We start from the raw sequence: 56,790 nt of genomic DNA, 5'->3' as shown, positions 1-56,790 counted from the left end.
AAGATCAGGCGCGTGACCGAGCCACCGCGGGCCAGGGTGACGTAGTCCGTACCCACCGACTGGAGAACCAGACCGGGCTCGACCTCCTCGCCCACACCCACCGATACCTGACGTCCATCGGCCAGACCGATGATGGCCGAGCCCCCGCCCGCGCCGCCGGCGCGCACGCCGAACAGGCGCATCTGGCTGCTGCCCGCTGCCGTCGCCTCGGCCAGACTGCTGAGGTCGCCGGTGCGGAAGAAGGCGTCGAACCGCTGGAAGACCGTGTAGTCCGCAGGAGCGGCGCCCGCCCGGACTGCAGCCGTTGCGGCGCCGTCAGTCCGGGGCGCGACGAGGATCCAGACCAGTTGCCCCAGTTGCACAGTCAGCGCCAGGGCGAGAGCGATCTCGAGACCGGCCCGCACGCGGTCCGGACGCGCCGCGATGGCTCCGCGAATTTCGCTGCTGAAACTGCGCAATGCGCCGATCACTATGGCGTGCCTCAAGGGTCCCCGACGGCCCGGTGATTTCCGTAGACCAATCGTCCGGGTGCGGCTTCACCAGTAGATGACGGCCCCGCGAACTTGATGTGACAATCGATGCGCTTACGGATCAACCAACAAATACAGTAGTGTAAAAGAACAGGGAGGCATGACGGCCTCCCCGTCTCCTAGAATCGGGCCGTCAGGCTGACGGAGCCGCTGGTCCCCAGTTCGTAACCGTTGATGGTCACGCGGTTGCCCAGCTCCTGATACTCGAGGAACTCTTCGCCCAGCAGGTTGCGGAGCTCGAGCGAGAAGCCGTAGTCGCGGCCCTCGTATTCGAAGTCCTTGCGGTACACGAAGTCCAGCGAGATGCCCGGCTCCTGAATCAGGTCGGGTTCGCCCGGACGGCCGCGGGCCGAGGTGCGCTCGGAGACATAGTTGGCGATCAGCGTCGCCTGCGACCGGGCCGTGTCGTCTTCCCAGCCGAGTTGCAGGTTGGCGACATGTTCGGACTGACCCTGCAGGCGGCTGCCGTCCACGACATAGAACGAAGCTGGCTGCGCCACGCCGAGGCTGTTCTGGGTGGTCACCGTGTCACCCGGCTCGACGTTCACCTCGGAGTCCGACCAGGTGTAGTTGCCCTGCACCAGCCAGCGCTTGTTGGCGATGAAGTCCATGTCCGAGGCGAACTCGAAATACTTCTTCGCCTCCAGTTCGACACCCATAACGACTGCATTGGGCGCATTGAGGAAGGTTTGGGAGATCGACGCGCCCTGATCGACGACGCTCGACTCGATGGGCTTGTCCATATCCTTGTAGAAGACGCCGGCCGTCAGATATTGCTGACGAGCGAAATACCATTCCCAGCGCGCGTCCAGGTTCAGGATTTCGGTATCGATCAGATACGGGTTGCCTATGAAGGTCCGGTCGCTTTCGGGATCGGTGTACTGTTGCGGCGCCAGTTCGCGAAACTGGGGCCGGCCGAGGGTCTTGGAGGCCCCGAAGCGGAGCTGCATTTCCTCGGCGAAATTCCAGGTGATGGTGCCTGCCGGAAGAACGTACTGCTCCTTGATCTTGGTCGGCAGGAAGCCGGTCGAGCCGCCAAACAGGTCGCGCGGCGTCACGGTCTGTTCGCCGTCCTCGTAGCGAACGCCGAGGTTCAGGTTGACCAGCGGGATGAACTCGGCCTGTACCTGGGCATAGGCGGCATTGACCGTCAGTTGGCCGTCAAAGGCCGCGGCGCCGTTGGAGCCCGTAATCTCCTCGATCTGCAGATAGGGTCCGATGTTGGCGTCCGAGAACAGGTAGTCCACGCGGGACTCCAGCTGGTCCGCGGTCAGGCCGTTCGGGGCGACAAATCGCAGGGTGCGCTGTCCGGAGTCACGATTGTTGTCGTAGGTGGACACCCCGAACGAAAACACGGCGTCGCGCTGGTCCGAGAGTGGCAGGGTGTAGCTGAGGTCCGCTCCGCCAGAGACCACGTCATCGTTCAGTTCGCTGAATGAGATCGAGTTGGCGTCGATGTTGTGAATGAAGTCGCCGCCGGGGTTCAGGCCGTAGCCGAAGCGCGTCTCGTAGGGCGCGTCGCGCGAGGTCAACGCATAGGCCGCGCGCCACGAGAAATCCCACTCGCCGGCCGCGCCGAACTCATGTTCACCAGCCAGTTGGGTCGAGAACAGCTGGCGAACAAACCATTCCGTGGCGTCAACGCGCAGGACGCCGCCCGACAGGTCGTCAAAGCCCGCTTCGGACCGCGCTTCCTTGGTGACGTTGCGGATATAGAGGTTGGTCCACTTCAGCGTGCTGGTGTCGGTGGTCAGGCTGAGGCCGCCGAGGAAGTTCAGCCCGATGTCGTTCTGGTTGGACTCGAAGTCGTAGTCGTTGGCGACGACGAGGACGCCATTGTCGATCCGGCCCGTCTGGCGCACGCCGTTACGGCCGGTCCAGGAATTGTCGTACCCGGCGAAGAACACGGCCCCGAAGGTGCCGAGGTCCGTTTCCATATTCGTGCCACCGGTGAACTTGAAATTGAAGTTCGCGGGCGTGGTCTCGCGCTGGAGCAGACGGAGCGGCGCATTGACCAGCGACTGTCCGATCCGGCGCAACTGCGCGGCTGTATAGTTGCCGTTGTCGCCGATGCGATTGCCGGAGCTGAACGCCAGCTGCAGCGGGCCCGGAACATCGCGCGTGCCGTCGTCGAAGCCGGTGAAGTCGGTACGCGACCCCATGTAGATGAGGTGATCCTCGCCGGAGCTTTCGGTGTTGCCGCTGATCCCCGCCGACATGTTGAAGAAGGGGTCGACCGGCGCCGAGATCGTCTGAAGGTCGACGACGCCGCCGCCGAACTCGCCGGGATAGCTGACCGAATAGGATTTCTGGACCGTCACGCCGGCCAGGATTTCCGACTGGAACAGATCCAGCGGAACCACGCGCTGCAGGGGTTCCGGGCTCGGCAGGGGCGAGCCGTTCAGCAGGGCCGACGAATAGCGCTCACCGAGACCGCGCACATAGATGAAGCGCCCTTCGACGATCGAGAGACCCGTTACGCGGGTCAGCGCTTGGGCGACGTTGGCGTCGCCGGTGCGGACCAGATCCTCGGCCGTCAGGAAGGCCGCGACCTCGGGGCTTTCGCGATTGGGCACGGGAATGAAGCGGCCGAGCACGACCACCTCGTCCAGCTGCGATTCCTCCACCCGGGGTTCGGCCTGGACCGCCGGCGTGGCGGGCTGGGTTTGAGCGAACGCCAGGCCCGGCGCGATCAGCGCGCTGGTGGCCAGCAGGACCCCGCTCAGGGTCAGGGTTACGGTCTTCATGTTCTGCGCCTCGAGGAATTCAACGGAAGTGGCGGTCAGCCGGGCGGCGGCGAAAGAAGCCGCCGCCCGTCCTCCGTCGTCAGCAGGTCGAGCCGGCCTGGAGACCGCAGGTCCAGCCCGCGTACCAGGTGTCCGCCGCGTTGCGCACGGCGCCGATGTAGGTCACCGGCACAAAGAAGCTGTGCAGGGCCGGAGCGTTCGCCGGTGTCACCGCCGACTCGTTGACGCCGTTGATGAAGGCCAGGTTCGAACCGGTGATCGTCGCGCCGGCCGGAGCCGTCATCGTCGAGGCGCCGGCCGAGGTGTTGTTCGTGCCCAGGGCGAAGATCGCGCCGGTCGCCGCGCCGTCGATGTTGGCGTCATTCTCGAAGGGTCGGCTGCAGGCGAAGTAGACCGAGTTGAACACCTGGCCGTTGGCGACGGTGTTGGCGTCATCGATGTCCAGGCAGGCTGCGGCCGAGGTCGACGGGTTGGTGAAGACCGAGTTGATGATCGACGCGTCCGTGCCCGTGTTCAGGGTGATGATGGCGTCGGCGGCCACGGCGGCGTTGCGGCCGACGATGGTCACGTTCGAAACCTTGGGCTGGGCGAAGTAGGCGGTGCCCGAGGGGGCGGCCGACCATTCGAACCCGCGGCTGCCATTGGTGACGGCCGTGGCCTTCTGGGTCACGATCACGAACTGGGCGCCGCCGCGCCAGCCGGTGTCGGTATCCAAGCCGTCGTCGTCAGCGCCGTTGATGACGATGTGCGACAGGTTCACGAAGCCGCCGAAGATTTCGATGCCGTCGTCCGAGCTGTTGTACGACTGGAAGTGATCCACCGTGGTCCCCGAGCCGACGCCGGCCAGGGTCAGGGCCTGCAGCTCATTGTTCGGCGACAGTTCGAAGCCCGAATAGTTGACCTGCACGTAGCGCAGGCGGCCCGAGTTGTCGGCTGGCGAGTTGCCGCCGTAGTTGGCGCTGGTGCCTTCGACCTGACCGACGCAGGCCGCGTTCGGCGCGACGACGCCGACCGGGCAGACCGCCGTCGGGGCGCGGCCGGCGATGACGATGCCGCCCCACTGGCCCTGCGAGGTCGCCGTCGTGGTGCCCTCGATGTTCTGGCGGCTGGTGAAGATGATCGGGTTGGTCGCCGTGCCTTCCGCGAAGATCTGCGAGCCGCGGTTGATCAGCAGGTAGTCGGTGCCGCCCGAGGCGAAAATCTTGACGCCGGGTTCGATGGTCAGGACGCCCTGCACACTGCCGGCGACAGGGGCGGCCGGATCGGCGCCGCGGTCGGTGCCGACTTCGGTGCGCCCGCTGATCGCATAGATCGTACCCGCCCGGACCGACAGGGTCAGGGCGCCGGTGATGGTCGCGGGCAGCTGGCAGGCGCGCAGGGTCCCGTTGGCCACCACGCCCACGTTGGCCAGACCGGTCGGGCAGTCAGCCGCCGGCGTGCCTGGAGGCGGAGGCGTCACGCCGCCGCCGCCACCGCCGCCGCCATTGCCGAAATCGCCTTCGCCCGGCGATGCGACTTCAGCCGAGCCGCAGGCGGCCAGGGTCAGGGCGCTGGCGGAAACCGCGAGCAGGGTCGTCAGTCGGAAGCCGGTCATCGTTTTCACCGTGTCTGTGCAAAGGAATTTCACGACAGGGGTCGTCAGGGATCCTCTCCCCGACGCGATGTCTGCACCGCCCCCTGCCCACCGCCGTGGTAGGGCCCAGATATGACGGCCCGGACGCCGTACGGTGACGGTTCCGGTGCGCTTGTGTGAAGTTGTCTTCGCGGTTCGGTGAAAACCCGTCCCGGTACGGTTGAACTGTCACGGATCGGCGGTAGGCGGAGGGTTGTCGGGCCGTTCGATCGCCCTTAACGCGGGCCGCAGGCCGATCCGGAGGACCGAAATTTGATCGACGGCTCCCCCTTCTGGCTACTCATCTTCAGCCTGTCGGGGCTCGGTCTGATCGCCGGGAGCTTCCTCGGCCTTGTCAGCGTACGGCTGCCGGCCGGGCAGGACTTTGTGGCGGGCCGGTCACGCTGCGGGTCCTGCAGCCGGACGCTCGCCCCGCGCGATCTGGTTCCCCTGCTCAGCTATGCCTTGGCCAAAGGGCGGTGCAGGCTGTGCGGCGCGCGGATATCGCTCCGCTATCCAGCGATGGAGCTCGGCTGCGCCGCCCTTGCGGCCTGGGCTGCCATCCTTCAACCGACGCCCCTCGCCGCGATACTCACAGCCCTTCTCGGCTGGCAGCTGCTTCTCATCGCCGTCGTGGACGCGGAGCATTTCTGGCTGCCCGATGCACTCACCCTGCCCCTCTTGGCATCCGGTCTGGCGGCCTCGGCGCTGCTCGACGCGCCCGGGCTCGCAGACAGTCTGATCGGCGCCATTATCGGCTTCGCTTCCCTCTGGTCCCTCGCCTGGGCTTACCGTCGGCTTCGCGGCCGGGACGGTCTGGGCGGAGGAGATCCGTGGTTGTTCGCAGCGATCGGCGCCTGGACGGGGTGGATCGGACTTCCCAGTGTTCTCCTGTGGGCCGCCGCCGCCGGTCTGAGCGTCGTGCTGGCCACACAATTGGGCCGGCGAAAACTGACCGCCTCCAGCCGACTGCCTTTCGGCGTCTTCCTTGCGATAGGAGGCTGGTTCACCTGGAACTACGGACCACTGGGTTTCTGACGCGCCCGGAATTGCAGAGAGGCGCACCGCGAACGGCGCGCCTCTCAAAGGCCGAACAGGAGGCCTGTGACTTAGCGGGCCGCCGAGCGCACCTCGACCGGAAGGCCCAGCGTGTCCAGCTGGGGCTTCACGACGGACGCATCGCCCACGACCACCCAGACGAAGCCATCCGGGTTGATGACCTCGCGGGCGGCGGCGTCCAGTTGGGCCGCGGTCAGCGCGCTGGTGCGGCTGGCCAACGTGGTCTGGTAATCGTCCGGGCGCCCGTACAGGGCGTTGGACCGCAGGGCGCCGAGGATCTGGCCCGAGGTCTCGAACCCGCCGGCCAGCGAGCGCGTGTTGCCGTTGATCGTCCGCTCCAGCTCCTGCGGCGTGACGCCGTCGGTCTGAAGGAAGCGATCGTACTGGGCGATCAGCGCGGCGATGGACTCGCCGGTGCGGTTCGCCTGGACCGGCGCGTTGACGATGTACGGCACGCGGTGCTCGAGCAGGTTGGCGTTCCCGCGAACGCCGTAGGACCAGCCCTTGGTCTCGCGCAGGTCCGAGTTGATCCGCGACAGGAAGTCCGAGCCGAGGGTCACGTTGGCCGCGTTCAGCGCCAGCAGATCGTCGGTTCCGGAGACGGGAAGGACGGCCCCGCCGTAGATCAGCGACTGTGGCGACTGCGGTCGGTCGATCAGGACGATGCGGCTGGTCGTGGCCGGGATGGCCGCCGTGAAGTCCTTGGTCCCCCTTGCCGCCGCCGGGGCGCGCCAGTCGCCGAACGCGGCCTCCAGCTGGGGCGTGACCTGCGCCAGCGGTTGATCCGATACGACGAAGATGGTCGCATTGTCCGGACGAACCCAGGCCTCATGGGTGGCGACCAGGTCGGCGCGGGTCAGGGCGGTGATGGTCGCCTCGTCGCCCGAGCCGGTGAAGGACCGGCCGTAGGGGCTGGCCTCGCCATAGATCAGCGGCGGCAGGGCGCGGGCGGCGATGGCGCCCGGGTTGGTGCGCTCACTGGCCAGACCCGACAGGCGGGAAGCACGAATGCGCTCGATCTCGGCCGGGGCGAACGCCGGGTTCCGCACCACGTCTGACAGAAGGGTCAGGCCGGGCGTCAGATTGGCGGTCACGGTCGACAGGTCGGCCGAGGTCCGGTCCATCGAGGCGCTGACGGTGATCGAGGCGCCGAGGCGCTCCTCTTCCTCGGCCAGCTGGTTGGCGTCGCGGGTGGTGGTGCCCTCGTCGAGCAGGTCCAGCATCATGGCCTGGGCGCCGAGGCGGTCGGCCCGATCGGCGGCGTAGCCCGCGTCGAACTCGACTGCCACGCGGGTGACGGGCACGGTGTCGACCTGGGCGTAGACGACCTTGATTCCGTTCGACAGGGTCGCGCGCTCGACGGCCGGGAACTGCAGGTCCGGCACCTGACCGATGACGGGCATGGGATCGCGGGCGACTCGCTGGATTTCGGCGGCCGGAACCGGCGCGGCGCCTGACGGCGAGGCCGCGGCCTCCACATAGGCTTCGCGTTCGCCGGGCGCGATGGTCAGGTTGTACACCGGACGGGTCAGCCAGCGCTGCATGGCGGCGGTGACCTGGGCGGGGGTGACCGAGGCGTACTCGGCCAGCTCCTTCTTGTAGTGGTCCGGATCGCCGGCATAGAGCTGGCCCTCGGCGAGGACATTGGCCTTGCCGTTGACCTGCTCAAGGCTCTGGATGCGGCCTGAGACATAGCGAGTGGCGACGCGGGCCACCTCTTCCTCGGTCGGGCCGCTGGCGATGAAGTCGGCGACGATGGCGTCCAGACGCTGGCCCACCTCGGCGGCGTCCTGCCCCGGCTTCACATCGACCGAGATGTCGAAGATGCCGATACGGTGGAAGTCCGACAGCGACGAGGTTACGGCCACGGCCGACTGCTCGCCGCGAACCAGCTGATTGTCCAGCCGCGACGAAGCAAGGCCGCCCAGCACCGAAGCCGCGACGGACAGGGGCACGGCGTCATCGCTCAGCAGGCCGGGCACCGCCCAGCTGCGGGTCAGGCGGGTGTTGGCCACCCGGTCATGCATGGTCGCCACGACGGGGGCGGCGAGGGTCGGCACGTCTGCCTCGGCCGGTGTGTTCACAGGGCCGCGCGCGATCGAGCCGAAATAGCGCTGCATCAGCGGCCGGGCCGTCGCCTCGTCGATGTCGCCCGACAGGACCACGATGGCGTTGTTCGGACCGTAGTTCTCGCGGAACCAGTTGCGCACCGTCTCCAGGCTGGCGGCGTCGAGGTCGGCCATGGAGCCGATGGTCGAGTGGCGGTAGGGGTGGCCTTCCGGGAAGAGCGCTTCCAGCTGGGCGTACTCGAACAGGCCGTAGGGCTGGTTGTCGCCCTGGCGCTTCTCGTTCTGGACGACGCCGCGCTGCAGATCGAGGACGTCCTGGCCGACCTCGCCGAGCAGATAGCCCATCCGGTCGCTTTCGAGGAACAGGGCCTGCTCCAGCGCCGGGGTCGGGACGGTCTGGAAATAGTTGGTGCGGTCAAACCAGGTCGTGCCGTTCAGGTTCGACGGCCCCAGGTTGCGCATACGGCCCAGGTAGCTTCCCGGTGCATTCTCCGAGCCGCCGAACATCAGGTGTTCGAACAGGTGGGCGAAGCCGGTCGAACCGGCCGGCTCGTCCTTGGATCCGACATTGTACCAGACCGACACCGCCACCACGGGCGCCTTGCGGTCCTCGTGCACGATCACCGTCAGCCCGTTGTCCAGCACGAAGCGCGACCAGGGAATGTTGACGCGGGACACCAGGTCCGCGACCGGCGCCGCGGAAAGCTCCGGAGCCTGCGCCGCACCGGCGGTCACAGCCGTCTGGGCGGCGGCCGGGGCGGCGAGGGTCAGGGACGGCGCGGCAACCGCAAGAAGGGCCGCAAGAGAGACGAGACGAGCGCGCATGAACGACTTTCGATGATTCTGGCCAAAGACGGACCGGCATAGGGCATGCGGTCGAGGCCTTCGTCAAACGTGAGTGTAGGGCTCGGCTGCTAGCATGCCGAAACCTGCGCGGCGGTGACCGTCAACGCCAGACCGGTCGCCTCGGAGCCGCAAGAGCCTTGAGCTCCTCGACGAAGGCGGCGTGACTTTCACTCTCTCCCGCGCTCGCAAAGAGGGCTTCCGCCTCGCTCACCAGACCCTCGATCTCTTCCGTCATGCCTGACCCGAGCCGCACCAGCGCCCGCGCCCGGGCCCGTATGAGCACGAGAGCGGCGTCCGGATAGCGACAGGCAAGCCGCGCCGCCCAGAGCGGCACGTCCTCGACGGAGCCCCGGATTTCATCCCGGCGAGCAAGGATGGTCTCAGCCGCTTCGCGATGCGCCGGCCAGTTCATCAGCAGGGCCAGCCCCTTCATGGGGTCCACGAAAGCCGCTGCGATGGCGAACGCCCGATCCAGCGCGATGACGTCCTCGAAATCCGGCAGCGAAGCCAGCATGGCCCGCAGTGCGTCTTCGGACAGGGTGCGCTCGAACAGGCTCCAGCGCGCCGCCTCCGCCTCCCCGGTCCGCCCCTCCGCCTCGAGGACATCGATCTCGGCGGCGAACCAGCTCTCCGGCGGCGGGGGGGCATCGGCTACGCTCCTCGCCCTGCCCCACCGGCTCGCCGGCGGCGCCGCGTTACGCGACGCCTCAAGGACGGCCCGCGCCTCCTCCGGTCGGCCTGCCCTTGCCAGCCTGAGGGCAATCTCGGCGGCGACCTCAGGCTTGCGGCGATCCTCGTCGGGGATGGCGAGCAGCCAGGCGTCGATGTCCCCTGCCCGGTCCGCCAGCTTGCGTACGACGAGGGCCAGACGGCCGGTCGGGCGGGGGCGCCCCCCGGTGAGATCGAGCAGCACCCGCCTTGCCAGGCGCGGGCTCAGCGCCGTCGCGCCGCGTCCGACCCACGACGCCCATTCGGAAAGCCGCGTGGAGAGAGCTTCCGTCAAAACCGGCGCTGCGATGTCGGGATCGACGGCGGACGCCAGCGCCGCGAGATCTGATGCCGCGGCGTCGAAAGCGAGCGTGAGCTCGCCCTTGGGATCCTTCACCCGGGCCGCCAGCGATGGATACAGATCGAACCAGACCACCAGACGATCAAGCGCCAGCTTGGCGTCCATTGCACCCAGGCGGCCGACGATCATGGCTTGCAGCATCCGCAGGTCTGCGAGCAGGTCCGGCCGCTTGCGCCACGACACCCGCGCACGGCTGGTCCCGAGCGTGGCCAACCGCTTGTCCAGTTCCAGCGCGAGGTCGGGAGCTCCGACCTCAGCCGCCAGCTCCATGCGCAGTCGCCGCTTCAGGTCCCCATCCGCAACCTCGATCAACAAGGCGGCCAGGCGCTCGGCGCCGAGCGCCGCCAGATTGGCTTCGGACAGGGTCTTTCTGGCGGTGGAGGGGCGTTTGGCCATGGGCAGGGTCAAGACACCCGAATGCCCGCGGGTTGCAAGCGTGCTCTCACGACGGCGAGACGAAGGAGCGGCCCGACCGCACTTCTCAACTGCCCGTGCGGCCGTCGCGTTTGAGTCTCAGCAGCTCCTCACCGTCCTGCAGCACTTCGATATGCGTGAATTGACTGCTCAGCAGCAGCCGCATCTCGGCCAGATCGCGGGCCTGTTCGAGGTCCGTCGCCTCGACCGACTCTTCCCTGGGCGGGACAGACGGACCATCGTGCAGGTGAAAGACATAGGTCGGCATGACGTATCTCCCTCCGGAACCGAAGGCGAAAACGACCTCATACCGCTCAGGTTCCCAAGCGCTGCTGTCAGGCCTGGTTCGCCCTGAGAACAACGATTGAACCATTGGCCTGCGCCGCACTCCGATCGGCCACGATGCCGTTGCGCAGTAGCGAGACGACATGCTCGATGGCTCGCAGATCCAGCCCGTCGCTACGCCCGTCGCCCCTCTGCTCCATGACGACCTCCAGCATGCTGGCCGCGTCGGCGAGCGAGGTGGGCTTGTGCGCAAGGATCACGCGCTCGGCGTTCTCCAGAGTGGCGAAGTCGTCGTCGGTGACCGTCTGGCGCGTGGCTTCCCACAGCGCGATCGCCTGCCCGAAAGTCCGTTTCGTTTTCATGTTATGACTCCTGGCCGAACCGCAGGTCCGGCGGATGTTGAAGGTCGGGCATAGGGGGCTGCACGGGCCTCCCAGACCCCGAAGAGGGCGAGCAACATCAGCTGCGTCCAGATCACGATACGCACCGTGACCGCACCCCAGACCTGCAGGTCGCCGAACACGGTCGCGACCCACAGACCCATTGAAAGCAATTGAACGCCCGTCGCGGCTATGAGCCACCAGCGATCCGTTCGCAGACTGAGCACGAACAGGGTCGCAAAGACCCCGACCGACAGAATGGCCACGCCATAGCGAAGCTCACCCATGTGCAGGTGGTCCACGAGAGGCGTCCCGATCATGTCGACGAGGAAAGCAGTTCCCGCGATCCGCTCAGCAGGCCGGCCAAACACCAGCAACATGACGACGGTCGCAAAACTGAGGACCCCGATGGCATGTTGAGCCAGGGTGTAGACGCCATCAAACACGTCAGCCGTTCGCAGCCAGGGGCAGCGGGACCGACCCGGATTTTTCCTCGTGAGGTCCGAAAGATTGCCACGAGACGCCGAGGTTGTCGGCCACCTGGGCCAGGCCTCGGTGACTGCGGACGACCAGACCCCGGGCACCGTTCAGCTGGGCAAGGCTGGCGACGACATCGCTGATCTCGGCATGGCCGACATCGGCTCCGACCGCCGCTTCCCGTCGACCATCGAGCAGGGTCTGCAGCAACTCGCTTGCGGCCACCATCGCTCGATCGACCGCGTGTTCCGTTGTGTAAATCTGGCGCGCAATCCTCGCCCCAACATGTGATCTCTTCATGTCCCCGCTCCCTCTCTGGTCTCTGGTCCTGACAAGGTCCGGATCGCGTCGGCTGGAGCCTGCTCGGCGGCGGTGCGTGTAGTCGCCGCCATTACAGACACGATTCCGATCGACACGATCGCGGCTCCCATCGCGAACGCCAGAACCAGAGCCAGCCGGACCAGGATGCGTCTGTCAGGACGCGGTAAGAACCAGTTGGACGGGCCCGGGCGCTCGCCTGGGACGCCGGATTGTTCGTCCGGCGCAATCCGAGGGGATGCCGGAGAGGGCCCGGTGGGAAGGGGATCGGGAGAAAACGAGGAGGAAAGCGGGTAGTCACGGGAGACAATACGCACGGCTTCGTAGCGGTCGGACGTGCCGAGCCGCTTGTAGGCGTTCGAAAGGTGGTTGTTCACGGTGGCGGGTGAGATGGTCGCGCCCAGCCGGCGGGCGATCTCCTTGTTGGAGAGTCCCTCCCCTGCCAGTCGAACACACTGCAGCTGTCGTCGTGATAGCCGGTCGCCCATGCCCCATCCCTACTCACGGTCAGAGCCTAAGCCGCTGACTCGAAAGAGAAGGGTTAAACCAAATTCACGGGATTGCACGCCCGAGGCGATCAGGCCTCAGTGACGAACGCGGACGTAGGACCCCGGGGCCGCTTCTCCGGCCTTTAGCTTGCCCGAGCCGACCTTTCGCGCCTTGACCTTTTCGTCCGCCGCGGCGGCGTCGAGCCAGCCCTGCCATTCCGGCCACCACGAACCCGCCTTCTGCTCGGCGTCCGCCATCCAGGCGTCGGCGTCGTCCGGTGCGGCGTCGTTGATCCAGTAGCCGTGCTTGTTGGCCGCGGGCGGATTGATCATGCCGGCATTGTGGCCCGAACCGCCCAGCAGGAAACGCGTCGGCCCGCCGAAGAAGTTGCGGCCGGCATAGGTATTCTTCCACGCCGCCACGTGATCGTCCTTGAGCGCCACAATCATGACCGGCGTCCGGATTGCGCCGAGATCCAGCGCCACGCCGTCGATCGACACCCCGCCCTTTTCCCTGAGCCGGTTTCCACGCAACACCTGCGCGCCGTACTCCTTCAGCATCCGGGCCGGGATGCGCGAGCCGTCGTCGAACCACCACAGCAGGTCCGAAGCCCGCGCCTCGTCGCCGAGCAGATAGTGGTTCACCACCGACGACCAGATCAGGTCGTTGGCCCGTACCGTCGAGAACAGTTTCGTCAGGTCGTGCGCCTCGACGTAGCCCTTCTCGTCCAGGTAACGGTCGAAGGCCTTCATGTCGTTGTCGCCGGTGAACACCGACCATTCGCCCATGTCGCCGAAATCCACCAGGGTCGCGATCAGCGTTGCGGAGGCCACGCGGTCGCCGTTCCCGGTCGCCGCCAGATACGCCAGCGTCATCGCCGACAGCGTGCCCCCCAGGCAGTAGGAAACCAGATCGACGTCCGCCTCGCCGGTCGCCTTCTGGACGGCGTCCATCGCGGCGACCACCCCATCCTTCACATAGGCGTCCAGTCCGTTTTCGGCATGGCTCTCGTCGGGGTTCGCCCAGGAGATCACGAAGACGGTGTGGCCTTGGTCCACCAGCCATTTCAGATAGCTGGCCTTCGGGGTCAGATCGAAGAGGTAGTATTTGTTAACCAGCGGCGGGATGAACAACAGCGGCCGGCGATAGACCTTGTCGGTCGTCGGCGCATACTGGATCAGCTCCATCAACTGGTTCCGGAACACCACGGCGCCGGGCGTCGCGGCGACATTGACGCCCAGCTCGAAGTCATTGGGCGCGCGGCGGCTGACCAGCCCCTGCCCCTTGCCGATGTCCTCCAGCAGGTTGGACACCCCGGTCATCAAGCTGAGCCCCCCGCTCTCGACCATGCGGCGAGCGACCTGCGGATTGGTCTGGGCGAAATTGGTCGGCGCCAGGGCGTTCATCATCTGGCGGCTGGCGAAGTCGACCTGGGCGCGGGTGTCCTCATCGACCGGCGCCGTGGCGACGAATTCCTGCAGCTGACGCGCCGCCAGCAGATAGGCCTGTTTCAGATAGTCATAGACCGGCTCGTCGCTCCAGGCGGGGTCCGAGAAACGGCGATCGCCCTTGGCCGGCGCCGCGACCGGGGTTGCATCCTGACCCATCGCCCGTTCGCCCATGGTCCGCCAAAGAGCCGTCCAGTCGTTCCAGTTTTTCGCCTGCGCCTCGAACAGCGTCGCCGGACGCATCATCACCGAGGTGTTGAAGTCGATCATGGCCTTGGCCAGCGTGGTCGGATCGTAGGGCAGGGTCTGCGGCGTCGCAGCCTGCACCATCGTGGTGCGCACAGCGGCGGCGGCGTTCTGCATCAGGGTGGTCAGGGTCTCGGCCACGACCATGGGATCGGGCGCGGAGGGAACGGGCGTCGTTGAGGCGGTCATGGCTGGTCTTTGCTTAAAGCGAGACGAGGACGTCAACGGCGGCGCAGGCGTGCGGGGCCACGAACAGCAACGCAAGGGCGCGATCGGGGTTCTCGGCCGTCCACATCGGGCACGGCTCCGCAGCCGCGTCGATCAGCGCCACAACAGGCAGGGTCCGTGCCGGCGAAGCGGGAACGTAGGCGGCGGCGTCGAAAGCCATGACAAGGGTCCTCTGAGCGAAGTCGCGTCCGATAGCGGCGGTATGTCATGGCTTTTCTGTTCTGACGATGCCAAGGTTTGAGCAATCGTTGTGCATTTTTGCACAGGAGCAGAAGTGACGGATTTTAACTGGAATGACCTCCGGGCGTTTCTGGCGGTGGCGAGAACCGGCCGCCTGACCACCGCGGCCACGCGCGTGGGCATGGACCACACCACGGTCGCCCGACGCATAGCGGCCCTGGAAGCGGGTCTGGGCGCCCTGCTGTTCGACCGCAGTCCCCAAGGCTACGCTCTGACGGCGCATGGCGAGCGGCTGATGCCGACGGCCGAGAAGATCGAGAGCCTTACCCTGAGAGCCGCCTACGAACTTGGCGAGGCTGATCAAGCCCTGACCGGCACGGTGCGGATCGGCGCGCCCGAAGGCTTCGGCAGCTATGTTCTGGCGCCGCTGATGGCGCGGCTCGCCGACCGGCATCCGGGACTGGACATCCAGCTGGTGGCAATCTCCGGCGTGCTCAGCCTTTCAAAGCGCGAGGCAGACATCGCCGTCACCCTCAGCGCGCCGCGCGAGGGCCGTCTGGTGTCGCGCAAACTCACGGACTACGGGCTAAGCCTGTACGCCGCCCCGTCCTATCTGGACGCCCGCCCGCCGATCCTGACCCGCGGCGACATGGCCGGGCATCGCTTCATCGGCTACATCGGCGACCTGCTCTACGCGCCTGAGCTCGACTATATGCAGGCCCCCGACGTGGACATTCACGTCGCCCTGCAGAGCTCAAACCTGATCGCCCAGCTTCAGGCCGCCTTGGCCGGCGCCGGCCTTTGCGTGCTGCCCGACTTCATCGCGGCGAAGGAAGCCGGACTACGCCGGGTTCTGCCGGACGCCGTGCATCTGGACCGAAGCCTGTGGCTGGTGACGCATGCCGACCTGAAGCCGCTCGCTCGCATCCGCGCGGTGACGGCCATGATCCTCGAGGCGGTGAAGGCTGACCGCATCATGTTCAAGGGAACCTGAAACCGGCCTTTCCGTTCAAATCTTGCACCGCAGCAAAGAGTAGAACATTGTTCTGCCTGCGGAACAGCGAGGGAAGCGGCTGTGTTCGAGTCTCTGAAATGCGCCCGTAAGGGTCACATCTACGTCGACAGCAGGAGCCAGCCAGGCACCGAAGTGTGCGTCCGCTGCCGGCATCGCCGACCGTTCGAGGGCGGCGCCCCTTCGGTCAGACCAACCGACTCTGCACCACCGCAGCTTCAATAAAGCCCGCGAACAACGGGTGCGGCGCGAACGGCCGGCTCTTGAGTTCGGGGTGATACTGCACGCCGATGAACCATGGATGGTCCTCTCGCTCGACCGTTTCGGGGAGGACGCCGTCGGGCGATAGACCAGCGAAGGTCAAACCCGCCTTCTGCTCGATCGCATCGCGATAGTTGATATTGACCTCATAGCGGTGGCGGTGCCGCTCGCTGATGGTGGTCGAGCCGTACATTTGCGCGATCTTCGAGCCGGATTTCAGCGTCGAGTCATAGGCGCCCAGCCGCATGGTGCCGCCCATGTCCCCGCCCTGCTGACGCAGGACCCGCTGGTTGCCCTGGGTCCACTCGGTCATCAGGCCGACCACCGGCTCGGTCGTCGGGCCGAACTCGGTCGATGAGGCCTTCGGATAGCCCGCCAGATTCCGCGCCGCCTCGATGACCGCCATCTGCATGCCGAAACAGATGCCGAAATAGGGGATCTTGCGCTCGCGGGCGAACCGCGCCGCCTCGATCTTGCCCTCGGAGCCTCGCTCGCCGAAGCCGCCGGGCACCAGAATGGCGTGGGCGGCCTGAAGGCGCGCGTCGCAGGCCTCGCGGTCGCCCTCGAAGGTCTCGGCCTCAACCCAGTCGATGTTGACCTTGACGTTGTTGGCCACGCCGCCGTGATGCAGCGCCTCGATCAGGGATTTGTAGGCGTCCTTGAGGACCGTGTATTTGCCGACGATGGCAACCGTGACCTCGCCGTCAGGCTGCAGCCGGCGGCGGGCGATTTCCTGCCACATGGTCAGATCCGGCGCCGGGGCGTCCGTCAGGCCGAAGTGGGCCAGAACCTCTGCGTCCAGTCCCTCGCGGTGATAGTCCAGCGGTACGGCGTAGATGTCGTTGGAATCCATCGCCTGGATGACGCCGCTTTCGCGCACGTTGCAGAACAGGCCGATCTTGCGCTTCTCCTCCGGCGGGATCGGGAATTCGCAGCGGCACAGCAGGATATCGGGCTGGATGCCGATAGAGCGGAGCTCCTTGACCGAGTGCTGCGTCGGCTTGGTCTTCATCTCGCCGGCGGTCTTGATGTAGGGCAGCAGAGTCAGGTGCACGAAGCAGCTCTGGCCACGCGGCAGGTCCTGACCCAGCTGGCGGATCGCCTCGAAGAACGGCAGGCCCTCGATGTCGCCCACCGTGCCGCCGATCTCGACCAGAACGAAGTCCACATCCTCGCCGTCGTCGGTCAGGGCGGGCGTCAGGCAGAAGGATTTGATCTGGTCGGTGACGTGCGGGATCACCTGCACCGTCGCGCCCAGATAGTCCCCGCGCCGCTCCTTCTCGAGGATGGTCGAATAGATCCGGCCGGTGGTGATGTTGTCCGACTTGGCCGCCGACACGCCGGTGAAGCGCTCGTAGTGACCCAGGTCGAGGTCGGTCTCGGCCCCGTCGTCGGTCACGAAGACCTCGCCGTGCTGATACGGGCTCATCGTGCCCGGATCGACGTTCAGATAGGGGTCGAGCTTACGAAGGCGAACCTTGTAGCCGCGCGCTTGCAGAAGCGCGCCGAGNTGCTGATACGGGCTCATCGTGCCCGGATCGACGTTCAGATAGGGGTCGAGCTTACGAAGGCGAACCTTGTAGCCGCGCGCTTGCAGAAGCGCGCCGAGAGCGGCGGATGCGAGGCCTTTTCCCAATGAGGAAACCACGCCGCCGGTGATGAACACGTAACGGGCCATGGGAGATCACTCTACCGCTGATTCGAGCGGCGACTTGCGGAGTGAGGCTACGCCCGAACGAGTGGCCCAGGCGGCCCAGGCGGCCGCCGCGGCCGCGGGCCTCGCCTGCCGGCCAGAATGCGGTGAGCGGGCATGGGGGCNGGCGGATGCGAGGCCTTTTCCCAATGAGGAAACCACGCCGCCGGTGATGAACACGTAACGGGCCATGGGAGATCACTCTACCGCTGATTCGAGCGGCGACTTGCGGAGACTTTGAGGGCGGGAGCGGAAGGCGGGGATAACGTCCCCGCTCATCCTTACTGCGCCGGTGCGGGCTGGGCGGGAGCCGGAGCAGACGCGGCGCCCGACAGGCTGGATTCCAGATCCTGCAGCGACGGCGCGGCGGGCTGGGCCGGAGCCGCGGGATCGGCGGCCGGGGCGGTCTGCGGCGTGGTTGGCGCGATCAGTTCGCCAATGGCGTCGGCGTCAACGACCGAGTTGTTGGAGCGCTCGACGTTGCCCAGAATCGTCAGGCCGATGGCGCAGGCGAAGAAGGCGCCGGCCAGCCACCAGGTCGTCACGGTCAGCAGGTTGCCCGCGCCGCGGGCGGTCATGAAGCCCGACGGACCTCCGCCCATGCCCAGCGCGCCGCCTTCGGAGCGCTGAATCAGGATCACGCCCGCAAGCGCGATCGAAATGAGGATCATGGCGACGAGGAGAATGGTCTGGAGCATGGCAGCCGATATGTGTGGCGCGACGCCGCGCCGATCAAGCGGCGGCGTCTAACATTGATGAGGGACGGGAGCAAACGGTCCGGCGTTTACGCGCCGCGGATGATGCCCAGGAAGTCGGCGGCCTTCAGCGACGCCCCGCCCACCAGCGCGCCGCCGACCTCGGGGACCGCCAGAATCTCGGCCGCGTTGTCGGGTTTGACCGAACCGCCGTACAGGATCGGGATAGCCGCGATGCCCAGCCCCAGCCGCTCGATCATCGCGGCGCGCACGGCGCGATGGACCTCCTCGATCTGCTCCAGCGTCGGCGTCAGACCCGTCCCGATCGCCCAGACCGGCTCATAGGCGACGGCGAATTCGCGGCCCGCCAGCGCCAGCGGCAGGGACGCCATGATCTGCGACCGAACGACCTCGACGGCCCGCCCCGCCTCCCGCTGCTCCAACGTCTCCCCGACGCAGATGATGGGCGCCACGCCGGCGGCCAGCGCCGCCTCGGCCTTGGCCGAAACCAGCAGATCGCTTTCGCCATGTCCCTGACGGCGTTCGGAATGGCCCAGAATCACCAGCGTCGCGCCAGCCTCCTTCAGCATCGGCGCAGAGATGTCGCCGGTGAAGGCGCCATGGGTCTCGGCCCGGCAATCCTGCCCGCCAATCTCGATCGGGCTTCCGGCCGCCGCGCGAGCCATCCGTTCGACCAGCGTAGCCGGCGGACACAAGGCGACGCGGCAGGCCGCGGGCTCGCTGTCCAGCGCGGCGCGCAGGGCCTCAACCTCGGCCAGGCTCGCGCCCAGCCCGTTCATCTTCCAATTGCCGGCGACCAGCTTCACGGATTGTTTCATGCCCGCCTTCTATGCGGCGCATTCGTCCAAGCCAAGCCTTCGAGGCGCGCCTCAACCCGCGTAGGGCCAGGACGTCCCGAAGGGCCAACGAACGCGGCTTCACAAGACTCATGGCCTTCGTCTTGCCGTGCAGGTCGCTCACGCCCTATAGGCCAAGCGATACTCCCGTCGCTGTTCCGCCAGGATCGACCATGCTCACCGCGTTCCGCACCTTCGCCAAATCCAAATGGGCCGTGGGTCTGCTTGTCCTTCTCGCCGTGGGACTGCTGGTCACCGGCGGGACCCAGATGGACGTGCTGGGCAATCTCGGGCCGAAGCATGTGGTCACCGCGGGCGACCGCAGTGTCGGCCAGGCCGAGTTCCGGGGCGAGATGGACCGCATCCTGCAGCAGTCCCAGCAGCAGGCCGGACGCGCCCTGACCTTCGAGGAACTGATCGGCCAGGGCGGACTGGTCCAGTACCTTCAGCAGCGGTCCCAGCAGCTCGGCTTCCTGAACTGGGCATGGCAGGCCGGCATCCGCCCGGGCAAGGAGCTGGTCCTGCGCGAACTCCGCCAGGCCCCGGCCTTCTTCGATTCCGTGACCGGCAAGTTCGACGAGAACCTGTATCGGCAGAAATTGGCGGAAAACAACGCCACGCCCGAGATGTTCGAAGCGCAGATGCGCGACCAGTACATCACCCAGCACTACGGCGCGGCGCTCGGCGCCGGAATGCGTCTGCCGCGCATCTACGGCGCGATACTTGCCAGCCAGGCGCTGGAAACCCGTGACGGCCGCTGGTTCACGGTGACCCAGGCCATGGCGGGAACGACCGCCGCCCCCACCGACGCCCAGCTCACCGCCTTCATGAACCAGAACGCGGCAGAGCTGCGTCTGCCGGAGTCGCGCACTGCCTCCGTCGTCCTGTTCGACAGCCGCACCGCCCCCGCGGCCATCACCGATGCCCGCATCGAGGAGCGGTTCAACTTCCGCCGCGACGCCCTGTCGCTGCCCGAGAAGCGCTCCTTCGTGACCCTCACGGCGCCCAACCGCGCCGCCGCCGATCGCATCGCCGCCGCCCTGCGCGCCGGTCAGGATCCGGCCGCTGTGGCCAGCGCCAACAACATCCAGCCCGCCAACTATGCCGACACGCCGCGCAGCGCATTGGGCGATCCCGCCGTCGCCGCCGCCGTCTTCGGCCTCGCGGCCAACGCCGTGTCCGCTCCGGTTCAGGCCAGCGTCGGCTTTGTGGTCGCCAAGGTGACCGCCATCACCCCGGGCCGCGCCGCCACGCTCGCTGACGTTCGCGAGCAGGTCATCGAGGAGCTGCGCGCTGAAGACGCCCGCGCCGCCGTCTATGCCCGGGTCGAGGCCTATGAGAAGGCCCGTCAGGCCGGCAAGACGCTGGACGCCGCCGTGGCAGAGATCGGCGCCCGCGTCATCCAGGTCCCGGCGATCCGTCAGGACGGCAAGCTGCGCAACGGTCAGGACATCAATCCGCCCCTGCCCCCGCAACTGGTCCAGACGATGTGGACCCTCAGCAAGGGCGGCGAGAGTGAAGTCATCGACATGGGCCAGGGCCAGTATTTCGTCGTCCGCGTGGACGAGGTCATGCCCGCCGCCCTTCCGCCGCTTCAGGCCATCCGCGCGCCGCTGGCCCAGCAGTGGGTCCTGCGCGAGAACGCCCGCCTGCTGACTGACCGCGCCAACGCCCTCGCCGCCCGCGTGCGCGCTGGTGAAGATCTGGCCGCCGTCGCCGCCTCCGCCGGAGCGACGATCCAGACGGGTGCGGGACTGAACCGCCAGTCCGTGCAGCAATACGGCCAGGGCGTTGTCCAGGGTGTGTTCAGCAGCGCTCGCGGCCAGATGTTCTCGCAGCAGAACACGAACGACAGCTTCGTTATCGGCCGCACCGACCGGATCACGGCCGCACCGGCTGTCCTCGCCGCGCCGATGGCCGAGCAGTTCCGCCAGCGCATGGCCAGCGACAACGTGAACGCCGTTGGCGACCTGGCCCTGAAGACCGCCGCCGAGCGCTCGAAGGCCCGCTACGACGAAGCCCTCGCCCGTACGGCCCTCGGCCTTCCGGCCGAAGCTCCGGCCGTGCCCGCCGCCGGCGCCCCGGCGCCCGCCCAGGGTCAATGACCCGAGGCACCGACCCGGCCGACTTCACCGACTTCCAGCGGGGCTGGGCCGCCGGCCTGCCCCGCGTCGTCGTCCGCCGACTGGTCGACGATCTGGAGACGCCCGTCTCGGCCTTTCTGAAGGTCGGGCACGGGCGGACCCACGCCTTCCTGCTGGAGTCGGTCGAGGGCGGCGCCGTCAACGGCCGCTATTCGATCATCACCCGCGAGCCCGACGCCGTCTGGCGCTGCCGTGACGGCCGGGCCGAACTGGCCCGCGGTCCCGCGATCGCCGAGGACCGCTTCACGCCCGAAGCCGGCGACGCCCTGACCTCGCTGCGATCCCTGATGGCCGCCTCGCGTTTCGACCTTCCCGAAGACCTGCCGCCGATGGCCGCGGGCCTGTTCGGCGTCTTCGGTTACGACATGGTGCGCCTGCTCGAGCCGCTGGGCGCGCCGAACCCCGACCCGCTGGACCTGCCGGACGCGGTTCTGACCCGGCCGACGCTCGTCGCCATCTTCGACTCCGTCCGCCACGAGATCGTGCTGGTCTCGGCGGCCTATCCCGACGGCGGCGCGACCGCCGAGGCGGCCTTCGCTTCCGCCACGGCCCGGCTGGACGCGTTCGAGGCCGACCTGCGCACATCCCTCCCGGCCATTCCCGCCGCAGTCGACGCCCCGGCTCCGGCGTTCGCGTCGCCCGTCGACGGCACCGGGTTCGGCGAACTGGTCGCGCGGGCCAAAGACTACATCGGCGCCGGCGACATCTTCCAGGTCGTGCTCAGCCACCGCTTCGCCGCGCCATGGGCCGCCGACCCGTTCGCCTTCTACCGCTCGCTGCGGCGCTCGAACCCGTCGCCCTACCTGTTCTTCCTCGACTTCGGCGACTTCCAGCTGGCGGGGTCCAGTCCGGAAATCCTTGTCCGGCTCAAGGACGGTCGCGTCACCATCCGCCCCTTGGCGGGCACCCGCCCGCGCGGCGAAACGCCGGAGGCCGACCGCGCCCTCGAGGCCGAGCTGCTGGGCGATCCCAAGGAGCGGGCCGAACATCTGATGCTGCTGGATCTCGGCCGCAACGACGTCGGCCGCGTCGCCGCCCCGGGGACCGTCGAGGTCATCGAGAGCTTCCGCATCGAACGCTACAGCTCGGTCATGCACATCGTCTCGGAGGTCCAGGGCGACGCCGATCCACAGCTGGACGCCGTCGACACCCTGCTGGCCGCCCTGCCCGCCGGCACCCTGTCGGGCGCGCCCAAGGTGCGGGCCATGGAGATCATCGACGAGCTGGAAACGACCAAGCGCGGCGTCGGCTACGGCGGGGGCGTGGGCTACATCTCCGCGGGTGGTGAGGCGGACATTTGCATCGTCCTGCGCACCGCCCTGTTCGCCGACGGCAAGATCCATGTCCAGGCCGGCGCGGGCGTCGTCGCCGACAGCGATCCGGTCGCCGAATACGCGGAAACCCAGGCCAAGGCCCGCGCCCCGATGCGCGCCGCGGAAGACGCCTGGCGCTACCCGTTCGGCAATCGCTAGGGCTGGACCGAAACCACGGCTTCGTCGAAGTGCACGCCGGGGCCCAAAACCACGACCCCGGCCATCAACACCGCCGCCATCGCCGCCAGCGCGGCCGCGCCGAGCGCAGCATAGGGATTGGCCTTGGGCGCCACGGGCGTCAGCAGGACGCGGGCCCTGGCGATGGTCTTGTCGGTCATGGCCCGGCTCCCCCGTTTGGACCGCCCCACTTCGGGACAGTTTGGTTAACGAAGACTTACGCGCTCGATACGCTTGGCGGGTCGGCCCGCACCCCCTAGAAGCCAGACCATGATCCTGGTCGTCGATAACTACGACAGCTTTACCTACAACCTCGTCCACTACCTGGCGGAGTTGGGCGCGGAGACGCGTGTGGTGCGCAACGATGACCTGACCGCCGCCGAGGCATGGGCCCTGACGCCCGAAGCCGTACTGCTGTCGCCCGGCCCCTGCACCCCCAATGAGGCGGGGATCTGCCTGTCCATTCTCGACACCGCCCCGCTGGACATGCCGATCTTCGGCGTCTGCCTGGGCCATCAGGCCATGGGCCAGGCGTTCGGCGGCGAGGTGATCCGCGCCAAGGCCCTGATGCACGGCAAGACCTCGCCGATCGAGCACGGCGGCCAGAGCGTGTTCCGGGACCTGCCCTCGCCCTTCACGGCGACCCGCTATCACAGCCTCGCCGTCCGCCGCGAAACCCTGCCGGACGTGCTGGAGGTCACCGCATGGACCGCCGACGGCGAGATCATGGGGCTGGCGCACAAGAGCCGACCCATCCACGGCGTCCAGTTCCACCCTGAGTCCATCGCCACCGAACACGGCCACGACCTGCTGGCCAACTTCCTCGATCTGGCCAACGTCAGACGCCGGGCGATGGTCTGAGATGGCCGACGGCTTCAAACCCCTGCTGGCCAAGCTGGTCGACGGCCGCGTCCTGTCGACGGACGAGGCGCACGCCTTCTTCGCCGCCTGCCTGCGCGGCGAGCCGACCCCGGCCCAGGTCGCCGCCGCCGTCACCGCCCTGCGCATCCGCGGCGAGACCGTCGAGGAGATCGCCGCCTTCGCCACGGCCATGCGCGATGCGGCCCTGAGGCTGGACCACCCCTACGACGTCATCGACACCTGCGGCACCGGCGGCGACGGCCAGCACACCTTCAACATCTCCACCGCCGCGGCTCTGGTTCTGGCCGGCGCCGGGCTCAAGGTCGCCAAGCACGGCAACCGGGCCCTGAGTTCGAAGTCGGGTTCGTCCGACGTGCTCGCCGCCCTGGGCGTCAACCTCGCCGCCACCCCGGCGCAGCAGCGCCGCTCGCTGGACGACGCCGGCATCGCCTTCCTGTTCGCCCCCGCCTACCACGGCGCCATGCGCCACGTCGGGCCGGTCCGGGCCGAGATCGGTTTCCGCACGGTTTTCAATCTTCTGGGACCGCTTTCGAACCCGGCGTCTGCGAAGCGTCAGGTCATGGGCGTCTATGATCCACGTCTGCTGGAGCCCCTCGCCGAGGTGCTGGGCCGGCTGGGCGCGATCCGGGCCTGGACCGTCCACGGCCAAGGCCTCGATGAACTGACCACCACGGGCGAGACCGAGGTGGCGGAGTGGAAAGACGGCGCCGTCCGTCGCTTCGCGGTCACGCCGGAGGACGCCGGCCTGCCCCGTGCCGATATCACCGCCCTGCGCGGCGGCGACGCGGAAGAGAACGCCCTGGCGCTTCGCCAGCTGCTCGCGGGTGAGAAGAGCGCCTACCGCGACATCGTCCTGCTCAACGCCGCCGCCGCCCTCGTCGTCGCCGACGGCGCCGCTGATCTGAAGGACGGCGCCGCCATCGCCGCCACTGTCATCGACGACGGCCATGCCGCACAGGCCCTGGCCGATCTGGTCGTCGCCACCAACTCTCCCGAGCCGGAAGAGGGCCCGGCGTGAGCGACGTCCTCGCCGGCATCGCCGCGTACAAGCGCGACGACGTCGCCGCTCGAAAGGCCGCGACCTCCCAGGACGCCGTCGAGGCGCTGGCGCGTCACGCCTCTCCCCCCCGCGGCTTCCGCGCCGCCCTCGAACGCCACGTCGAGGAGACCGGCCGCCCCGCCCTGATCGCCGAGATCAAGAAGGCCAGCCCGTCCAAGGGCTTGATCCGCGCTGACTTCGACCCGCCCGCCCTCGCCCGCGCCTATGAGCGCGGCGGCGCGCAGTGCCTGTCGATCCTGACCGACGGCCCCAGCTTCCAGGGCGATGACGCCTTCCTGAAACAGGCGCGCGACGCCACTGCCTTGCCCTGCCTGCGCAAGGACTTCCTCGTCGATCCCTGGCAGGTGGCCGAGAGCCGGGCGCTGGGCGCCGATTGCATCCTGATCATCCTCGACATGGTCGACGACGCCCTCGCGGCCGACCTGCTGGCCGAGGCCGAACGCTTCGGCATGGACGCCCTGATCGAAACCCACGACGAGGCCGAGATGGTCCGGGCCTGCAAGCTGGGCGGCGATCTGGTGGGCATCAACAACCGCTCCCTGCGCACTTTCGATGTCGATCTGGAGGTCACCGAACGGCTGGCCATGCTCAGCCCCGTTTGCGCCCTGCTGGTCGCCGAGAGCGGCATCTTCACGCCGGACGACGTCCAGCGCGTCTCCGACGCCCACGCCCAGGCCATTCTGGTCGGCGAAAGCCTCATGCGTCAGGCGGACGTCGAGGCGGCCGTCCGCGCCCTGCTCCGGTAACCGGACCTTAACCGGAACACCTCAGGAACACCTTGTGGACGTTTGCGGTTTGTTCCGCTACGTTTCTCACAACGGGATTCGCCTCGAGGACCTCCATGCTCACGCGCAAACAGCACGAACTCCTGATGTTCATCCATGAACGGATCAAGGAGACGGGCGTGTCGCCCTCCTTCGACGAGATGAAGGAGGCGCTGGATCTGGCGTCCAAATCGGGCATCCACCGCCTGATCACGGCGCTGGAGGAACGCGGCTTCATCCGCCGTCTGGCCCACCGGGCGCGGGCGCTGGAAGTCACCAAACTGCCGGAACAGGCCACGACCTCGCAGCCGCGCGGCCGCCAGCCTTTCCGCCCCGACGTCATCCAGGGCGGCGGGCGTCCGATGGCCGCCGATCCGGCCAACGACACGCGCGAACTGTCGCTGATGGGCAAGATCGCCGCCGGCACGCCGATCGCCGCCATCGAGCACGAAACCGCCCGCTATCCGGTGCCCGAGACCATGCTGGGCGCCGGCGAGCACTACATGCTCGAGATCGAGGGCGATTCCATGATCGAGGCCGGCATCCTGAACGGCGATCTGGTGGTCATCAAATCGACCGACACCGCCACCTCGGGCGACATCGTCGTGGCCTTGGTCGAGGGCGAGGAAGCCACCCTGAAGCGCCTGCGCAAGAAGGGTGGCTCGATCGCGCTGGAGCCCGCCAACCGCAACTACGAGACCCGCATCTTCGGCCCCGACCAGGTCGAGGTTCAGGGCAAGCTGGTCGGCCTCATCCGCCGCTATCACTGACTTCGGCGTCGCCGAACCGGCTCCACGGCCGGTCGCCGCGCACATCCGCCGACCAGACTGCCCGCCACCGGTTGGCTGACGGCTGACCGTCGCGCCATAGCTCGACCGCACCGCCACCGGCGTAGTCGACACCGTCCAGCACCAGCCGACCGTCGCAGGACGCGGGCAGCGCCGTCACGCCCGCACGGACGCTGACGACCGGGGCTGAAAGGCACAGGGCGCTGATCTGTTCGGACGTGGGCGGCTTCCTGCCCCACCACATCGCAAGCGGACCCGATGCCCGAGTTGCCGGCGCACAGGCGAAGCGCGTGCAGGCCCAACCTTCGACCGGCCGCTCGACTGGCGCCACGCCGCGCCGCCGCGACCAGACATCGACCGCGAACTGCCTCACGCCCGGCCGCATAACCACCGTCTCCCCTACCTGCACCCAGGCCGCATTGGTCCCCCCGTCGCCGATCCAGACATCCGGCGTCGGTTCGCGCGGCCACAGCATCACCGCCGCCGCCAACGGCAAACCCAGCCACCTCAGAGGCCCCCGCCACAGGCAGCAGAACAGCACGCCCATGAAGGAGATCGGCAGGGCGACCTCCGGCGCGCTGGCCACCGTCCGCACCGCGCCCGGCAGGCCCGCGGTCCATTCCCCTATGGCCAGCATCAGGCTGATCCCCTGCCCCGCCAGCCACAGGAACGGCGCGCCCAGCCCCAGCGGCTCCAGAAGCGCGCCGAGAGCCAGCATCGGCATGATCAGAAAGTCCGACACCGGGGCCGAGGCGAGATTGGCCGCCAGCCCGTACATGGCCGTGCGGTTGAAATGCTGCATGGCGAACGGTCCGGTCGCCGCCCCGGCGACGAGGCTGGCAAGAATGGCCGCGCCCAACCATGCCCCGGCCCGCTGGACGATCAGGATCGGCAGGGGCGCGTCGATCTCCTTCGGCCGGCGCGGCCAGGCCTCGACCAGGGCCACAAGCGCCGCCGTGGCCGCGAACGACATCTGGAAGCCCGGCGTGACGATCGCCTCGGGCTGCAGCAGCAGAACCACGAATGCCGCCACCGCTAGGGCGTGCATGGTGATCGCCTGCCGGTCGAGCAGGATGGCCAGAAAGGCGATCGAGGCCGTGATCGCGGCCCGCTCGGCCGGCGGCGGCGCGCCCGATACGACCAGATAGGTCCCCACCGCGATCAGGCCGCCGACCGCCGCCACCTTCTTTCCGGACACGCGCAGCGCCAGCCACGGCCAGGCCGCGACCATCAGGCGTATGAGGAAGAAGGCGAAGCCGCCGACCACCGCCATGTGCAGGCCCGAGATCGACAGGATGTGCGCCAGCCCGGAATCGCGCATCACATCGACGTCGTCGGGGTTCAGCCACGCCTCCTGCCCCGTCGTCATGGCCGCGGCGATCCCGCCCGTCCGCTCGCCGAGCCGCGCGACGATCCGGCTGGCCAGATCGAACCGCATGCCGTTGACCGCCATAGCCGCCCGCACCCGCCACGGCGGCGGCGCAAGGTAGGCGGGCCGCGTCTCTCCCAGCGAAAAAGCCACCCCGCCCAGACTCTGGAAGAAGGCGTTGCGGCCAAAGTCATAGGCCCCCGGACTGGCCGGAGCCGGCGGCGGGTTGAGAATGGCGAACAGCCGCACCGGCTCGCCCGGCGCCGGCGCCTGGCCCCGCACGGTGGCGCGCAGCCGCATGGGCGTCTGCTCCGGCGTCAGCCCTCGGATGCGCACGGGCGCGATCACCACACGCGGTCCCGCAGATCCGGGACTGTCGACATCGACCACCCAGCCCTCGACGACCGTCGGCTCGACCATGGCCGGGACGATCGGGGCCGCGACTGCGTCCGTTCGCAGCTTGGCCACGGCGATGCCCAGCGCGAAACAGGCCAGCATCAGCAGCGGCAAGGTCCACACCCGCCCCAGCGCAAGACGCCGGGCGCCCAGCCAGAACGCGGCGGTGACAACGGCCGCCAGCAGCAGCGGCCACGCCGGCGGTTCGCTCTTCAGCGCGAAATAGACGGCGCAGCCGCCGCCGAACGCCACCGGCGCCCACATGCGCCAGCGCAGCGTCTGCGCCGCGACCTGATCCGACAGGAAGGCCCCGGCCCTTTCAGCGAGGCTGGGCTTTGCCGGCGTCGGCGCTATAACGCCCGCCATGACCTCCCCGTCCGATCCAAACCCCGCCGTCGTCACACGCTTCGCTCCCTCGCCGACCGGCTCCCTGCACATAGGAGGCGCACGCACGGCGCTTTTCAACTATTTGTATGCCAAGGGACGCAACGGGAAGTTCCTGATCCGCGTCGAGGACACTGACCGCGAACGCTCGACCGACGAGGCTGTGAAGGCGATTTTCGACGGCCTGAGCTGGCTGGAGCTGTTCGCCGACGAGGAGCCGGTCTTTCAATTCAGCCGCGCCGACCGCCATCGCGAGGTCGTCAACGACCTGCTGGAGCGCGGCGCCGCCTACCGCGACTTCACCTCGGCCGAGGAGACGGGTCGCCTGCGCGACATCGCCAAGGCCGAGCGCCGCACATTTGAATCGCCCTGGCGCGACCGCGAACCCACCGTCGACGACCTGTCCCAGCCGCACGTCGTCCGTTTCCGCCGCCCCCTGCCGGGTCAGGTGACGGTCGAGGATAAGGTGCAAGGTGTGGTCAGCTGGGCCAATGACGATCTGGACGATCTGGTCCTGCTGCGCTCGGACGGCGCCCCGACCTATAATCTGGCCGTGGTCGTCGACGACCACGACATGGGCGTCACCCACGTCATCCGCGGCGACGACCATCTGAACAACGCCGCCCGCCAGAGCCTGATTTACGACGCTCTTGAGTGGACCCGGCCCAGCTTCGCCCACATCCCCCTGATCCACGGCCCCGACGGCGCCAAGCTGTCGAAGCGGCACGGGGCGCAGGCGGTGCATGAATACGCCGAAATGGGCTATCTGCCCGAGGCCATGCGCAACTATCTGGCCCGGCTGGGCTGGGCCCACGGCGACGACGAACTGTTCAACGACGCCCAGGCGCTGGAGTGGTTCGACCTGACCGGCGTCGGCAAGGCGCCGGCCCGGCTGGACTTCGACAAGCTGGCCCACGTCAACGCGCCACGCCCTGGGGCCCGACGACGAGGCGCGCCTGCTCAAAGCCATGCCGTTCGTGAAGGACCGCGCGAAAACGGCGCTGGAGCTGGCCGACCAGACCGCCTTCGTCCTGCGTCCGCGCCCGCTCAAGATCTACGAAAAGGGCCTGCCCATGCTGGCCGGGGAGTCGGGCCAGCGCATCGCCCGACTGCGCGACCGGCTGAAACTGTTCGCCAGCTGGGACGTCTTCGCACTCGAGGCCGAGCTGAAGGTTTTCGCCGAGGAGGAAGCCGTCGGCTTCGGCAAGATCGGCCCCGCCGTCCGCGCCGCCTTGACCGGCGACGGCGTCTCGCCCGACATCGCCAAAACTCTGGCGGCCCTTGGACGAGAAGAAAGCCTCGGGCGCTTGGATGATGCGCTGCAACAGACTATCTGACATTTCATCAGACCGTGGATTGCGCCTCTCCGCGCCGGTCTCCGCCAACACCCCCAGGGGCTTATATGACTGAACAAGCCAAACCCGCCGGATCGGCGACCCTCACCTTCCGCGACAAGAGCGTCGAACTTCCCGTCCTGTCGGGCTCCACCGGCCCCGACGTGATTGACATCCGCAAACTGTATGGCGCGACCGAAGCCTTCACCTACGACCCCGGCTTTACCTCGACCGCAGCGTGCGAAAGCGCCCTGACCTTCATCGACGGCGATGTCGGCACCCTGCTGCACCGCGGCTATCCCATCGACCAGCTGGCCTCAAAGTCCAACTTCATCGAGGTCTGCCACCTGCTGCTGCACGGCGAACTGCCGACCGCTTCGGAATACGAAGCCTTTGAACGCAGCATCACCATGCACACCATGCTGCATTCGCAGTTCGACCGCTTCTTCGAGGGCTTCCGTCGCGACGCCCACCCGATGGCGATCATGGTCGGCACGGTCGGCGCCCTCTCGGCCTTCTATCACGACAGCCTGGACATCCATGATCCGGTCCAGCGCAACATCTCGGCCATCCGCCTGATCGCCAAGATGCCGACCATCGCAGCCCGCGCCTACAAATACCACGTCGGCCAGCCGTTCGTTTCGCCGCGCAACGACCTGACCTACGCCGAGAATTTCCTGCGCATGTGCTTCGCCGTTCCAGCCGAGGACTATGTGGTCAATCCGGTTCTGGCCAAGGCCATGGACCGCATCTTCATGCTCCACGCCGACCACGAGCAGAACGCCTCGACCTCGACCGTCCGCTTGGCCGGTTCGTCGGGCGCCAATCCGTTCGCCTGTATCGCCGCCGGCATCGCCTGCCTGTGGGGCCCGTCGCACGGCGGCGCCAACGAAGAGGCGCTCAACATGCTCAAGGAGATCGGGACCCCGGACAAGATCCCCGAGTTCATCGAGGGCGTGAAGGCCAAGAAGTACAAGCTGATGGGCTTCGGCCACCGCGTGTATAAAAACTACGACCCGCGCGCCAAGGTGATGAAGGAGAGCGCCGACGAGGTGCTGGCCGCGGTCGGCGATCCGAACGACCCGCTGTTCCAGGTCGCCAAGGAGCTGGAGCGCATCGCCCTGAACGACGAGTATTTCATCGAGCGCAAGCTGTTCCCGAACGTCGACTTCTATTCGGGCATCACCCTGTCGGCGATGGGCTTCCCGACCTCGATGTTCACCGTGCTGTTCTCGCTGGCCCGCACCGTCGGCTGGATTGCCCAGTGGCAGGAAATGATGGCCGACCCCGGCCAGAAGATCGGCCGCCCGCGCCAGCTCTACACGGGCCCGACCGAGCGCGACTACGTGCCGATCGCCAAGCGCGGCTGATCAGACAAATACAACAAGACGCCGGGGCCCGCGCCCCGGCGTTTTTCGTTGGACGTCGGGCCATTGCCTTGGCGCGGTTCATGGGTGAGGCTGCGCGACATCCGGGGTCCTTCTGAACACATGCCGCACGGCCGCTTTCGCTTCGACCGCTTCCAGCTCGACACCGGCGATCGGCTCCTGAAGCGGGACGATACGCCGGTCGAACTCAACGCCCGTTATTTCGACGCCCTCGCCCTGCTGGTGCGCGAGGACGGCCGGCTGGTCTCCAAGGACCGCTTCCTCGACGAGGTCTGGCGCGGCGTGCCCGTCACCGACGAGGCCCTGACCCAGTGCATCCGCACCATCCGCCGACAGCTGGGCGACGACGCATCCCGCCCCCGCTTCATCGAGACGGTGCCCAAGCACGGCTACCGCTTCATCTCGCCCGTGACCCCGGTTCTTCCGGAATCCCGCGTCGACGCCGCGCCCGTTCCACCCTTCGCTCCAAAGGCGGCGCCTGTCTCACCCTGGTCGACCCTGTTCCGATACGCCGGGCCCGGAATGATCGGGGGCGGGGCGGCCGGTGTTCTGGGCGGTCTCTTCTACGGCCTGATCGTCGCCGCCCAGCCCCTGCAGTCCGGTATGGGGGCAGTCTCGATCATTCTGGTTCTGATCTGCCTGACCGCCGCGGTCGGCATTCTGGGCGGTGGCGGCGTCGGCCTCGGGATCGCAGGCGGGACCATGTCCCCCGGCCGCCCCTGGCTGGGGAGCACGCTTGGCGGAGCCGTCGGCGGGATGATGATAGGCGGGTTGGTCAAGCTGATCGGCTCCGACGCCTTCAGCCTGTTGTTCGGCCAGAGCCCCGGCGAGATCACCGGCGCGTTTGAGGGCGCCCTGCTGGGCGGCGCGATCGGTTTCGGCGTCTGGCTGGGTCCCCGGATCGGAGGACCTTCCTCGCCCGCCCACGCCGTCGCCGTCGCCGGCCTGGCGGGCGGAACCGCCGGGGCGCTGATCCCCCTGCTGGGCGGCCGTTTGATGGGCGGCAGCCTGCAGCAACTGGCCGCCAGCTTCCCCAACTCCCGGCTCGGAATCGACCGGATGGGCGCCTTTTTCGGCGAGAGCAGCTTTGGTCTGGTCAGCCAGATCGTCACCGCCGGTCTGGAAGGCGCCACGTTCGGCGCCTGCGTGGCGGTCGCCATACGGCTGGCGAGGCGCCGGCCGGTCGCCTAGGCCGCCTTGCTTGCGATGACCCGCAGCACCGCGTCGGCGGCGATCTCCGAGGGATCGCGCCCCTCCCGCCCCATCAGGTCCAGCGCCGCCGTTTGTCGGTCCGCCTGCTTGCGCCGCGCCTCCGGGTCGGCCAGCAGTCGCCCGACCTCGGCCGCCAGCTTTTCGGGGGTGGCGTCCGTCTGGATCAGTTCGCGCGCGATCTCTTCATCGGCGGCGTGGTTGAACAGGGTCGCGTATTTGCCGGTGAAGAACGGCTTCATGATCGCATAGCTGAGCGGCTGGAAACGGTAGGAGATCACCATCGGCGCGCCCGCCAGCGCCAGTTCGGTCGACACCGTCCCGCTCGTGGCCAGAGCCACCGTAGCGGCGCGCATGGCGGCGTATTTCTCGTTCTCGGCGACGAGATGCGCCCGGAAGGGCCAGCCCGCGACCCGGCCGGTAACGTCGTCGGCCACCGTACCCGCCGCCACGACCGCGACCTCCAGCGTCGGGTCGGCCGCCTTCAGCGTCTTCACTGCGGCCTCGAAGACGGGCGTCATCAGCCGGATTTCCGACGGCCGGCTGCCCGGCAGAACCAGCAACAGCTTCGCGTCGGGCGCGATCCCCCGCGACTCGCGGAAGGCCGCCGCGTCCGCGTCCCCAAAATCGACATGCAGCGCCTGAGAGCCCACGACCGTCGTCGGCAGCCCCTCCCGCTCGAACCACGGCGCATCAAAGGCATAGAGAGCCAGCAGATGGTCGACTGACGCCGCCAGCGTCTTCGCCCGGCCGGGCCGCGAGGCCCAGACCTGGGGTCCGACGTATTTTATCAGCGGCACGCCCGGCAGCGCCGTCTTCAACGCCTTGGCCACCCGAATGGTGAAGCCCCAGCTGTCGATCAGCACCACGGCGTCCGGCTTTTCGGCGACCGCCAGCGCAGCCGTGTCGGCGAGCCGGCGCTTGACCACGCCATAGGCCTTCAGCCCTTCCAGCCAACCGAGAATGGAAAGTTCGGCGATATCGAAAGGGCTCTGCACCCCCTGTTCCGCCATCCGTGGTCCGCCCACGCCGACGAAGACCACGTCAGACCCGAGCCGCGCCTTGAGCGCCATCGCGAGCCCGGCGCCGAGAGCGTCGCCCGACGCCTCGGCCGCCACCAGCATGATCTTCAACGGCCGGCTCATTCGCTCCTGTCGCCCCAGACGAACAGACCCAGCCGGTCGGCCGCCTCGACGATGGCGGCGTGATCGATCAGGATCAGCTTTCCGGCCACTCCGCCGACGCCGGCCAGCCCGGCCGCGGCGGCCATCTCGATCGTCCGCGCGCCCATCACGGGCATGTCGACCCTCAGATCCTGGATCGGCTTGGGCGCCTTGCCCAGCGCGCCCTTGCGGTCGCTGGCCGAGCCGCGCAGGTCCGCCGGGAGAGCCGCGACCCGGGCCAGCATTGCGTCCGTGCCTTCCTGGGCCTCGACAGCGAGCACCAGACCGTCGCAGACGACCGCGCCCTGCCCGATATCCAGTTCACCAGCTTTTTCCGCGACATGAAGCGCTTTCCTGAGATCGGAAAGCTGCTCTTCGGACGGCTTCACAGCGCCCAAAGCCCCGCCCGGCAGGGTCTCCCCGCCGAGAATGTCGTCCGCGCCCTCGATGGCGTAACCCTCGTTCTCGAACACCGACAGGATCTTGCGCAGCAGGGCGTCGTCGCCCTTGCTGGCCGCCGCCACGATGCCCGGCAGCAGGGTCGCGCCCTTGAAGTCCGGCTTGAGGTTCTTGAAGTCGGGTCGGTTCACCGTCCCCGCGAAGGTCACCGCGGCACAGCCCGCCTTCTTCAGCGCAGAAAGAACTTTTCCGATCTCGGCCATGCCGGCCTCGATGCCCGGATAGCGGGCCAGATGCGGATCGGCGAACCCCGTCAATCGCACCACGAACACCGGCCGACCCTCGGCCTCGCACCTCGCCGCCACCGATATCGGCAGAGCGCCGCCGCCGGCGATCAGGCCCAGTTTTCCCGGACCGCTCATTCGCCCGGCAGGCACAGGGGACGTTTGCCGTCCTCGCGGATGAAGGCCGTGATCTCCATGATCTCGGGCAGGTCGGCGTATGCGCCCTCGACCGCATCCAGGCGCTCGGCGAAGGTCCCGCCGCCCTCGAACAGATCGCGGTAGGCGGCCAGCAGGCGGCGGATGGCCGTCTTGTCGTAACCTTTCCGTTTCAGCCCTATCAGGTTCAGCCCATGCAGCCGCGCATGATTGCCCCAGGCCGAGCCATAGGGGATGACGTCGCGCGTCACCGCCGCCAGACCGCCGACGATAGCGCCCTGCCCCACCCGGCCGTTCTGGTGCACGGCGGCCAGACCGCCGAGGAAGACCTTGGACCCGACCCGGGCATGCCCCCCCAGGGTCGCGTTGTTGGCCATCACAACATTGTCTCCGACCACGCAGTCATGGCCGACATGGGCGCCCGTCATGAACAGGCCGTTCGAGCCGACACGGGTCACGCCCGTACCCTGCGGCGTGCCGCGGTTGAAGGTCGAATGTTCGCGGATGCTGTTGTCGGTCCCGATCTCCAGCCGAACCGTCTCGCCCTTGTAGCCGGTGTGCTGCGGGTCGCCGCCGATGACGGCGAAGGGATGGATCACCGTCCGCGCGCCCACCGTCGTGTCCTGTTGAACCACGGCATGGCTGACCAGCCGTACGTCGGCCTCCAGCACAACGCCCGGACCGACGATGCACCACGGCCCGATCTCGACGCCGTCGGCGATCCGCGCGCCGGCGTCGACGACCGCTGTGGCGTGTATGCGGCTCATGCGGCCACCGGCTTGTCGACGGTGACCATCATGGCGGCGAAGTCCGCCTCCGAGGCCAGCTTGCCGTCGATGAAGGTCTCACCGCGGAATTTAAAAATGTCGCCGCGCATCTTCGTCACGATGACCTTCATGCGCAGCTGGTCGCCCGGACGCGCCGGCTTGCGGAAGCGAACCCCGTCGATGGACATGAACATGATCACCTTGCCCTCGACCGAGACATCCATCGACTTGGACATCAGCAGCGCGCCCGTCTGGGCCATGGCCTCGATGATCATGACGCCGGGCATGACCGGGTCGATCGGGAAATGGCCCGGGAAATAGGGCTCGTTATGGGTGACGTTCTTGATGCCGGTGATCGAGGTGTTCGGCACGAAGTCCTCGGCCTTGTCGATCAGCAGGAAGGGATAGCGGTGGGGCAGCCGCCGCATCACCTCGGCGTAGTCGATCTTCCCGTCGTCACTCATCCTGCGGCCTTCCTCGCGGGCGGCGCCTAGGAACGCGCCTTTCCGGACGCCTGTTTGGCGAGCCAGATCGTTTCACGCAAGAACTGACGCAGAGGTTTGGCCGGATAGCCGGACCATGTTTCCCCCGCGGGAATGTCCGCCAGCACCCCTGCGCCGGCAGCCACGCGCGCGCCCTCGCCGATCCTGATATGGTCGCCAATCCCCGCCTTACCGCCGAAAATGACGTTGTCACCGACGATGACCGAGCCGGAGATTCCGGTGTTGGCGGCCAGCAGGCAGTTACGGCCGATCACACAGTTGTGGCCGATCATGACCAGATTATCGATCTTGGTGTTCTCGCCGATGACCGTGTCGTCATAGGCGCCGCGGTCGACGCAGGAGTTGGCTCCGAGGGTCACCCCGTCCTGCAGAATCACCCGGCCCAGCTGCGGAATATCGACAGGTCCAGCCTTCGAACCGGCGGCGCCGAAGCCCGCCTCGCCGATCCGGGCGCCCGAATAGATCTTCACCCGGTCGCCGATGAGCGCGAAGGCGATCGTCACGTTCGAGGCGATCTGGCAGTCGCGTCCGATCTGCACGCCGGGTCCGATGACGGTATTGGCGCCGATCCGCGAACCGCGCCCGATGCGGGCCCCCTCGCCGATCACGACGCCCGGCTCGAAGACGACAGACGCGTCCTCGGCCGCCTCGCGAAGGTCGGAAGCGGCGTCCAGCGATACGGGACGGTGGAACAGGGCCGAGGCCCGCGCCCAGGCGGCCTGGGCCTCGCCGGATACGATCACGGCGGCGCCCGCCGGCGCGAACCCGGCCGCGCTCGCGGGCAGGATCACGCAGCCTGCGCCGGTTTCCATCAGGGCTTGCTGGAATTTGCGGTCGCCGAGGAAGGCGACATCGTTCGGCCCCGCCGAAGCCAGGGGCGCGACGGCGGAGACCTGACGGTCTCCGCCTCCATGCACTTCGCCGCCGATCCGCCCGGCCAGCTCGGCGACGCTGAGCGCCGGCAAGCTGTCGAAGAAGCGCGGATCGGGCATGGCGTCCTTACTGCGCGGGAGCCTGGACCGGCACCGGCATGCGGTTGAAGCTGAGCGTCGGCAGAGCCGTGTTCAGACGCTGGATGACCACGTCGGTGACGTCCATGGCCGGGTTGGCGATGTAAACGGCCGAGCGGTCCAGCAGCAGGCCGCAGCCGCGCTCCTGATAGACGGCGACCAGGATCGGGTCGGCAGCCTGGGCGATAGCGCGGATCTGCATCTGCTGGGTGTACTGCAGCTCCTGCTGGCGGGTCTGCTCGAGTTGCTGGGCCTCCTGGGCGCGCTGCTGCAGCGCCTGACGGCGCGTACCCTGCGGGTCGGCGGCGGCGCCGCCCTGCTGCAGTTGCTGGGCTTCGGTCTGGATCGCGGCGCCGTAGGGCTGGAGTTCGCCCTGAACCTCGGTGATCAGGCGCTGCATGCCCGTCTGGACGGCCACGCCGGCGGTCGATTGGGCCAGCATGCGGTCATTGTGGAAGACGCAGACGCCGGGGATGACCGGGCCGGGGTTGGCGGGAGCCTGGGCCTGGGCGGCGGCCGAACCGGCGGCCAGCGAAGCGAGCGCGAAAGCGCCGATAGCGAACAGTTTCATCTTGAACCTTTGCGCGGGACCGGGTCCCGCATTTTTCTAGAACTGGGTTGAAGTCGAGAAGCGGAACGTTTCTGTCTTGTCGTACTCTTCCTTGCCAAGGATATGGCTGAGGTCGAAGCGGATCGGGCCCATGGGCGAGCGCCAGTGAATGCTGAGGCCGGCCGAGGCGCGCAACTCCAGCTCATCAACGATGTTGGGATCCGGGTTGCCCAGCGAATTCACCGTATACCGGTCATCCAGAACACCCAAAGTACCCACGTCGGCGAACAGCGAGGTCTTGATGCCGTACTGCTCGGGCAGGAAGTTCGGCAGCGTCACTTCGAGGGTGCCGATCGCATAGAAATTGCCGCCGAGGGCGTCGGTCGTGTTCAGGTCGCGCGGACCCAGACCGGCCGTTTCGAAGCCGCGGAAGCTGTTGCCGCCCTTGAAGAAGCGATCGTTGATGCGGATAGGATCGCCGCCCCATCCCGAGATATAGCCGGCCGAGGCCGTGGCCGTGACGATCCAGTTGGGGGTGATGCCCCAGTAGGCCGACATGTCGCCTTCGGTCTTGGTGTAATTCACATCGCCGCCGATGCCGGCGAAGTCCTGACGGAACGAGCCGGTCCAGCCGCGCGTCGGGCGGACGGGGTCGTTCCGGCGGTCGACCAGCAGGGTGTAGCCGGCCGAGGAGTTCAGGAACGAACCGACCTGATCGCACAGGGCGTTCGAGCCCTGACCGAGGACCGAGCAGTAGCCCGCCGGCACGATGATCTCGTCGCTCTTCAGGAAGTAGCGGGTGCTCAGCAGCGTATAGCCGTTCAGCGGATACGACAGGCGCACGCCGCCGCCGGTCGAGCGGTAGTCGTAGGACGAATATTCGCTGAGATCGTAGCGCGAGTGGAAGGCGTCGAAGCCGGCGCGCAGGTCACGGCCCAGGAATTTCGGCTCGGTGAAGCGGAAGTCGATCTGCTGGCGCAGCGAGCCCCATTCCAGGCGGGCGACGACATTCTGGCCCCGGCCGCGGAAATTCCGCTCGGTGATGCCCAGGTTGACGACGAAGGAGTCGACCGAGCTGAAGCCGGCGCCGACCGAAAGCTCGCCCGTCGGCTGCTCCTCGACGGTGACATTGATGACCGAACGATCAGGGGCCGAACCGCGCGCTTCCTCGACCGTGACGTCCTTGAAGAAGCCGAGCGCCCGCAGGTTGTTGCGCGAACGCTCCTGGAGGGTGCGGTTGAAGGCGTCGCCCTCGGTCAGCATCATCTCGCGGCGGATGACGTTGTCGAGGGTGCGGGTGTTGCCGATGACGTTGATCCGGTCGACGTAGACGCGCTGGCCTTCCTTGACGTTGAAGGTGACGTCGACCGTGTCGGTATCGGGATTCGCACGATAGGTCGGATCGATCTCGACGAAGGCGTAGCCGGCCGAACCGGCCGCGAACGTCAGGGCGTCGACCGCCGTCTCGATCTTGTCGCTCTCGTACAGATCACCGGTCTGGATCGGCAGCAGCATCTTGAGGAAGTCGGCGTTCAGACGGTCGTTCTCGGTGACGACCTCGACCGTGCCGAAATTATACTTGTCGCCCTCGTCGACGGTCAGGGTGATGCCGAAGGCTCCGTCGTCGGGGGCAAGTTCGGAGATCGCCGACAGGACCCGGAAATCGTAATAGCCGCGGTTGGTGTAGAATTTCCGCAGCTGCTCGCGATCGTAGTCCAGACGGTTCGGATCGTAGTTATCGTTGGTCGTGAACAGGCGATACCAGGCCGACTCCTGTGTCACCATCACGCCGCGCAGGTCGTTGTCCGAGAAGGCGGTGTTGCCGAGGAAGGTAATGGCGCGCACGCCGGTTTCAGGGCCTTCGTCGATCTCGAACACCACGTCCACGCGGTTCTGTTCCAGCTGGACGATCTTGGGAGTCACGGTCGCCGAAATACGGCCCGACAGGCGGTACAGCTCAACGATCTTGCCGACGTCTTCCTGGATGCGGGCGCGGGTGTAGATGCCGCGCGGCTTCAGGGTGACTTCCTCGGTCAGCTTGTCTTCGCTGAGCGCGCCGTTCCCCTCGAACACCACCTGGTTGATGATCGGGTTCTCGACGATATCGACGATGAGGTCGCCGTTGGAGACGCCCAGCTGGACGTCAGCAAACAGCTGGGTGCGGGTCAGGGTGCGGACGGCGACGTCCAGCACCGAGGCGTCCACCGTGTCGCCGGGCTGGATCGGCAGATAGGACAGGATCGTGGTCTGGTCGATGCGCTGGTTGCCGCGCACCAGGATCCGGTTGACCACGAGCCGCTCTTCCTGAACCACGGCCGGCCGGGGGGCCGGAGCGGCCTCGACGGGCGCGCCCGGCTGGATGGCCGGTTGAGCGGTCTGGGCCAGCGTCGGGCCCGCCAGACCTGCCGCGACCGCAAGGGCCAGCAGGCTCGGGCTCAGGCGCCGGGCGAAATAAAGGACGGACGCGTCTTGTCGGATCATGCGGGGGACCATCGGGGGCTGGCGTCGGCTCGTCATGCGAGCCCGCCGAGGAATTTGAACAGGCTCAGCTTTTGCAAGTCGTTCCAGGTGGCGAACAACATCAATCCCGCCAGCAAAGCAAGACCGACGCGATAGCCAGCCTCCTGAACGCGGGCGGGGACTGGCCKGCGSGCCACAGCTTCATAGCCGTAGAACAGCAGGTGGCCCCCATCCAGAACCGGAATCGGCAGCAGATTAACAATGCCAATTCCGATCGAAACTATGGCGGCGAACTGAAGAAACGTCAGACGGACGCGTCTTGTCGGATCATGCGGGGGACCATCGGGGGCTGGCGTCGGCTCGTCATGCGAGCCCGCCGAGGAATTTGAACAGGCTCAGCTTTTGCAAGTCGTTCCAGGTGGCGAACAACATCAATCCCGCCAGCAAAGCAAGACCGACGCGATAACCGACCTCCTGAACGCGGGCGGGGACTGGCCTGCGCGCCACAGCTTCATAGCCGTAGAACAGCAGGTGGCCCCCATCCAGAACCGGAATCGGCAGCAGATTAACAATGCCAATTCCGATCGAAACTATGGCGGCGAACTGAAGAAACGTCAGNCGACTACTGGCAGGCCAAGGCCGATGTGCTGCAGGCGGCCAAGGAAGCGTTGGACGTAGAACAGCAGGTGGCCCCCATCCAGAACCGGAATCGGCAGCAGATTAACAATGCCAATTCCGATCGAAACTATGGCGGCGAACTGAAGAAACGTCAGGGCGAGGTTGGCGGCCATGTATCCGGGGTCGGGATTCGCCGCCACAGCCTGACGGGTGACCCCCCCCGCCGCCTTGGCGATTCCGAGCGGACCGTTCAGCAGATCGCCCGATTCCTTGCCGGTGAAGATGCGGCCGATGTAGGTGCCGGTCGTCGCCACGGTGTCGCCGATGGTGTCCACGCCCTTGCCGGCGGCCTCAAGCGGGTTCAGCCGGCGGAATTTGAAGTCCTGCGCCAGCGGCGACATCTCCAGCCCGATCCGCGCGATGCGCACGCGTCCGGCCAGTTCGTCGTTCTCGATCCGGCGCTCGGGAGTCGCAGTCAGGAAGACCTGCTGTCCGCCCCGGTCGACAGTGAAGCGCAGCGGGTCGCCGGCGCTCATGATCACGATGCGTGTGACCTCGGACCCTTCCAGCACCGGCTGGCCGTTGACGGCGACGATCAGGTCGCGAGGCTGGAAGCCGGCTTCGGCCGCCGGCGTGCCGGGCGCGACCCTGGCCACGCGCGGGGCGACGATCTGCTCGCCCACGACGCTGAACAGGATGGTGAAAAGTACGATCGCCAGCAGGAAATTCGCCGCCGGCCCCGCGGCCACGATCAGGGCGCGCTGCCAGATCGGCTTGAAATGGAAATAGTCGCGCTCGGCCCCGGCCCCGCCCTCGGCGACGACCCGCTGCTTCAACTCTGCGAGGCCCGCCTGATCCGGCACGCTGGACGCATCCAGATCGCCGGAGAATTTGACGTATCCGCCCAGCGGCAACCACGCCAGCCGCCATTCGGTGCCGCGCTTGTCTGTCCTGGCGACGATGGTCTTGCCGAAGCCGATGGAGAAACGGTCGACCTTCACGCCGAATGCGCGCGCGACAAGGAAATGGCCCAGCTCATGGATGGTGACGATGAACGTCAGCACCAGAAGGAAGGGCACGATGTAGAGCAGCGCCTGGCCGAGAAAGCCCGTCATGCCGATAAGGGTCCCCTCTGCCGTCAGGCTGCCGCCGCGATGCCCCGGATGATCGATTCCGCCGTCCGTCTCGCCTGCGCATCGACCGCAAGGGCCGCGTCGCATGCATCGTCCGAACAGGAAACCGCCCCCGGGGTCGTCACGCGCGACAAGGTGTCGGCGACGACTGCGGCAATATTGAGAAAGCCCAGCCGACGGTCAAGAAAGGCCAGCGCCGCGACCTCGTTGGCCGCGTTGAACACGGTCGGCGCCGCTCCGCCCGCCTGCAGCGCCTGCCGGGCCAGTTTCAGGGCGGGGAACCGCTCGTCGTCGGGCGCCTGGAACGTCAGTCGGCCCAGCGCGGCCAGATCCAGCTTCGGCGCCTTCCAGGCGATCCGGTCGGGCCAAGCCAGCGCGTAGGCGATCGGCGTCTTCATGTCGGGCGGCCCCATCTGGGCCAGGGTCGAGCCATCGACGTATTCGACCATGCTGTGAATGATCGACTCGGGGTGCACGACGACCTCGATATTGTCGGACGGCATGTCGAACAGATAGGCCGCCTCGATCGCCTCCAGCCCCTTGTTGGCCATGGTGGCGCTGTCGACCGAGATCTTGGCGCCCATGCTCCAATTCGGATGGGCCACGGCCTGTTCAGGCGTGATCGCGCCCAGACTTTCGCGCGGCATGGTGCGGAACGGTCCCCCGGACGCCGTGAGCACCAGTTTCGCTACCCGTTCGGGCGCGTCGTGCGGAAAGACCTGATGGATGGCGGAATGTTCGGAATCCACGGGGATCAGCCGGCCGCCCGACCGCCGCACCCGCTCGATCAGCGCCGGGCCGCAGCAAACCAGACTTTCCTTGTTGGCCAGGGCCAGGGTCGCGCCCGTCGACGCCGCCGCCCAGGCCGAGCGCAGCCCCGCCGCCCCGACGATGGCCGCCATGATCCAGTCAGTGGGCCGGGTCGCGGCCTCGATGATGGCTTCGTCTCCCGCTGCGGTTTCAATGCCCGTACCCGCCAGCGCGTCTCGCAGCTCATGCAGCCGGGCCGGGTCAGCGGTCACCGCGATCGCCGGCTTCCAGCGCCGGGCCTGTTCGGCCAGCCGGGCGATATTGGCCCCGCCGGTCAGGGCCACGACCTCGAAGGCGCCCGTTCCCGCGGTCTCGATCTGGTCCATCAGGTCCAGCGTCGAGCAGCCGACCGAGCCGGTCGACCCCAGAACGGTGACGCTACGCCGGATCACGCCCCGCCCCCGAACAGCCCGACCAGCAGCCGCCCGCAGGCCACCACCACCACGGCGAACATCAGGCCGTCCACCCGGTCGAGCAGGCCGCCGTGGCCGGGGATCAGCTTGCCCGCGTCCTTGACGCCATAACGCCGCTTCAGCGCCGACTCCCACAGGTCGCCGGCCATGGTGGCCAGCGCCGCCGCAAGTCCCAGCACTGCGCCCCAGGCCGGATTGATCCCCATGTCGAGGAAGGCCGCCAGCAGGGCGCCCGCGCCGGTGCCCGCCGCCAGACCGCCGATGAAGCCCGACCATGTCTTGTTGGGCGAGAAGCGCGGCCACAGCTTGGGTCCGCCGACCAGGCTGCCGACCAGATAGGCCATGATGTCCGACGCCCAGGCGATGGCGAAGGCCGACACCGTCCACGCCAGCCCCGACGCGCTGTCAACATCCCGCAGCCAGATCAGCAGCACCGCCGGCCAGCCGAGGTAGAGCACCCCATAGGCCGCATCCAGCGCTTCCTGCCCGCGATTGCGCGCGAAGAGCCCGGCTGCCACGGCGCCGAAGACCAGCATCACCAGCGCAAGGGACAGTTGCTGCGCATGGGCCGCCACAACGCCGGCGACCAGTCCGAACCCGACGGCCCCGGCCATGACGCGCCACGCCTTCGAGGCGCTCATCGTCGCCCATTCGACCGCCAGCAGGGCGCAGGCCGCCAGCATCAGTCCCAGGAACCAGAAGCCGCCGGCCCAGATGGCCAGGACGGCGGCGGGAGCCAGCACGACGGCCGAGGCGGCCCGAATTCCTATGTCGCCCGCCTTGACCGCCATCAGCTGACCGCGAGAGCCGGCGCCGCGCCCGGCGTGGCCCGGCCGCCGAAACGGCGGTCCCGGTTGCGGTATTGTTCGACAACGTCGGCCAGCGCGTCATGCCCGTAGTCGGGCCAGAGCACGTGCTGATAGACCAGCTCGGCGTAGGCGGCCTCCCACAGCAGGAAGTTCGACAGCCGCTGCTCGCCCGACGTCCTCACGATCACATCCACGGGCGGAGAGCCGGCGGTGGACAGACCCTGTCCCAATGACTCCTCGTCCAGCGGTCCCGTCGCCTTGCCCGCCAGCACCTGATCGACATGGCGCTGCGCCGCGTCGACGATGTCCGCCCGGCCGCCGTAGTTGAACGCGACCTGCAGGGTGAATTTGTCGTTGTGAGCCGTCGTCGCCTCGGCCCTGTCGATGATGGCGGCGATGTCGGCAGGCAGGCCGGTCCGGCGGCCCAGGATTCGCACCCGCACCCCCTCGCGAACCAGCCGCTTCAGATCGCTGGCGACGTACGAGCGAACCAGTCCCATGAGGTCCGAGACTTCTTCCGCCGGCCGGCTCCAGTTCTCGGTCGAGAAGCCGAACACGGTCAGACAGCGAATGCCCAGCGCCGGCGCGGCCTGGATGGTCCGCTTCAGCGCCTGCACCCCCTCGCGATGCCCCATGGCCCGCGGCAGCCCGCGCGCTTCAGCCCAGCGCCCGTTGCCGTCCATGATCAGGGCGACATGGCGCGGCCCGTCAGTCGGCGCGGCGGGATAAGAGGGTTTGGCGGGCATCAAGGACTATCCTACGGCAAATCGCGCCGTCAAACCTGCATGATCTCGACTTCCTTGGTCCTCAAGGCCTCGTCGATGCGCTTGATCGCCGCGTCCGTGTCCTTCTGGACCTCGGTTTCCATCTTCTTCTGCTCGTCCTGGCTGATTTCGCCCGCCTTCTCGGCCTTCTTCAGGTCCTCGTTGGCGTCGCGGCGCACGTTGCGAACGGCGATCTTCTGTTGCTCGCTGTACTTCCCGGCCAGCTTGGCCAGATCCTTGCGGCGTTCCTCGGTAAGCGGCGGCACCGGGATGCGCAGCATGGTGCCGTCAACAATCGGGTTCAGGCCCAGGCCCGCGGCGCGGATGGCCTTTTCGACCGGCCCGACCATCGACTTGTCCCAGACGCTCACCGAGATCATGCGCGGCTCGGGCACGCTGATCGCGGCGACTGCATTCAGCGGCGAGGCCGAGCCGTAGGCCTCGACCCGCACAGGATCCAGCAGGCCGGCGTTGGCGCGGCCCGTGCGCAGGCCGTTGAATTCTTCCTTCAGCGCGGCGACGGACTTCTCCATACGCTCGCGGTAGGTTTTCAGGTCGGGCTTGGCCATGGTCGTTTCTCTCGCGTTTTCTTGGCTTTGGCGGCTCAGGCGGCCTTGTTGGAAGAGATGACCGTAAAGGTCCCCTCCCCCGTCAACGTCCGGCGCAGCGAATTGTCTTCCCGGATCGAGAAGACCACGATCGGGATGCCCGAGTCACGCATCAGGGCGATGGCCGAGGCGTCCATGACCTTCAGATCTTTCGCCAGCACATCGTGATAGGTCAGGGTCTCGTACCGCGTCGCGGTCGGATCCTTCTTCGGGTCGGCCGTGTAGACGCCGTCCACGCTGGTGCCCTTCAGCAGGGCGTCGCAGCCCATCTCGGCGGCCCGCAGGGCGGCGCCGGAGTCCGTGGTGAAGAAGGGCGCGCCGACGCCGGCGGCAAAGATCACCACCCGGCCCTTTTCCAGATGACGCAGGGCCCGGCGGCGCACATAGGGCTCGGCGACGGCGTTCATCGTCAGGGCGCTCTGCACCCGTGTCTGGACGCCGATCTTCTCGAGCGCGGCCTGCATGGCCAGCGCGTTCATGACGGTCGCCAGCATGCCCATATAGTCGGCAGTGGCGCGCTCCATGTCCCCGGCCGCCTTGCTCAGCCCGCGGAAGATGTTGCCGCCGCCGATGACGAGGCAGATCTCGATCCCGTCGCGAGCCACGTCGGCCACGGCCTTGGCCACGGTGGCGACCGTCTTCTGGTCGATGCCATAGCCCTGATCGCCCATCAGGACTTCGCCCGAAACCTTCAGCAGGACGCGCTTGTAACGGAACTCTGAGGGGGCGTCGGGCATGGGGCGGTCCTGGGCGGCGGATTCGGCTCCTTATAGGTAGGCCCCGCGCGGGATTCAAAGACTACCAACACGTCGCGCCGATTCCTGGTGCGCGGATAGAGAGCAGGATGCGGCTGCGCTGCTCGCGGCTGATCGCCCCGGACGCCTCCAGAATGCAGCCGACCACCGTATTCGAGTTCGGCGCCAGCATGCCGTAGCGCAGATTGCGCGCGTCGAGCGCGGCTCTCGCCCGCTCGAGAGCCGCCGGAGCGGCCGCGACCTGGGCCGGGTCGTCTGTGATCAAGGTGATCTCGTGCAGCGCCTGACCTGAGCTGGGAAAATCATAGGCCTCGCGGTCATAGGTCGTCACCTGCGCGCCGAGCTGGTTACCCTCCGGCAGGTCGGGATCGAATTTCGCATTCTGACTGGCGGAAAAGACCAGCGCCGGCCCGCTCTCGGGCACGACCAGAATGTAGGCGTGGCGAGGAAACATCAGGTAGTGCGCCGGCCATTTGGTGACGCCGACCCATGGAGCGCCGTCAGGGCCCAGCGCACGCGCCCCGACATAGACGCCCGACGGCAGCGTCCGGCCGTCGATCCGTCCGAACCGCGCCACGATGTGATCCGCCATGACATGGTCGAGCAGGAATATCCCCCTGCTGGCCTCCCGGCTGAAATAGGCCCGGATGTCCGCCGCGGCCGGCCGGCTACCCAGCCGTTGGCCATAGACAGCTTCAAAAGCACCCGCGGACATCGCCTTGCCGTCCGCCGGGCTGAACCACAGGCTGCGCAGCTCATGGATCGAACGGTCCAGCGGGTTGGCCCCGCGGAAGGCTGTCAGGCTCAGCGTCAGGTTCACGGCGGCGAAAAGCAGCACGACGCCAATGACGGCCTGCAGCAGGATCAGCGACCATTTGCGCCATCCATGCAGCGGATGGCGCGCGTGCCGGACATGCTCCAGCGTCGCGCGGCTCCGGGCCTTCAGCCGATCCCGCACGCGCTGGGTCATCCGCGGCGCTCCGGAACTACATCCGCAGGATGATCGTCTCGACGATCGGACGGCGGTCCCAGATCTGCTGGCTGGCCTTCTTCAACGCTCGCGAGACGGCCTGTTCGATGACCATCTCGTCCTCCAGCGCCGCGCCCTTCAGCTTGTTGACCGCCTGTTCGGCGCGCTCGGCCAGATCGTCCAGGGCGTCGCCCAGCGGCGATTCCGCATCGCCCGGCAGGCCAATGGCCCGCACGTCGATGTCGCTGACGATCTTGCCGCGCTTGTCCATGGCGAAGCTGACGATCAGCACGCCGTTGGTCGAGGCGTGACGGCGCTCGTGCAGGGCCTCGCCGGGGGCGAGTCGCACCATGTCGCCGTTGCGCGGGGTAACCGCCTCGGCGACGCCCATGTCCTTCGCCAGATTGGCGTGCTCGGCCAGATGGCGGCGCATGCCGTGGGTCGGGACCGAGATGCGCGGACGGGCCCATTCGTACATCTGCTTCATCTCGTCCCGGCACGGGTGGCCGGAGACGTGGACGTGCGGATGGTCCTTCTCGGTGTAGAGCCGCACCCCGCGGTCGGCGAGCCGGTCCTGCAGCGCCGCGATGGACAGCTCGTTCCCCGGGATGACCCGCGACGAGAAGATGCAGTGGTCGCCCAGCCCCAGCTTGATGACCGGGTGGGTCCCTTGCGAGGCGCGCGACAGGGCCGCGCGATCCTCGCCCTGACTGCCGGTGCACAGGTACAGGATCTCGTCCGCCGGCCAGACGCGGGCCTCCTCCTCGGACAGGATCCGCTGGCTGTCGCCAAACAGGCCGACGTGTTTCGCGGCCGCCGTGATCCGGTGCATCGACCGCCCGGCCAGCGCCACGCGGCGTCCGGCCAGTTGGGCGGCCTTCATCACGCTGACCATCCGGGCCACGTTCGAGGCGAAACAGCCCACCGCGATCCGGCCAGTCTTCAGGCTGCCGATCAGTTCGATCAGACCCGCCTGCGCGTCCGTCTCGGACCCCGCCTGCCCTTCAACGAAGACGTTCGTGGAATCGCAGACCATGGCCAGCAGACCTTCGTCGCCCAGCTTTTTGATCGCCTCGATGTCGGTCGGCTTGCCGATCACCGGCGAGGGATCCAGCTTCCAGTCGCCCGTGTGGAACACGGTGCCCAGCGGCGTCTTGATGGCCAGCGCGTTCGGCTCGGCGATCGAGTGGGTCATGGTGATCATGGTCACCTGGAACGGCCCCAGATCGATGGTCCCGCTCAGCGGCACCTCGACGATCTTCACGTCGTTCAGAATGCCCGCCTCGCGCAGCTTCTCGCGGATCAGGAAGGCGGTGAACGGCGTGGCGTAGATCGGCGCCTTGATGCGGTGCCACAGCCAGCCCAGCGCGCCGATATGGTCCTCGTGCGCGTGGGTCAGGACGATGCCGCGGATATTCTCACCGTCCAGGAAGGCCGGATCGGGCACGATCACATCAACGCCCGGCGTTGACAGGTCGCCGAAGGTCACGCCGACGTCGACGATCAGCCACTGGCGGTTCGCTTCCGGCCCGTAGCCGTAGCAGTTCAGGTTCATACCGATCTCGCCCGACCCGCCGAGCGGGACGAAGACGAGTTCGTCGTTGGGGTTCTTTTTCATACGTCCTTTAGATGGGTGTTCCGCCGCCATATTTCGAGCAGGCCGCGGATAGTGAGGTCCGGATCAAACCGGTCGATTGATTCTGTTGCGCCTTCGAACAGCGAGGCGACCCCGCCGGTTCCGATGACGGTCATGGGCTTGCCCCACTCCGCCTTGATGCGCGCGACCAGGCCTTCGATCAGGGCGACATAGCCCCAGAAGACGCCCGATTGCATGTTGGAGACGGTGTCCTTGCCGATCACCCTGTCGGGCTTCTGGATGGCGATACGGGGCAACATTGCGGCGGCCTCGTGCAGGGCCTGCAGCGACAGGTTGATGCCGGGCGCGATCACGCCGCCTTCAAAGGCCCCGTCGGCGGCCACCACGTCGAAGGTCGTGGCCGTGCCGCTGTCGATGACGATCAGGTCGCCCGGATAGACCATATGCGCGCCGATGGCGTTGACCAGCCGGTCGGCCCCCGCCTCGCTCGGCTTGGTGATCCGCGCCGTCATGCCCAGCTCGACGTTGTCGCCGATCACCAGCGGCTCGACCGACAGATAGCGCCGCGACAGGTTGCGCAGGTTGAAGATCGACTGCGGCACGACGCTGGAGATGATGCACCCGTCCAGCTGGCCGATCGCCAGACCCCGCATGGCCAGCAGCTGGCTCAGCCAGACCGCATATTCGTCGGCCGTGCGGCTGGCCTCGGTGGCCGTGCGCCACTGGGCGATCCAATCGCTGCCGTCATGGACCGCGAACAGCGTGTTGGTGTTGCCCTGCTCGATCGCCAGAAGCATTACGCGGCCTCCCCGAAAAACACGTCCCCGGCCGAGATCAGCCGCAGCGAACCGTCCGCCAGTCTCAGTTTCAGCGCCCCGTCCGGCGCCACGCCCTCGGCCCGGCCTTCAAGCGTCTCGCGCCCCAGCCGCGCCACGGCGGGCCCCTCCAGCCCCGGCGTCCGCGCTTGCCAGGCGTCGAGGATGGGCTGGAAGCCCAGCGTCTCCCACCGGTCCATCCAGACCGCAAAGGCCTCGGCCAGCAACGCCGCCGCAGCCTCAACCGTCGGCGGCGTCAGCACGTCTCCGCGCAGATGATGGACCAAGGCCGTCGCCGGCCGCTCGGTCCCCTCGGGCGCTTGCGCCAGATTGACCCCGATCCCGACCGCCAGCCACAGGCCGCCGCTGTCGTGCGCACCGGACTCGACCAGCACGCCCGACGTCTTCTCGCCCGCCAGCATCACGTCATTGGGCCATTTGATCGTCACCAGCGACGGCGGCGCCCAGGCGTCCAGCAGGTCCGCGATGGCGAGCGCCGCCACAAACGTCACCTGCGCCGCCTCGGCCGGCGGCTTGTGCGTCACGTGCAGCAGGGTGGCGAAGAGATTGCCGCCTTCGCTGGCCCATTCGCGGCCGCGCCGACCCCGCCCGGCCGATTGCCGGCGCGCGACGATCCACAGCGGGCCCGTTTCGCCGGCCTCGGCGCGTCGGCGCGCGTCCGCGTTGGTGGAGTCGGTTTCTTCGAGCAGCAGGATCGGAGCGGCGGGCATCGCGCCCTATCCGGCTCCGAACCCGACAGCGGCGGCGCGGGCCAGCGGCTCGAGCCAGGTCAGACCGACGATCACCAGCGGGAAGCTGAAGGCCGCGGCGGCCCAGGCGATCGTCTTCGCCTCGATCGGCGAGGCGTCGGTCGGCTCCACGCCTTCCGGCGCCTTGTCGAACCACATGAGCTTGATGATGCGCAGATAGTAGAAGCCGGCCACGACCGAAGCCACCAGACCGGCGGCGCCGGCCATCCAGTAGCCCGCGTCGGCGGCCGCACCGAAGACGTAGAACTTGCCCCAGAAGCCCGAGAACGGCGGCATCCCCAGCACCGACAGCGACAGCACGGTCAACGCAATGGCCGTCACCGGCTTGTCTTTCCGCAGCCCGGCCAGATCGGCGATCTTCCGGATCGGCCGCCCGCCGCGCGACAGCGACAGCAGGATGGCGAAGAAGCCGAACTGGTCGATGACGTACAGGGTCATGAACAGCAGCATGGCCTGGATGCCCAGGGTCGTGCCCGCGGCGATGCCCAGCAGGGCGTAGCCGATATTGGCGATCGACGAATAGGCCAGCAGCCGCTGGATGTCCTTCTGCGCCAGACCGCCGAACGAACCGACGGCGAACGAAATCAGCGAGATCAGGATCAGCACCTGCGCCCACTGGTCATGCGACCCGGCGAAGGCGCCTTCGAGCGTGCGGGCGATCAGCACCATGGCCGCGACCTTGGGGGCCGTGGCGAACAGGGCCACGACCGGCGTCGGCGCGCCCTCGTAGACGTCCGGCGTCCACATGTGGAATGGCGCTGCCGAGACCTTGAAGGCCAGACCACAGATCAGGAACACCAGACCGAACACCAGACCCGTCGATTGATTGGTCGCGGCGTAGGCGGCGATCTCGTCGAACCGCATCGAGCCGGCGAAGCCGTAGATCAGGCTCGCGCCGTACAGCAGCAGGCCCGACGACAGCGCGCCCAGCACGAAATACTTCAGCCCCGCCTCGGACGCCTTCAGGTCGTCGCGGTGGAAGGCGGCCAGCACATACAGGGCCAGCGAATGCAGCTCGATGCCGATGTAGAGCGAGATCAGATCGCCGGACGACGCCATCATCCCCATGCCGGCCGAGGCCAGCACGATCAGGATCGGATATTCGAACCGTGCGATCTTCGTCCGGTGCATCCAGCCGCCGCCCAGAATGATGGCGACCGCGCTGGACAGGAAGATCACGGCCTTGCCGTAGACGGCCAGCGGATCGGCCACATAGGCGCCATTGAACGCCTGCCCCAGCGGACCGGTCACGGTCACGGCCGTGGCCGCGACCAGCAGGGCGACCGACAGGGCCGACACCAGCTTCGCGCTCCTGTCGCCCATGAAGGCGCCGAGCATCAGCAGAACCAGACCGCCGACGGCGAGCGTGCTCTCGGGGGCGGAAAGGCGAAGCGCTAGATCAAGATCAGGCATCATGGTCTCACCCGCCGATCGCAAGTTGATAGGCGGAAGTCAGGGCCTCGACCGAGGCGGCGGTATAATCCAGCACCAGACCGGGCTGCACACCCAGCCACAGGGTGCCGATGATCAGCGGGACGAAGATCAGCAGCTCGCGCTTGTCGATGTCGGTGATCGTCTTCAGCGCCGGGTTGGTGATCTCGCCGAACATGACGTTGCGGTACAGCGTCAGCGCATAGACCGCCGAGAAGATCACGCCCGTGGCCGCGAACAGCGCCGTCCAGGTCGAGACGCCATAGACGCCCGTCATGGTCAGGATCTCGCCGATGAAGCCACTTGTGCCCGGCAGGCCGACGTTGGCCATGGTGAACATGAGGAAGATGGCCGCGAACCACGGCATCCGGCTGGTCAGACCGCCGTAGAAGGCGATCTCGCGGGTGTGCATCCGGTCATAGACCACGCCGACGCAGAGGAAGAGCGCGCCCGAGATCAGGCCATGGCTCAGCATCTGGAAGACGGCGCCCTGCACGCCCAGATCGTTGCCGGCGAAGATACCCATGGTCACGAAGCCCATGTGGGCGACCGACGAATAGGCGATCAGCTTCTTGATGTCCGTCTGCCGGAAGGCGACCAGCGAGGTGTAGACGATGGCGATGGCCGACAGCACGAAGACCAGCGGCGCGAACATCTTCGACGCGTCCGGGAACATGGGCAGGTTGAACAGGATGAAGCCGTATCCGCCCAGCTTCAGCAGAATGCCGGCCAGAATGACCGAGCCCGCGGTGGGCGCCTGCACGTGGGCGTCCGGAAGCCAGGTGTGGACCGGCCACATCGGCATCTTGACCGCGAACGAGGCGAAGAAGGCCAGCCACAGCAACGGCTGCGCCGTCGGGCTGAAGGCGTATTCCTTCAGCGCCGGAATGCTGGTGGTGCCCGTCTCGGCCGCCATCCACAGCATGGCCAGCAGCATCAGGACGGAGCCCAGCAGGGTGTAGAGGAAGAATTTGTACGAGGCGTAGATCCGGTTCGCCCCGCCCCACACGCCGATGATGATGAACATCGGCACCAGGGTGCCTTCCAGCTGGCCACGATGCAGATCGGCATCAGGAAGGCCGTCAGCAGGACGAACAGGATCGAGATCCCGTCCACGCCCATGAAATACTGGGCGCCCGCGAACCACTCATAGCGTTCGGTGAACTGATAGGCGGCCGTCGACGGATCGAAGGTCGCGACGAGCACGGCGGCAACCGCCAGCGCCACGACCGTGGTCGCCAGCGCGATCCAGCGCGCGGCGTTGTCGGCTCCGGCCTTGTTGAACAGGCGCGCCAGCAGGATGAGGCCCGCGCCGACCAGCGGCAGGAAGGTGACGACGCTGAGGATGTAGGGGATCTGGGGCAAGATCAGGCTCCCCACGCATAGATGGCGAAGGCGAGGAAACCGGCCACGCCGAGCAGCATCACGAACGCATAGTGGTACACATCCTTGGCGCCCTTCACAAACACGGCGTCATACAGCTCGTCGAAATACCATTTGTTGTAGAGGAAGCCGTGGATGACCCCTCCCCGGTCGGCCATGCGGCGCGCCATGCCTTCCTTCAGCACATAGAGCCAGAAGGCGAAGGCGGTGCCGATCAGCGTCAGGATCAGCGGCGACCACTTCACCCAGGTCGGGACGGAGTGGCTGTCGTGCAGGACGTGGTTGCTCTCGGCGACGAAGATCGCGCCACGCCAGAAGTCGTGTTCGTGGTGGCCGATGAAGTACGGGGCGAAGACCAGGCCAGCGGCGACGGCGCCAACCGACAGCACCAGCAGCGGAACCAGCATCACCCATGGGCTCTCGTGCGGATGCAACGGGCCGTGGTGGCCGTGGTCATCGTGCGCGTGGTCATCGTCGCCGATCGGCTCGGAATGGGTTTCCAGCTGGGCGTGCGAGGCGTGATCGTCATGCCCGTGCGCATGATCATCGTGATGCGCGTCCTTCCACACCGGCTTGTTGTGGAAGGTCATGAACACCAGCCGCCAAGAATAGTAGGCGGTCAGGCCCGCGGCCAGAATGCCGACCAGGAAGGCGAACAGCCCCATGGCGCTGTGGCCGTTGGAGAATGAGGCGAAGGCGCTCTCGATGATGGAGTCCTTGGAGTAGAAGCCCGCGAAGCCGCCGACCCCGGGGATGCCCAGGCCGGTGATGGCGATGGTGCCGATCGTCATCACCGCATAGGTGACCGGCAGCAGCTTCCACAGCCCCCCCATCTTCCGCATGTCCTGCTCGTGATGCATCCCGTGGATCACCGAGCCGGCGCCGAGGAACAGCAGGGCCTTGAAGAAGGCGTGGGTGAACAGGTGTAACATGGCGGCCTGATAGGCGCCGACGCCCGCCGCGAAGAACATGTAGCCCAGCTGCGAACAGGTCGAATAGGCGATGACCCGTTTGATGTCGTTCTGGGCCAGACCGACCGTGGCGGCGAACAGGGCAGTGATGGCCCCGACCAGGGCGACGATGCCCGAGGCCACCGGCGCATATTCGAAGATCGGGCTCAGCAGGCAGACCATATAGACGCCGGCGGTGACCATGGTTGCCGCGTGGATCAGGGCCGACACGGGCGTCGGACCTTCCATGGCGTCCGGAAGCCAGGTGTGCAGGAAGAACTGGGCCGACTTGCCCATGGCGCCGACGAACAGCAGGAAGGCCGCCAGATCGATCGCCGAGCCCAGGAATTCCCAGCCCGTGCCCGCCTTGGAGGCGATCATCGGGAACAGCTCGGCGAACTGGATCGTGCCGAACATCCAGAAGACGGTGAAGATGCCCAGGGCGAAGCCGAAGTCGCCGACGCGGTTGACCACGAAGGCCTTGATGGCGGCGGCGCTTGCCGTGGACTTCTTGTACCAGAAGCCGATCAGCAGATAGGACGCCAGCCCCACCCCTTCCCAGCCGAAGAACAGCTGCATGAAGTCGGCGGCGGTCACCAGCGCCAGCATGGCGAAGGTGAACAGCGACAGATAGGCGAAGAAGCGCGGCTTGTCGGGATCCTCCGACATATAGCCCCAGCTGTAGAGGTGGACGAGCGATGACACCGTCGTCACCACGACCAGCATGGTCGCCGACAGGGCGTCGACCCGGATCGACCAGACCGACTGGAAATCGCCGACGTTGATGAAGGGGAACAGCTCGACCGTGAAGGCCGCGAGGCCGCCCCAGATCCACTGGCTGAACACGATCCAGGCGACCGCGCACGAGAAGAACAGCAGGCCCGTGGTGATCGACTTGGAAATCAGGTCGCCGAGCCGGCGGCCGGACAGGCCGACGATGGCCGCGCCGAGCAGGGGGGCGAAGACGCCGAGAGTGACGAGGGTCTCGAGGTTCACGATCAGCCCTTCATCACGCTGGCGTCGTCAACCGCGATGTCGCCGCGGTTGCGGAAGAAGGTCACCAGAATGGCCAGTCCCACGGCGGCCTCGGCGGCCGCGACGGTCAGGACGAACATGGCCATGATCTGCCCCTGNTCAACCGCGATGTCGCCGCGGTTGCGGAAGAAGGTCACCAGAATGGCCAGTCCCACGGCGGCCTCGGCGGCCGCGACGGTCAGGACGAACATGGCCATGATCTGCCCCTGCACGTCGTTGAGGTAGGCCGAGAAGGCGACGAAATTGATGTTCACGGCCAGCAGGATCAGCTCGATCGACATCAGGATGATGATGACGTTCTTGCGGTTCACGAAGATGCCGAAGACCCCGATGGTGAACAGGATGGCGGCGACCGCCAGATAGTGCTGCAGGGTGATTTCCATCAGAGCAGATCCTCGGACGAGATGCCGGCGCCGGTCTCGACGGATTTGACTTCCATCGCCGTCTTCGCNCGCCAGATAGTGCTGCAGGGTGATTTCCATCAGAGCAGATCCTCGGACGAGATGCCGGCGCCGGTCTCGACGGATTTGACTTCCATCGCCGTCTTCGCATCGCGGCCGACCTGGCGGGCGACGTTCTGGCGCTTGATATTGGGCTTGTGGCGCAGGGTCAGCACGATGGCCCCGATCATGGCGATCAGCAGCACGATCCCCGCCGCTTGGAAGATGTAGACATAGTCCGTGTACAGAACACGCCCGATGCTCTCGACGTTCGACATCTCCGCCGTCGCCGCCACCGGCCCGATGGCGTCCGACGCCGCCCCACMGCTTCACGAAGTCGACGTCCAGCATCATGACGACGAACAGGAACAGCACCGCCACCGCGCCGACGTAGACGACGACCAGCAGCATGGCCAGGAACTCCGCCCCCAGCAGGACGAACAGTCCGGCCGACGAGAAGAAGGCCAGGATCAGCCACAGCACGCTGTGCACGGGGTTCTTCGCCGTCACGACCATCAGGCCGCCCAGCACGGCCACCGCGGCCAGCAGATAGAAGGCAATGCCTTGCAACATCGGAGGCCTTCGCCCCTTTCGGACTGTGGGCGGCGATCCCTGTCGGAATCACGGCCCGGTGAGCGTCTGCGCCTTAACGGTAAGGCGCGTCGAGTTCCAGATTTTTGGCGATCAGCCGTTCCCAGCGGTCGCCGTTCGCGAGCAGCCGGTCCTTGTCGTAAAGCAGTTCCTCGCGGGTCTCGGTCGTGAACTCGGAGTTCGGACCTTCCACGATGGCGTCCACCGGGCAGGCCTCCTGGCAAAGGCCGCAGTAGATGCATTTGACCATGTCTATGTCGTAGCGGGTCGTGCGGCGGCTGCCGTCGGCGCGCGGCTCGGACTCGATGGTGATCGCCTGTGCGGGACAGATGGCCTCGCACAGCTTGCAGGCGATGCAGCGTTCCTCGCCGTTCGCATAGCGGCGCAGGGCGTGCTCGCCCCGGAAGCGCGGCGACTGCGGATTGCGCTCGAACGGATAGTTCACCGTGGCCTTGGGGCGGGCCATATATTTGAACGACAGGCCGATCGCGCCGATCGCATCGATCAGAAGCGCGCCCTTCGCGGCCTGGACGAGACGGTTCAACATTACTGGCTGGCTCCGGGGCGTACGCACTCGCGGGCGTAACGTTCGCTCTGCTTGTCCATGGTCTCGCAGCGGCGCAGGCGCTCCGCCTCCTGCTGCTGGATGCGTTCCTGACGCTGTTCCCACTGACGGGCCGACACGGGGTCGGCCTCATAGGTCGGTATGGTGCAGGCGGACAGCATGGCCGCGGCCAGTAGAAGGGTCAGGGACCGGATCATTGGCCGCGCCTCACGACCTTGTCGCAGCCTTCGGGCTGATCGTCGCGCTCGCTGCGATCGGACCGGCAGGCCGGGTGGTTGCGGTCCGTGCGTTCGCGCGTCCGCTCGGCCCGTTCGAGCCGGCCCATGGGCGAGCTGACCTCGGGCTCGATCGGCCGGAAGATGGTCTGGCAGCCGCCGGCGGCCAGCGCCGCCAGCATCAGGCCAGAAAGGGCGAGGATGCGGATCATGCGCCCACCGCGAACACGCGCCATGCGGCGACCACGACGACGCAGACCAGCGAGGTCGGCAGACGATCTTGCCCAGGAAGGTGACCAGATAGATCGCCTGCTCCAGCCAGCCCGGCAGGCTGTCCAGCCAGTCCTGCGGCACGCCCGGGTTCCAGCCGCCGAAGAACAGCAGGCTGATCATGGCGCACATGAAGACGATGTTGGCGTATTCGCCGATCATGAACAGCAGGTACGGCGTCGAGGAATATTCGACCTGATAGCCGGCCACCAGTTCCGACTCCGCCTCGGGCAGATCGAACGGCGGGCGATTGGTCTCGGCCAGGGCCGAGACGAAGAAGATCACCGCCATCGGGATCATCACCACGATCGTCGGCCAGGTCCCGGCCCCGCCGCCGAAGGCGAACCAGTTCCAGAACATCCCCTGCTGCTGCTCGACGATCGAGGTCAGGTTCATCGTCCCGGCCAGCAGGATGACGTTGATGATCACCAGG

At 67.3% G+C, this 56,790-nt stretch carries 51 protein-coding genes and 9 pseudogenes (1 of these 60 running past the window's edge); 12 read left to right on the top strand and 48 right to left on the bottom strand.

Going from position 1 to position 56,790, the window contains the following annotated elements:
• The 3 genes from ASD25_RS01505 to ASD25_RS01495 form a co-directional block, all read right to left on the bottom strand.
• A protein-coding gene (locus tag ASD25_RS01505) for a type II secretion system protein N (RefSeq protein ID WP_235562540.1) crosses the window boundary here: on the bottom strand, positions 1-485 show its 5' portion. It extends 412 nt beyond the left edge of the window; 485 of the gene's 897 nt are visible here — the first part of the coding sequence; it begins with the start codon at positions 483-485; the stop codon falls past the left edge of the window.
• Between the two features lie 164 nt (positions 486-649).
• The gene (locus ASD25_RS01500) at positions 650-3,277 is read right to left on the bottom strand and encodes a TonB-dependent receptor domain-containing protein (protein WP_056614366.1); all 2,628 of its coding nucleotides are present in this window, start codon (positions 3,275-3,277) and stop codon (positions 650-652) included.
• Between the two features lie 79 nt (positions 3,278-3,356).
• Positions 3,357-4,871: a hypothetical protein gene (locus ASD25_RS01495; protein ID WP_056614365.1), complete on the bottom strand. Its 1,515-nt coding sequence runs from the start codon at positions 4,869-4,871 to the stop codon at positions 3,357-3,359.
• 291 nt (positions 4,872-5,162) lie between these two features.
• On the opposite strand from ASD25_RS01495, the gene ASD25_RS01490 reads away from it, so the two are divergent.
• Complete coding sequence (locus ASD25_RS01490) at positions 5,163-5,927, top strand: A24 family peptidase (protein WP_369816529.1); 765 nt, start codon at positions 5,163-5,165, stop codon at positions 5,925-5,927.
• Positions 5,928-5,998: 71 nt separating this feature from the next.
• On the opposite strand, the gene ASD25_RS01485 is transcribed toward ASD25_RS01490, so the two are convergent.
• The 5 genes from ASD25_RS01485 to ASD25_RS01465 form a co-directional block, all read right to left on the bottom strand.
• A complete protein-coding gene (locus tag ASD25_RS01485) occupies positions 5,999-8,842 on the bottom strand; it encodes a pitrilysin family protein (RefSeq protein WP_056614363.1) in 2,844 nt (947 codons plus the stop codon).
• A 121-nt stretch (positions 8,843-8,963) separates the two neighbouring features.
• Entirely contained in the window at positions 8,964-10,328 is a 1,365-nt protein-coding gene (locus tag ASD25_RS01480) for a DUF6880 family protein (protein WP_200943495.1), read from the bottom strand.
• Positions 10,329-10,413: 85 nt separating this feature from the next.
• Positions 10,414-10,614 (bottom strand): hypothetical protein, encoded by a 201-nt coding sequence (locus ASD25_RS01475; RefSeq protein WP_056614361.1) that lies wholly within the window; start codon positions 10,612-10,614, stop codon positions 10,414-10,416.
• Positions 10,615-10,681: 67 nt separating this feature from the next.
• The gene (locus tag ASD25_RS01470; protein WP_056614359.1) at positions 10,682-10,993 is read right to left on the bottom strand and encodes a hypothetical protein; all 312 of its coding nucleotides are present in this window, start codon (positions 10,991-10,993) and stop codon (positions 10,682-10,684) included.
• Positions 10,990-11,457: a hypothetical protein gene (locus ASD25_RS01465; protein ID WP_056614357.1), complete on the bottom strand. Its 468-nt coding sequence runs from the start codon at positions 11,455-11,457 to the stop codon at positions 10,990-10,992. The genes ASD25_RS01470 and ASD25_RS01465 overlap by 4 nt, the downstream gene beginning before the upstream one ends.
• 64 nt (positions 11,458-11,521) lie before the next feature.
• Here ASD25_RS01465 and ASD25_RS30075 point away from each other — a divergent pair, with 64 nt between their 5' ends.
• Positions 11,522-11,779 (top strand): hypothetical protein, encoded by a 258-nt coding sequence (locus ASD25_RS30075; protein WP_156389156.1) that lies wholly within the window; start codon positions 11,522-11,524, stop codon positions 11,777-11,779.
• Between the two features lie 5 nt (positions 11,780-11,784).
• On the opposite strand, the gene ASD25_RS29050 is transcribed toward ASD25_RS30075, so the two are convergent.
• The 3 genes from ASD25_RS29050 to ASD25_RS01450 form a co-directional block, all read right to left on the bottom strand.
• A complete protein-coding gene (locus ASD25_RS29050) occupies positions 11,785-12,294 on the bottom strand; it encodes a helix-turn-helix transcriptional regulator (RefSeq protein ID WP_082572129.1) in 510 nt (169 codons plus the stop codon).
• Between the two features lie 96 nt (positions 12,295-12,390).
• A complete protein-coding gene (locus tag ASD25_RS01455; RefSeq protein WP_082572127.1) occupies positions 12,391-14,178 on the bottom strand; it encodes an alpha/beta hydrolase in 1,788 nt (595 codons plus the stop codon).
• Between the two features lie 13 nt (positions 14,179-14,191).
• Entirely contained in the window at positions 14,192-14,377 is a 186-nt protein-coding gene (locus ASD25_RS01450; RefSeq protein WP_056614351.1) for a hypothetical protein, read from the bottom strand.
• 114 nt (positions 14,378-14,491) lie between these two features.
• Between ASD25_RS01450 and ASD25_RS01445 the strand changes: the two genes are divergently transcribed.
• Positions 14,492-15,391: a LysR family transcriptional regulator gene (locus tag ASD25_RS01445; protein ID WP_056614349.1), complete on the top strand. Its 900-nt coding sequence runs from the start codon at positions 14,492-14,494 to the stop codon at positions 15,389-15,391.
• Between the two features lie 205 nt (positions 15,392-15,596).
• Here ASD25_RS01445 and ASD25_RS01440 read toward each other — a convergent pair.
• The 5 genes and pseudogenes from ASD25_RS01440 to tpiA all read right to left on the bottom strand — a co-directional run.
• Positions 15,597-17,180: pseudogene (locus ASD25_RS01440) on the bottom strand (CTP synthase); the annotation flags it as partial.
• A 99-nt stretch (positions 17,181-17,279) separates the two neighbouring features.
• Positions 17,280-17,348: pseudogene (locus tag ASD25_RS32770) on the bottom strand (hypothetical protein); the annotation flags it as partial.
• A gap of 141 nt (positions 17,349-17,489) precedes the next feature.
• The coding region (locus ASD25_RS33025) for a hypothetical protein (RefSeq protein ID WP_369816535.1) at positions 17,490-17,555 on the bottom strand (66 nt) is incomplete at its 3' end.
• A gap of 89 nt (positions 17,556-17,644) precedes the next feature.
• Positions 17,645-18,061, bottom strand: coding sequence for a preprotein translocase subunit SecG (gene secG, locus ASD25_RS01435; RefSeq protein ID WP_082572126.1), 417 nt, complete (start codon positions 18,059-18,061; stop codon positions 17,645-17,647).
• 86 nt (positions 18,062-18,147) lie between these two features.
• On the bottom strand, positions 18,148-18,897 hold the full coding sequence (gene tpiA / locus ASD25_RS01430; RefSeq protein WP_056614342.1) for a triose-phosphate isomerase: 750 nt from the start codon (positions 18,895-18,897) through the stop codon (positions 18,148-18,150).
• A gap of 191 nt (positions 18,898-19,088) precedes the next feature.
• On the opposite strand from tpiA, the gene ASD25_RS01425 reads away from it, so the two are divergent.
• Positions 19,089-21,020 (top strand): peptidylprolyl isomerase, encoded by a 1,932-nt coding sequence (locus ASD25_RS01425; RefSeq protein ID WP_056614340.1) that lies wholly within the window; start codon positions 19,089-19,091, stop codon positions 21,018-21,020.
• Entirely contained in the window at positions 21,017-22,531 is a 1,515-nt protein-coding gene (trpE, locus tag ASD25_RS01420) for an anthranilate synthase component I (RefSeq protein ID WP_056614335.1), read from the top strand. Before ASD25_RS01425 ends, trpE begins: the two co-directional genes overlap by 4 nt.
• Here the strand turns inward: trpE and ASD25_RS01415 are convergent.
• The gene (locus tag ASD25_RS01415) at positions 22,528-22,710 is read right to left on the bottom strand and encodes a hypothetical protein (protein ID WP_056614333.1); all 183 of its coding nucleotides are present in this window, start codon (positions 22,708-22,710) and stop codon (positions 22,528-22,530) included. The two genes, trpE and ASD25_RS01415, sit on opposite strands and share 4 nt — an antisense overlap.
• Positions 22,711-22,819: 109 nt before the next feature.
• On the opposite strand from ASD25_RS01415, the gene ASD25_RS01410 reads away from it, so the two are divergent.
• The 4 genes from ASD25_RS01410 (at position 22,820) to lexA (ending at position 26,025) form a co-directional block, all read left to right on the top strand.
• A complete protein-coding gene (locus ASD25_RS01410; RefSeq protein WP_056614331.1) occupies positions 22,820-23,410 on the top strand; it encodes an aminodeoxychorismate/anthranilate synthase component II in 591 nt (196 codons plus the stop codon).
• A 1-nt stretch (position 23,411) separates the two neighbouring features.
• Positions 23,412-24,449: an anthranilate phosphoribosyltransferase gene (trpD, locus tag ASD25_RS01405; RefSeq protein ID WP_056614328.1), complete on the top strand. Its 1,038-nt coding sequence runs from the start codon at positions 23,412-23,414 to the stop codon at positions 24,447-24,449.
• Positions 24,446-25,237, top strand: a complete 792-nt coding sequence (gene trpC, locus ASD25_RS01400; protein ID WP_056614325.1) for an indole-3-glycerol phosphate synthase TrpC — start codon at positions 24,446-24,448, stop codon at positions 25,235-25,237. Before trpD ends, trpC begins: the two co-directional genes overlap by 4 nt.
• A gap of 95 nt (positions 25,238-25,332) precedes the next feature.
• Complete coding sequence (gene lexA / locus ASD25_RS01395) at positions 25,333-26,025, top strand: transcriptional repressor LexA (RefSeq protein ID WP_056614322.1); 693 nt, start codon at positions 25,333-25,335, stop codon at positions 26,023-26,025.
• On the opposite strand, the gene ASD25_RS01390 is transcribed toward lexA, so the two are convergent.
• The gene (locus ASD25_RS01390; RefSeq protein ID WP_056614319.1) at positions 26,006-28,174 is read right to left on the bottom strand and encodes a ComEC/Rec2 family competence protein; all 2,169 of its coding nucleotides are present in this window, start codon (positions 28,172-28,174) and stop codon (positions 26,006-26,008) included. The two genes, lexA and ASD25_RS01390, sit on opposite strands and share 20 nt — an antisense overlap.
• Here ASD25_RS01390 and gltX point away from each other — a divergent pair.
• The 3 genes and pseudogenes from gltX to ASD25_RS01375 all read left to right on the top strand — a co-directional run bounded on the left by gltX (position 28,173) and on the right by ASD25_RS01375 (position 32,105).
• Positions 28,173-29,529 (top strand): annotated as a pseudogene (gene gltX, locus ASD25_RS01385) (glutamate--tRNA ligase). The gene ASD25_RS01390 and the pseudogene gltX overlap by 2 nt on opposite strands.
• Positions 29,530-29,594: 65 nt before the next feature.
• Positions 29,595-30,896 (top strand): citrate synthase, encoded by a 1,302-nt coding sequence (gene gltA / locus ASD25_RS01380; RefSeq protein ID WP_056614316.1) that lies wholly within the window; start codon positions 29,595-29,597, stop codon positions 30,894-30,896.
• A 120-nt stretch (positions 30,897-31,016) separates the two neighbouring features.
• Entirely contained in the window at positions 31,017-32,105 is a 1,089-nt protein-coding gene (locus ASD25_RS01375) for a transcriptional regulator (RefSeq protein WP_056614314.1), read from the top strand.
• Here the strand turns inward: ASD25_RS01375 and lpxB are convergent.
• From lpxB to ASD25_RS31530, 30 genes and pseudogenes are all read right to left on the bottom strand, one after another.
• Entirely contained in the window at positions 32,102-33,268 is a 1,167-nt protein-coding gene (gene lpxB, locus ASD25_RS01370; protein ID WP_056614312.1) for a lipid-A-disaccharide synthase, read from the bottom strand. The two genes, ASD25_RS01375 and lpxB, sit on opposite strands and share 4 nt — an antisense overlap.
• The gene (locus ASD25_RS01365) at positions 33,265-34,107 is read right to left on the bottom strand and encodes an LpxI family protein (RefSeq protein ID WP_056614310.1); all 843 of its coding nucleotides are present in this window, start codon (positions 34,105-34,107) and stop codon (positions 33,265-33,267) included. The genes lpxB and ASD25_RS01365 overlap by 4 nt, the downstream gene beginning before the upstream one ends.
• Entirely contained in the window at positions 34,104-34,892 is a 789-nt protein-coding gene (gene lpxA, locus ASD25_RS01360; protein ID WP_056614307.1) for an acyl-ACP--UDP-N-acetylglucosamine O-acyltransferase, read from the bottom strand. The genes ASD25_RS01365 and lpxA overlap by 4 nt, the downstream gene beginning before the upstream one ends.
• The gene (gene fabZ / locus ASD25_RS01355) at positions 34,889-35,356 is read right to left on the bottom strand and encodes a 3-hydroxyacyl-ACP dehydratase FabZ (protein ID WP_056614304.1); all 468 of its coding nucleotides are present in this window, start codon (positions 35,354-35,356) and stop codon (positions 34,889-34,891) included. The genes lpxA and fabZ overlap by 4 nt, the downstream gene beginning before the upstream one ends.
• A gap of 26 nt (positions 35,357-35,382) precedes the next feature.
• Positions 35,383-36,387 (bottom strand): UDP-3-O-(3-hydroxymyristoyl)glucosamine N-acyltransferase, encoded by a 1,005-nt coding sequence (gene lpxD / locus ASD25_RS01350; protein WP_056614302.1) that lies wholly within the window; start codon positions 36,385-36,387, stop codon positions 35,383-35,385.
• Positions 36,388-36,394: 7 nt separating this feature from the next.
• Positions 36,395-36,976, bottom strand: coding sequence for an OmpH family outer membrane protein (locus ASD25_RS01345; RefSeq protein ID WP_056614300.1), 582 nt, complete (start codon positions 36,974-36,976; stop codon positions 36,395-36,397).
• 36 nt (positions 36,977-37,012) lie between these two features.
• Positions 37,013-39,436, bottom strand: a complete 2,424-nt coding sequence (gene bamA, locus ASD25_RS01340) for an outer membrane protein assembly factor BamA (protein WP_056614829.1) — start codon at positions 39,434-39,436, stop codon at positions 37,013-37,015.
• Positions 39,437-39,468: 32 nt separating this feature from the next.
• Positions 39,469-39,723 (bottom strand): annotated as a pseudogene (locus ASD25_RS29045) (site-2 protease family protein); the annotation flags it as partial.
• Between the two features lie 55 nt (positions 39,724-39,778).
• Positions 39,779-40,033, bottom strand: a pseudogene (locus tag ASD25_RS29040) (site-2 protease family protein); the annotation flags it as partial.
• 1 nt (position 40,034) lies between these two features.
• A partial coding sequence (locus tag ASD25_RS01335) for an RIP metalloprotease (RefSeq protein ID WP_156389167.1) occupies positions 40,035-41,148 on the bottom strand: 1,114 nt, incomplete at its 3' end.
• Positions 41,149-41,171: 23 nt separating this feature from the next.
• Entirely contained in the window at positions 41,172-42,368 is a 1,197-nt protein-coding gene (gene dxr / locus ASD25_RS01330) for a 1-deoxy-D-xylulose-5-phosphate reductoisomerase (RefSeq protein WP_056614293.1), read from the bottom strand.
• On the bottom strand, positions 42,365-43,180 hold the full coding sequence (locus ASD25_RS01325) for a phosphatidate cytidylyltransferase (RefSeq protein ID WP_056614290.1): 816 nt from the start codon (positions 43,178-43,180) through the stop codon (positions 42,365-42,367). The genes dxr and ASD25_RS01325 overlap by 4 nt, the downstream gene beginning before the upstream one ends.
• Positions 43,180-43,944 (bottom strand): polyprenyl diphosphate synthase, encoded by a 765-nt coding sequence (gene uppS, locus ASD25_RS01320; protein ID WP_056614288.1) that lies wholly within the window; start codon positions 43,942-43,944, stop codon positions 43,180-43,182. Before uppS ends, ASD25_RS01325 begins: the two co-directional genes overlap by 1 nt.
• 29 nt (positions 43,945-43,973) lie before the next feature.
• On the bottom strand, positions 43,974-44,531 hold the full coding sequence (gene frr, locus ASD25_RS01315; protein WP_056614285.1) for a ribosome recycling factor: 558 nt from the start codon (positions 44,529-44,531) through the stop codon (positions 43,974-43,976).
• 35 nt (positions 44,532-44,566) lie between these two features.
• Positions 44,567-45,307 carry a UMP kinase gene (gene pyrH / locus ASD25_RS01310; protein WP_056614283.1) on the bottom strand — a complete coding sequence of 247 codons (741 nt, stop codon included), beginning with the start codon at positions 45,305-45,307 and terminating at the stop codon, positions 44,567-44,569.
• Between the two features lie 61 nt (positions 45,308-45,368).
• On the bottom strand, positions 45,369-46,295 hold the full coding sequence (locus ASD25_RS01305) for a hypothetical protein (RefSeq protein WP_056614281.1): 927 nt from the start codon (positions 46,293-46,295) through the stop codon (positions 45,369-45,371).
• A gap of 16 nt (positions 46,296-46,311) precedes the next feature.
• The gene (locus ASD25_RS01300; protein WP_056614278.1) at positions 46,312-47,913 is read right to left on the bottom strand and encodes a ribonuclease J; all 1,602 of its coding nucleotides are present in this window, start codon (positions 47,911-47,913) and stop codon (positions 46,312-46,314) included.
• On the bottom strand, positions 47,910-48,689 hold the full coding sequence (locus ASD25_RS01295) for a type III pantothenate kinase (protein WP_056614275.1): 780 nt from the start codon (positions 48,687-48,689) through the stop codon (positions 47,910-47,912). The genes ASD25_RS01300 and ASD25_RS01295 overlap by 4 nt, the downstream gene beginning before the upstream one ends.
• The gene (locus ASD25_RS01290) at positions 48,689-49,438 is read right to left on the bottom strand and encodes a biotin--[acetyl-CoA-carboxylase] ligase (RefSeq protein WP_056614272.1); all 750 of its coding nucleotides are present in this window, start codon (positions 49,436-49,438) and stop codon (positions 48,689-48,691) included. Before ASD25_RS01290 ends, ASD25_RS01295 begins: the two co-directional genes overlap by 1 nt.
• A 6-nt stretch (positions 49,439-49,444) precedes the next feature.
• Complete coding sequence (nuoN, locus tag ASD25_RS01285) at positions 49,445-50,890, bottom strand: NADH-quinone oxidoreductase subunit NuoN (protein WP_056614269.1); 1,446 nt, start codon at positions 50,888-50,890, stop codon at positions 49,445-49,447.
• A 7-nt stretch (positions 50,891-50,897) separates the two neighbouring features.
• Positions 50,898-52,264: pseudogene (locus ASD25_RS01280) on the bottom strand (NADH-quinone oxidoreductase subunit M).
• An 11-nt stretch (positions 52,265-52,275) separates the two neighbouring features.
• Complete coding sequence (gene nuoL, locus ASD25_RS01275) at positions 52,276-54,237, bottom strand: NADH-quinone oxidoreductase subunit L (protein ID WP_056614267.1); 1,962 nt, start codon at positions 54,235-54,237, stop codon at positions 52,276-52,278.
• A gap of 2 nt (positions 54,238-54,239) precedes the next feature.
• Positions 54,240-54,374, bottom strand: a pseudogene (locus ASD25_RS33020) (NADH-quinone oxidoreductase subunit K); the annotation flags it as partial.
• A 1-nt stretch (position 54,375) separates the two neighbouring features.
• Positions 54,376-54,659, bottom strand: a 284-nt coding sequence (gene nuoK / locus ASD25_RS01270; protein WP_235562538.1) for an NADH-quinone oxidoreductase subunit NuoK, incomplete at its 3' end; no start/stop codon positions are given.
• A 98-nt stretch (positions 54,660-54,757) separates the two neighbouring features.
• Entirely contained in the window at positions 54,758-54,994 is a 237-nt protein-coding gene (locus ASD25_RS33015; RefSeq protein ID WP_369816534.1) for an NADH-quinone oxidoreductase subunit J, read from the bottom strand.
• A gap of 124 nt (positions 54,995-55,118) precedes the next feature.
• Positions 55,119-55,232: pseudogene (locus ASD25_RS33010) on the bottom strand (NADH-quinone oxidoreductase subunit J); the annotation flags it as partial.
• 130 nt (positions 55,233-55,362) lie between these two features.
• Positions 55,363-55,854: an NADH-quinone oxidoreductase subunit NuoI gene (gene nuoI / locus ASD25_RS01260; protein ID WP_055829299.1), complete on the bottom strand. Its 492-nt coding sequence runs from the start codon at positions 55,852-55,854 to the stop codon at positions 55,363-55,365.
• Positions 55,854-56,069: a hypothetical protein gene (locus ASD25_RS01255; RefSeq protein ID WP_056614264.1), complete on the bottom strand. Its 216-nt coding sequence runs from the start codon at positions 56,067-56,069 to the stop codon at positions 55,854-55,856. The genes nuoI and ASD25_RS01255 overlap by 1 nt, the downstream gene beginning before the upstream one ends.
• Positions 56,066-56,299 (bottom strand): hypothetical protein, encoded by a 234-nt coding sequence (locus tag ASD25_RS01250; RefSeq protein ID WP_156389154.1) that lies wholly within the window; start codon positions 56,297-56,299, stop codon positions 56,066-56,068. The genes ASD25_RS01255 and ASD25_RS01250 overlap by 4 nt, the downstream gene beginning before the upstream one ends.
• Positions 56,296-56,790: pseudogene (locus tag ASD25_RS31530) on the bottom strand (NADH-quinone oxidoreductase subunit H); the annotation flags it as partial. The gene ASD25_RS01250 and the pseudogene ASD25_RS31530, both read right to left, overlap by 4 nt.

The sequence above is a fragment of the Brevundimonas sp. Root1423 genome (assembly GCF_001426805.1).
This window is presented reverse-complemented; position numbering and strand designations above follow the sequence as displayed.

Coding starts and splice junctions, on each gene's coding strand:
- tpiA (WP_056614342.1), bottom strand. CDS start 18,897: ATGAAACAATCCGTGAAGCTGGTCGCCGGCAATTGGAAGATGAACGGG.
- ASD25_RS01480 (WP_200943495.1), bottom strand. CDS start 10,328: ATGGCCAAACGCCCCTCCACCGCCAGAAAGACCCTGTCCGAAGCCAAT.
- ASD25_RS01305 (WP_056614281.1), bottom strand. CDS start 46,295: ATGACCCAGCGCGTGCGGGATCGGCTGAAGGCCCGGAGCCGCGCGACG.
- lexA (WP_056614322.1), top strand. CDS start 25,333: ATGCTCACGCGCAAACAGCACGAACTCCTGATGTTCATCCATGAACGG.
- ASD25_RS01295 (WP_056614275.1), bottom strand. CDS start 48,689: ATGCTTCTGGCGATCGAGCAGGGCAACACCAACACGCTGTTCGCGGTC.
- ASD25_RS01410 (WP_056614331.1), top strand. CDS start 22,820: ATGATCCTGGTCGTCGATAACTACGACAGCTTTACCTACAACCTCGTC.
- uppS (WP_056614288.1), bottom strand. CDS start 43,944: ATGCCCGCCAAACCCTCTTATCCCGCCGCGCCGACTGACGGGCCGCGC.
- bamA (WP_056614829.1), bottom strand. CDS start 39,436: ATGATCCGACAAGACGCGTCCGTCCTTTATTTCGCCCGGCGCCTGAGC.
- ASD25_RS33015 (WP_369816534.1), bottom strand. CDS start 54,994: ATGTCGAACGTCGAGAGCATCGGGCGTGTTCTGTACACGGACTATGTC.
- trpD (WP_056614328.1), top strand. CDS start 23,412: ATGGCCGACGGCTTCAAACCCCTGCTGGCCAAGCTGGTCGACGGCCGC.
- ASD25_RS01255 (WP_056614264.1), bottom strand. CDS start 56,069: ATGATCCGGTCCCTGACCCTTCTACTGGCCGCGGCCATGCTGTCCGCC.
- ASD25_RS01345 (WP_056614300.1), bottom strand. CDS start 36,976: ATGAAACTGTTCGCTATCGGCGCTTTCGCGCTCGCTTCGCTGGCCGCC.
- ASD25_RS01425 (WP_056614340.1), top strand. CDS start 19,089: ATGCTCACCGCGTTCCGCACCTTCGCCAAATCCAAATGGGCCGTGGGT.
- ASD25_RS01390 (WP_056614319.1), bottom strand. CDS start 28,174: ATGGCGGGCGTTATAGCGCCGACGCCGGCAAAGCCCAGCCTCGCTGAA.
- ASD25_RS01415 (WP_056614333.1), bottom strand. CDS start 22,710: ATGACCGACAAGACCATCGCCAGGGCCCGCGTCCTGCTGACGCCCGTG.
- ASD25_RS01495 (WP_056614365.1), bottom strand. CDS start 4,871: ATGACCGGCTTCCGACTGACGACCCTGCTCGCGGTTTCCGCCAGCGCC.
- ASD25_RS01475 (WP_056614361.1), bottom strand. CDS start 10,614: ATGCCGACCTATGTCTTTCACCTGCACGATGGTCCGTCTGTCCCGCCC.
- ASD25_RS01375 (WP_056614314.1), top strand. CDS start 31,017: ATGCCGCACGGCCGCTTTCGCTTCGACCGCTTCCAGCTCGACACCGGC.
- lpxD (WP_056614302.1), bottom strand. CDS start 36,387: ATGCCCGATCCGCGCTTCTTCGACAGCTTGCCGGCGCTCAGCGTCGCC.
- ASD25_RS01450 (WP_056614351.1), bottom strand. CDS start 14,377: ATGGCTTTCGACGCCGCCGCCTACGTTCCCGCTTCGCCGGCACGGACC.
- nuoN (WP_056614269.1), bottom strand. CDS start 50,890: ATGCCTGATCTTGATCTAGCGCTTCGCCTTTCCGCCCCCGAGAGCACG.
- ASD25_RS01250 (WP_156389154.1), bottom strand. CDS start 56,299: ATGATCCGCATCCTCGCCCTTTCTGGCCTGATGCTGGCGGCGCTGGCC.
- lpxB (WP_056614312.1), bottom strand. CDS start 33,268: ATGAGCCGGCCGTTGAAGATCATGCTGGTGGCGGCCGAGGCGTCGGGC.
- ASD25_RS01500 (WP_056614366.1), bottom strand. CDS start 3,277: ATGAAGACCGTAACCCTGACCCTGAGCGGGGTCCTGCTGGCCACCAGC.
- ASD25_RS01325 (WP_056614290.1), bottom strand. CDS start 43,180: ATGGCGGTCAAGGCGGGCGACATAGGAATTCGGGCCGCCTCGGCCGTC.
- trpE (WP_056614335.1), top strand. CDS start 21,017: ATGACCCGAGGCACCGACCCGGCCGACTTCACCGACTTCCAGCGGGGC.
- ASD25_RS01300 (WP_056614278.1), bottom strand. CDS start 47,913: ATGAAAAAGAACCCCAACGACGAACTCGTCTTCGTCCCGCTCGGCGGG.
- ASD25_RS01290 (WP_056614272.1), bottom strand. CDS start 49,438: ATGCCCGCCGCTCCGATCCTGCTGCTCGAAGAAACCGACTCCACCAAC.
- frr (WP_056614285.1), bottom strand. CDS start 44,531: ATGGCCAAGCCCGACCTGAAAACCTACCGCGAGCGTATGGAGAAGTCC.
- ASD25_RS01470 (WP_056614359.1), bottom strand. CDS start 10,993: ATGAAAACGAAACGGACTTTCGGGCAGGCGATCGCGCTGTGGGAAGCC.
- lpxA (WP_056614307.1), bottom strand. CDS start 34,892: ATGAGCCGCATACACGCCACAGCGGTCGTCGACGCCGGCGCGCGGATC.
- ASD25_RS29050 (WP_082572129.1), bottom strand. CDS start 12,294: ATGGGCGACCGGCTATCACGACGACAGCTGCAGTGTGTTCGACTGGCA.
- nuoI (WP_055829299.1), bottom strand. CDS start 55,854: ATGTTGAACCGTCTCGTCCAGGCCGCGAAGGGCGCGCTTCTGATCGAT.
- pyrH (WP_056614283.1), bottom strand. CDS start 45,307: ATGCCCGACGCCCCCTCAGAGTTCCGTTACAAGCGCGTCCTGCTGAAG.
- secG (WP_082572126.1), bottom strand. CDS start 18,061: ATGCTCCAGACCATTCTCCTCGTCGCCATGATCCTCATTTCGATCGCG.
- ASD25_RS01455 (WP_082572127.1), bottom strand. CDS start 14,178: ATGACCGCCTCAACGACGCCCGTTCCCTCCGCGCCCGATCCCATGGTC.
- gltA (WP_056614316.1), top strand. CDS start 29,595: ATGACTGAACAAGCCAAACCCGCCGGATCGGCGACCCTCACCTTCCGC.
- ASD25_RS01365 (WP_056614310.1), bottom strand. CDS start 34,107: ATGAGCGGTCCGGGAAAACTGGGCCTGATCGCCGGCGGCGGCGCTCTG.
- fabZ (WP_056614304.1), bottom strand. CDS start 35,356: ATGAGTGACGACGGGAAGATCGACTACGCCGAGGTGATGCGGCGGCTG.
- ASD25_RS01485 (WP_056614363.1), bottom strand. CDS start 8,842: ATGCGCGCTCGTCTCGTCTCTCTTGCGGCCCTTCTTGCGGTTGCCGCG.